General features: G+C 36.9%; 55 protein-coding genes and 1 tRNA gene (2 of these 56 only partly in view). 26 read left to right on the forward strand and 30 right to left on the reverse strand.

Annotated elements, in window-relative coordinates; all coding sequences use genetic code 11:
• The 7 genes from B5X51_RS07995 to B5X51_RS08025 all read left to right on the forward strand — a co-directional run.
• A protein-coding gene (locus B5X51_RS07995) for an asparaginase (RefSeq protein WP_079720622.1) crosses the window boundary here: on the forward strand, positions 1 to 666 show its 3' portion. Its footprint begins 363 nt before the window's first position; only the last 666 of its 1,029 coding nucleotides appear in the window; its start codon lies off the left edge, out of view; its stop codon occupies positions 664 to 666.
• Positions 667 to 740: 74 nt separating this feature from the next.
• A tRNA-Ser gene (locus tag B5X51_RS08000) sits at positions 741 to 828 on the forward strand.
• 78 nt (positions 829 to 906) lie between these two features.
• Positions 907 to 1,710, forward strand: coding sequence for a MotA/TolQ/ExbB proton channel family protein (locus tag B5X51_RS08005; RefSeq protein ID WP_079720623.1), 804 nt, complete (start codon positions 907 to 909; stop codon positions 1,708 to 1,710).
• A gap of 14 nt (positions 1,711 to 1,724) precedes the next feature.
• Positions 1,725 to 2,162 (forward strand): hypothetical protein, encoded by a 438-nt coding sequence (locus B5X51_RS08010; protein ID WP_079720624.1) that lies wholly within the window; start codon positions 1,725 to 1,727, stop codon positions 2,160 to 2,162.
• A gap of 4 nt (positions 2,163 to 2,166) precedes the next feature.
• The gene (locus tag B5X51_RS08015; protein WP_079720625.1) at positions 2,167 to 2,778 is read left to right on the forward strand and encodes an ExbD/TolR family protein; all 612 of its coding nucleotides are present in this window, start codon (positions 2,167 to 2,169) and stop codon (positions 2,776 to 2,778) included.
• 35 nt (positions 2,779 to 2,813) lie between these two features.
• A complete protein-coding gene (locus B5X51_RS08020; RefSeq protein WP_079720626.1) occupies positions 2,814 to 3,296 on the forward strand; it encodes an ExbD/TolR family protein in 483 nt (160 codons plus the stop codon).
• Positions 3,297 to 3,403: 107 nt separating this feature from the next.
• Positions 3,404 to 4,132, forward strand: coding sequence for a porin family protein (locus B5X51_RS08025; protein ID WP_079720763.1), 729 nt, complete (start codon positions 3,404 to 3,406; stop codon positions 4,130 to 4,132).
• Here the strand turns inward: B5X51_RS08025 and B5X51_RS08030 are convergent.
• The 8 genes from B5X51_RS08030 to pyrH form a co-directional block, all read right to left on the reverse strand.
• Complete coding sequence (locus B5X51_RS08030) at positions 4,127 to 4,732, reverse strand: hypothetical protein (protein ID WP_079720627.1); 606 nt, start codon at positions 4,730 to 4,732, stop codon at positions 4,127 to 4,129. The two genes, B5X51_RS08025 and B5X51_RS08030, sit on opposite strands and share 6 nt — an antisense overlap.
• A complete protein-coding gene (rpoN, locus tag B5X51_RS08035; protein ID WP_079720628.1) occupies positions 4,732 to 6,198 on the reverse strand; it encodes an RNA polymerase factor sigma-54 in 1,467 nt (488 codons plus the stop codon). Before rpoN ends, B5X51_RS08030 begins: the two co-directional genes overlap by 1 nt.
• Positions 6,199 to 6,420: 222 nt before the next feature.
• Positions 6,421 to 7,341, reverse strand: coding sequence for an RluA family pseudouridine synthase (locus B5X51_RS08040; RefSeq protein ID WP_245828717.1), 921 nt, complete (start codon positions 7,339 to 7,341; stop codon positions 6,421 to 6,423).
• Between the two features lie 127 nt (positions 7,342 to 7,468).
• On the reverse strand, positions 7,469 to 8,911 hold the full coding sequence (gene asnS, locus B5X51_RS08045) for an asparagine--tRNA ligase (RefSeq protein ID WP_079720630.1): 1,443 nt from the start codon (positions 8,909 to 8,911) through the stop codon (positions 7,469 to 7,471).
• Between the two features lie 68 nt (positions 8,912 to 8,979).
• Positions 8,980 to 11,394 carry an efflux RND transporter permease subunit gene (locus B5X51_RS08050; RefSeq protein WP_079720631.1) on the reverse strand — a complete coding sequence of 805 codons (2,415 nt, stop codon included), beginning with the start codon at positions 11,392 to 11,394 and terminating at the stop codon, positions 8,980 to 8,982.
• A 78-nt stretch (positions 11,395 to 11,472) separates the two neighbouring features.
• Positions 11,473 to 13,926, reverse strand: a complete 2,454-nt coding sequence (locus B5X51_RS08055) for a DUF5686 family protein (protein ID WP_079720632.1) — start codon at positions 13,924 to 13,926, stop codon at positions 11,473 to 11,475.
• Positions 13,927 to 14,142: 216 nt separating this feature from the next.
• Positions 14,143 to 14,697 carry a ribosome recycling factor gene (frr, locus tag B5X51_RS08060; protein ID WP_079720633.1) on the reverse strand — a complete coding sequence of 185 codons (555 nt, stop codon included), beginning with the start codon at positions 14,695 to 14,697 and terminating at the stop codon, positions 14,143 to 14,145.
• A 30-nt stretch (positions 14,698 to 14,727) separates the two neighbouring features.
• Positions 14,728 to 15,435 carry a UMP kinase gene (pyrH, locus tag B5X51_RS08065; protein WP_079720634.1) on the reverse strand — a complete coding sequence of 236 codons (708 nt, stop codon included), beginning with the start codon at positions 15,433 to 15,435 and terminating at the stop codon, positions 14,728 to 14,730.
• 311 nt (positions 15,436 to 15,746) lie between these two features.
• Here pyrH and B5X51_RS08070 point away from each other — a divergent pair, with 311 nt between their 5' ends.
• Positions 15,747 to 16,433 carry a zinc metallopeptidase gene (locus B5X51_RS08070; RefSeq protein WP_079720764.1) on the forward strand — a complete coding sequence of 229 codons (687 nt, stop codon included), beginning with the start codon at positions 15,747 to 15,749 and terminating at the stop codon, positions 16,431 to 16,433.
• Positions 16,434 to 16,651: 218 nt separating this feature from the next.
• Here B5X51_RS08070 and B5X51_RS08075 read toward each other — a convergent pair whose 3' ends face one another.
• The 4 genes from B5X51_RS08075 to B5X51_RS08090 all read right to left on the reverse strand — a co-directional run bounded on the left by B5X51_RS08075 (position 16,652) and on the right by B5X51_RS08090 (position 19,611).
• On the reverse strand, positions 16,652 to 17,182 hold the full coding sequence (locus B5X51_RS08075) for a ferritin (protein WP_079720635.1): 531 nt from the start codon (positions 17,180 to 17,182) through the stop codon (positions 16,652 to 16,654).
• 173 nt (positions 17,183 to 17,355) lie between these two features.
• The gene (locus B5X51_RS08080) at positions 17,356 to 17,670 is read right to left on the reverse strand and encodes a hypothetical protein (protein WP_079720636.1); all 315 of its coding nucleotides are present in this window, start codon (positions 17,668 to 17,670) and stop codon (positions 17,356 to 17,358) included.
• Positions 17,671 to 17,713: 43 nt separating this feature from the next.
• Positions 17,714 to 18,184, reverse strand: a complete 471-nt coding sequence (locus B5X51_RS08085; RefSeq protein WP_079720637.1) for an Lrp/AsnC ligand binding domain-containing protein — start codon at positions 18,182 to 18,184, stop codon at positions 17,714 to 17,716.
• Between the two features lie 53 nt (positions 18,185 to 18,237).
• Complete coding sequence (locus B5X51_RS08090; RefSeq protein WP_079720638.1) at positions 18,238 to 19,611, reverse strand: saccharopine dehydrogenase family protein; 1,374 nt, start codon at positions 19,609 to 19,611, stop codon at positions 18,238 to 18,240.
• A 68-nt stretch (positions 19,612 to 19,679) separates the two neighbouring features.
• On the opposite strand from B5X51_RS08090, the gene B5X51_RS08095 reads away from it, so the two are divergent.
• On the forward strand, positions 19,680 to 20,069 hold the full coding sequence (locus tag B5X51_RS08095; protein WP_079720639.1) for a DUF423 domain-containing protein: 390 nt from the start codon (positions 19,680 to 19,682) through the stop codon (positions 20,067 to 20,069).
• Between the two features lie 74 nt (positions 20,070 to 20,143).
• A complete protein-coding gene (pckA, locus tag B5X51_RS08100; protein WP_079720640.1) occupies positions 20,144 to 21,745 on the forward strand; it encodes a phosphoenolpyruvate carboxykinase (ATP) in 1,602 nt (533 codons plus the stop codon).
• Between the two features lie 123 nt (positions 21,746 to 21,868).
• On the opposite strand, the gene B5X51_RS08105 is transcribed toward pckA, so the two are convergent.
• Together B5X51_RS08105 and B5X51_RS08110 are read right to left on the reverse strand one after the other, a co-directional pair.
• Positions 21,869 to 22,615: a uroporphyrinogen-III synthase gene (locus B5X51_RS08105; RefSeq protein WP_079720641.1), complete on the reverse strand. Its 747-nt coding sequence runs from the start codon at positions 22,613 to 22,615 to the stop codon at positions 21,869 to 21,871.
• A gap of 28 nt (positions 22,616 to 22,643) precedes the next feature.
• The gene (locus B5X51_RS08110; RefSeq protein ID WP_317042106.1) at positions 22,644 to 23,321 is read right to left on the reverse strand and encodes a DUF4271 domain-containing protein; all 678 of its coding nucleotides are present in this window, start codon (positions 23,319 to 23,321) and stop codon (positions 22,644 to 22,646) included.
• A gap of 85 nt (positions 23,322 to 23,406) precedes the next feature.
• On the opposite strand from B5X51_RS08110, the gene B5X51_RS08115 reads away from it, so the two are divergent.
• The 3 genes from B5X51_RS08115 to B5X51_RS08125 are packed head-to-tail and all read left to right on the forward strand — an operon-like array spanning position 23,407 to position 26,016.
• Entirely contained in the window at positions 23,407 to 24,141 is a 735-nt protein-coding gene (locus tag B5X51_RS08115) for a polyprenol monophosphomannose synthase (RefSeq protein ID WP_079720643.1), read from the forward strand.
• Complete coding sequence (locus B5X51_RS08120) at positions 24,138 to 25,481, forward strand: dihydroorotase (RefSeq protein WP_079720644.1); 1,344 nt, start codon at positions 24,138 to 24,140, stop codon at positions 25,479 to 25,481. Before B5X51_RS08115 ends, B5X51_RS08120 begins: the two co-directional genes overlap by 4 nt.
• A 1-nt stretch (position 25,482) precedes the next feature.
• Complete coding sequence (locus tag B5X51_RS08125; RefSeq protein WP_079720645.1) at positions 25,483 to 26,016, forward strand: DUF4296 domain-containing protein; 534 nt, start codon at positions 25,483 to 25,485, stop codon at positions 26,014 to 26,016.
• Here B5X51_RS08125 and B5X51_RS08130 read toward each other — a convergent pair.
• Positions 26,013 to 27,026 (reverse strand): NAD-dependent epimerase/dehydratase family protein, encoded by a 1,014-nt coding sequence (locus B5X51_RS08130; protein WP_079720646.1) that lies wholly within the window; start codon positions 27,024 to 27,026, stop codon positions 26,013 to 26,015. The genes B5X51_RS08125 and B5X51_RS08130 overlap by 4 nt on opposite strands.
• Before the next feature lie 267 nt (positions 27,027 to 27,293).
• On the opposite strand from B5X51_RS08130, the gene tyrS reads away from it, so the two are divergent.
• Positions 27,294 to 28,592: a tyrosine--tRNA ligase gene (gene tyrS / locus B5X51_RS08135; protein WP_079720647.1), complete on the forward strand. Its 1,299-nt coding sequence runs from the start codon at positions 27,294 to 27,296 to the stop codon at positions 28,590 to 28,592.
• 237 nt (positions 28,593 to 28,829) lie between these two features.
• Here the strand turns inward: tyrS and B5X51_RS08140 are convergent, their stop codons facing one another.
• The 4 genes from B5X51_RS08140 to B5X51_RS08155 all read right to left on the reverse strand — a co-directional run bounded on the left by B5X51_RS08140 (position 28,830) and on the right by B5X51_RS08155 (position 35,291).
• Positions 28,830 to 29,807 carry a LuxE/PaaK family acyltransferase gene (locus B5X51_RS08140; RefSeq protein WP_079720648.1) on the reverse strand — a complete coding sequence of 326 codons (978 nt, stop codon included), beginning with the start codon at positions 29,805 to 29,807 and terminating at the stop codon, positions 28,830 to 28,832.
• Between the two features lie 154 nt (positions 29,808 to 29,961).
• Entirely contained in the window at positions 29,962 to 30,306 is a 345-nt protein-coding gene (locus B5X51_RS08145; RefSeq protein ID WP_079720649.1) for a T9SS type A sorting domain-containing protein, read from the reverse strand.
• Between the two features lie 153 nt (positions 30,307 to 30,459).
• Positions 30,460 to 32,430, reverse strand: a complete 1,971-nt coding sequence (locus B5X51_RS08150) for a hypothetical protein (protein WP_079720650.1) — start codon at positions 32,428 to 32,430, stop codon at positions 30,460 to 30,462.
• A 59-nt stretch (positions 32,431 to 32,489) separates the two neighbouring features.
• Positions 32,490 to 35,291, reverse strand: a complete 2,802-nt coding sequence (locus B5X51_RS08155; protein WP_079720651.1) for a TonB-dependent receptor — start codon at positions 35,289 to 35,291, stop codon at positions 32,490 to 32,492.
• Between the two features lie 175 nt (positions 35,292 to 35,466).
• On the opposite strand from B5X51_RS08155, the gene B5X51_RS08160 reads away from it, so the two are divergent.
• On the forward strand, positions 35,467 to 36,150 hold the full coding sequence (locus tag B5X51_RS08160; RefSeq protein WP_079720652.1) for a response regulator transcription factor: 684 nt from the start codon (positions 35,467 to 35,469) through the stop codon (positions 36,148 to 36,150).
• Positions 36,150 to 37,220: a sensor histidine kinase gene (locus tag B5X51_RS08165; RefSeq protein ID WP_079720653.1), complete on the forward strand. Its 1,071-nt coding sequence runs from the start codon at positions 36,150 to 36,152 to the stop codon at positions 37,218 to 37,220. The genes B5X51_RS08160 and B5X51_RS08165 overlap by 1 nt, the downstream gene beginning before the upstream one ends.
• Here B5X51_RS08165 and B5X51_RS08170 read toward each other — a convergent pair.
• Positions 37,167 to 38,225, reverse strand: coding sequence for a glycosyltransferase (locus B5X51_RS08170; RefSeq protein ID WP_079720654.1), 1,059 nt, complete (start codon positions 38,223 to 38,225; stop codon positions 37,167 to 37,169). The two genes, B5X51_RS08165 and B5X51_RS08170, sit on opposite strands and share 54 nt — an antisense overlap.
• 68 nt (positions 38,226 to 38,293) lie before the next feature.
• Here B5X51_RS08170 and trmB point away from each other — a divergent pair, with 68 nt between their 5' ends.
• From trmB to B5X51_RS08205, 7 genes are all read left to right on the forward strand, one after another.
• On the forward strand, positions 38,294 to 38,968 hold the full coding sequence (gene trmB / locus B5X51_RS08175; protein ID WP_079720655.1) for a tRNA (guanosine(46)-N7)-methyltransferase TrmB: 675 nt from the start codon (positions 38,294 to 38,296) through the stop codon (positions 38,966 to 38,968).
• A gap of 7 nt (positions 38,969 to 38,975) precedes the next feature.
• Positions 38,976 to 39,599: a LysE family translocator gene (locus tag B5X51_RS08180; RefSeq protein WP_079720656.1), complete on the forward strand. Its 624-nt coding sequence runs from the start codon at positions 38,976 to 38,978 to the stop codon at positions 39,597 to 39,599.
• Between the two features lie 2 nt (positions 39,600 to 39,601).
• Positions 39,602 to 39,931, forward strand: coding sequence for an MGMT family protein (locus B5X51_RS08185; RefSeq protein ID WP_079720657.1), 330 nt, complete (start codon positions 39,602 to 39,604; stop codon positions 39,929 to 39,931).
• 196 nt (positions 39,932 to 40,127) lie between these two features.
• On the forward strand, positions 40,128 to 41,261 hold the full coding sequence (locus tag B5X51_RS08190) for an Mrp/NBP35 family ATP-binding protein (protein ID WP_079720658.1): 1,134 nt from the start codon (positions 40,128 to 40,130) through the stop codon (positions 41,259 to 41,261).
• A complete protein-coding gene (locus B5X51_RS08195) occupies positions 41,262 to 41,504 on the forward strand; it encodes a NifU family protein (RefSeq protein ID WP_079720659.1) in 243 nt (80 codons plus the stop codon). It abuts the gene before it with no gap.
• Between the two features lie 31 nt (positions 41,505 to 41,535).
• The gene (locus B5X51_RS08200; RefSeq protein ID WP_079720660.1) at positions 41,536 to 42,597 is read left to right on the forward strand and encodes an NAD(P)/FAD-dependent oxidoreductase; all 1,062 of its coding nucleotides are present in this window, start codon (positions 41,536 to 41,538) and stop codon (positions 42,595 to 42,597) included.
• Positions 42,598 to 42,735: 138 nt separating this feature from the next.
• Entirely contained in the window at positions 42,736 to 43,071 is a 336-nt protein-coding gene (locus B5X51_RS08205) for a 2Fe-2S iron-sulfur cluster-binding protein (RefSeq protein ID WP_079720661.1), read from the forward strand.
• 300 nt (positions 43,072 to 43,371) lie between these two features.
• On the opposite strand, the gene B5X51_RS08210 is transcribed toward B5X51_RS08205, so the two are convergent.
• From B5X51_RS08210 to rplM, 7 genes are all read right to left on the reverse strand, one after another.
• The gene (locus B5X51_RS08210; RefSeq protein WP_176132740.1) at positions 43,372 to 44,181 is read right to left on the reverse strand and encodes a DUF3050 domain-containing protein; all 810 of its coding nucleotides are present in this window, start codon (positions 44,179 to 44,181) and stop codon (positions 43,372 to 43,374) included.
• A 409-nt stretch (positions 44,182 to 44,590) separates the two neighbouring features.
• A complete protein-coding gene (locus tag B5X51_RS08220) occupies positions 44,591 to 45,769 on the reverse strand; it encodes an acyl-CoA dehydrogenase family protein (RefSeq protein WP_079720663.1) in 1,179 nt (392 codons plus the stop codon).
• A 56-nt stretch (positions 45,770 to 45,825) separates the two neighbouring features.
• Complete coding sequence (locus tag B5X51_RS08225; RefSeq protein WP_079720664.1) at positions 45,826 to 46,548, reverse strand: tRNA1(Val) (adenine(37)-N6)-methyltransferase; 723 nt, start codon at positions 46,546 to 46,548, stop codon at positions 45,826 to 45,828.
• A 185-nt stretch (positions 46,549 to 46,733) separates the two neighbouring features.
• Entirely contained in the window at positions 46,734 to 47,561 is an 828-nt protein-coding gene (gene tsf / locus B5X51_RS08230; protein WP_079720665.1) for a translation elongation factor Ts, read from the reverse strand.
• Between the two features lie 89 nt (positions 47,562 to 47,650).
• Positions 47,651 to 48,544: a 30S ribosomal protein S2 gene (gene rpsB, locus B5X51_RS08235; RefSeq protein ID WP_079720666.1), complete on the reverse strand. Its 894-nt coding sequence runs from the start codon at positions 48,542 to 48,544 to the stop codon at positions 47,651 to 47,653.
• A 165-nt stretch (positions 48,545 to 48,709) separates the two neighbouring features.
• Positions 48,710 to 49,096 (reverse strand): 30S ribosomal protein S9, encoded by a 387-nt coding sequence (rpsI, locus tag B5X51_RS08240; RefSeq protein ID WP_079720667.1) that lies wholly within the window; start codon positions 49,094 to 49,096, stop codon positions 48,710 to 48,712.
• On the reverse strand, positions 49,096 to 49,551 hold the full coding sequence (rplM, locus tag B5X51_RS08245) for a 50S ribosomal protein L13 (protein ID WP_079720668.1): 456 nt from the start codon (positions 49,549 to 49,551) through the stop codon (positions 49,096 to 49,098). Before rplM ends, rpsI begins: the two co-directional genes overlap by 1 nt.
• A gap of 343 nt (positions 49,552 to 49,894) precedes the next feature.
• Here rplM and B5X51_RS08250 point away from each other — a divergent pair, with 343 nt between their 5' ends.
• Positions 49,895 to 50,485, forward strand: a complete 591-nt coding sequence (locus B5X51_RS08250) for a hypothetical protein (protein WP_079720669.1) — start codon at positions 49,895 to 49,897, stop codon at positions 50,483 to 50,485.
• A gap of 294 nt (positions 50,486 to 50,779) precedes the next feature.
• On the opposite strand, the gene polA is transcribed toward B5X51_RS08250, so the two are convergent.
• The 3 genes from polA to B5X51_RS08265 all read right to left on the reverse strand — a co-directional run bounded on the left by polA (position 50,780) and on the right by B5X51_RS08265 (position 56,000).
• Positions 50,780 to 53,611: a DNA polymerase I gene (gene polA, locus B5X51_RS08255; protein ID WP_079720670.1), complete on the reverse strand. Its 2,832-nt coding sequence runs from the start codon at positions 53,609 to 53,611 to the stop codon at positions 50,780 to 50,782.
• Between the two features lie 103 nt (positions 53,612 to 53,714).
• A complete protein-coding gene (locus B5X51_RS08260) occupies positions 53,715 to 55,028 on the reverse strand; it encodes a sugar MFS transporter (RefSeq protein WP_079720671.1) in 1,314 nt (437 codons plus the stop codon).
• On the reverse strand, positions 55,029 to 56,000 hold the full coding sequence (locus B5X51_RS08265; protein ID WP_079720672.1) for a glycosylasparaginase: 972 nt from the start codon (positions 55,998 to 56,000) through the stop codon (positions 55,029 to 55,031). It lies immediately after the preceding gene.
• A 205-nt stretch (positions 56,001 to 56,205) separates the two neighbouring features.
• Between B5X51_RS08265 and B5X51_RS08270 the strand changes: the two genes are divergently transcribed.
• Both B5X51_RS08270 and B5X51_RS08275 read left to right on the forward strand, forming a co-directional pair.
• Positions 56,206 to 57,432 carry a metallophosphoesterase gene (locus B5X51_RS08270; RefSeq protein ID WP_079720673.1) on the forward strand — a complete coding sequence of 409 codons (1,227 nt, stop codon included), beginning with the start codon at positions 56,206 to 56,208 and terminating at the stop codon, positions 57,430 to 57,432.
• Between the two features lie 124 nt (positions 57,433 to 57,556).
• Positions 57,557 to 57,671, forward strand: the beginning of a protein-coding gene (locus tag B5X51_RS08275; protein ID WP_079720674.1) for a thioredoxin family protein. 182 nt of this gene lie beyond the right edge of the window; 115 of the gene's 297 nt are visible here — the first part of the coding sequence; its start codon is at positions 57,557 to 57,559; its stop codon lies beyond the right edge, outside the window.

Below are 57,671 nucleotides of genomic sequence, written 5' to 3' on the forward strand. Positions count from 1 at the left end.
GGAGACCTTAGAACAGATGCTAAAGAAAATCTTATTACCAGTATTCAAATTGCCGGTTTACAAAAAAATGGAAAACCGGTAATTTCTGAAGTAGGACTTTATTTTGAATATAAATTATATAGAGCCAACAGAACGACAAAGATTAATGCAGAGCATTTTCAGGCTTTTGCTTCCCTTAATTATGCGCCCTTAGCTGAATCTGGTGTTTATTTATCGGTGAATCATAATGCGCTTTGGCGACCCAACCGAAGACAAAAAACAAAATTACATACCGGTTTTAGTAATGAAATATTAGTTTTAAAGATATTTCCAGGCATAAATGCGGCAACTGTAGAGTATATATTGTCTAAACCAGGACTAAAAGGAGTGGTTCTTGAAACTTACGGAAGTGGCAATGCTCCCAGTGATGATTGGTTTCTTGATATTCTGGAAAAGAAAATTTCAAAAGGATTAATTATAGTAAATGTTACACAATGTATAGGGGGTAGTGTGGTAATGGGACAGTATGAAACCAGTGTGCAGCTTAAAAAGATAGGGGTGATTTCAGGAAAAGACATAAGTACTGAGGCTGCAGTAGCAAAATTAATGTACCTTTTGGGAAAAGAATTATCGCCAAAAGTTTTTAAAACTATCTTTGAAACTTCATTAAGAGGGGAAATGTCATAAAATTAACGGCAGATGCTTGATGGAGTATATTTTTTTTCGTTATTTGGCGAACCGTTTAGAAAACGTTAATAAAAAGAGAGGTGGCCGAGTGGTCGAAGGCGCACGCCTGGAAAGTGTGTATACGCCACAAGCGTATCGAGGGTTCGAATCCCTTCCTCTCTGCAATAATTATTATATTTTTATTAAAAATTTATTTTTATATCTTTAACCCTTTAACTAATTAAATTAAGACAAACAGTAATGAAAAGATTATTTTCTATTTTGGTAATCGCCGCGGTGATGGTGCTTGGAGCCGGAAACCTAAATGCGGCCAATGATGTTAACACATTACCTGGAACAATTGTAAATTTTGTACAGGATGAAGAGGCTGCAGCTGCCGCAGATGAGGCAGGGGAAGAAACTCTTGGTTTTCATCAGGAACTTAAAAAACGTTTTATAGAAGGTGGTCCTGCATTTATGGGGATTGTTCTTTTATGTTTAATTCTTGGTTTGGCTGTTGCCATTGAGAGAATTATCTTTTTAAACCTTTCTACTACGAATACTAGGAAATTAGCTAGAAATGTAGAAGATGCTTTAAATAGTGGTGGTGTAGAGTCAGCTAAGGAAGTTTGTAGAAATACAAAAGGACCGGTTGCTTCTATTTACTATCAGGGTCTGGATCGTGCAGATGAAAGCATTGATGCTGCAGAGAAAGCTGTAGTAGCTTACGGTGGTGTGCAAATGGGACAATTAGAGAAGAATGTTTCCTGGTTATCTCTATTTATCGCTATTGCTCCTATGCTTGGTTTCATGGGTACTGTAATTGGTATGATTACTGCCTTCGATAGAATTGAAGCTGCTGGTGATATGCAACCATCTCTTGTTGCAGGAGGTATTAAAGTGGCACTTCTTACAACCGTATTTGGTTTGATCGTGGCTATTATTCTTCAAATTTTTTACAATTACATTATCGCTAAAATAGATAGTATTGTAAACGATATGGAAGATGCATCTATCACACTTATCGATATATTGGTGGCTTACAAAAACAAAAAAAGAATCTAAGACCAGATTAAATTATGACTTTACATAAAATATTAAAATATGTATCCATCGTTATCGGCGTTATAGGTCTTATCCTTCTTGGTAGGATCTTAGTTGAAGACGGTGATGCTATAGAGGCCTCGGCCGATTTGCAAACCAGTTTGCTCAATCCATTTATGTATGTTGCATATTTAGTATTGGCAATTGTTATTGCTTTGGTTGCTATTTTCGTAATTAAAGGCCTGTTTAAAGGAAATATTAAAAATACATTAATAGCTATTGGAGCGTTTCTCGCAGTTATTATAATTGCTTACCTTGTTACAGACGGATCTCAAATGACGCTTAAGGACGGAGATATACTTTCGGCCAGTTCAGCCCATTGGATAAGTGCAGGTTTAGTAACCTTCTATATCTTAGCAGGGATTGCAATTTTAGCAATGTTTATTTCCGGAGTTAAAAAATTAACTAAATAGAATTATGGCAAGAAGAGAAGCACCAGAAGTTAATGCCGGTTCTATGGCCGATATTGCTTTCTTGCTACTAATCTTCTTTTTGGTAAGCACAACCATTGAGACAGATAGTGGGATTAGTAGGAAACTACCCCCATGGCAGCCAGAAGAGCAAGATCCACCGGTAATTAAAGAACGAAATATCTTCCAGGTATTGGTGAATAGTAATAACCAGTTGCTTGTAGAAGGTGAGGATATGGAGATAGAGGAACTGAGGCAAGCCGCAGTAGATTTTATCGATAATGGTGGAGGAACAGGTGATGAAGCTTGTGATTTTTGCCAGGGAGAAGGAAGCTCTAGTTCTTCTGTAAACCCACGAAAAGCTATTATCTCTTTGGTAAATAACCGGGGAACCGAGTATGGAACTTATATCGCAGTACAAAACGAACTTGTAGCGGCTTATAACCAACTTAGAGATAGGGAAGCGCAACGTTTGTTTGGTACTACTTTTACAGAGATGGAAGCTAAATTTAACGACTCGCGTACAAGTGAAGGCGCTCAAGAAACGCTTAAAGAGAGAATTGAATTGATTAAAGATATGATTCCTCAAAAGCTTTCTGAAGCCGAACCGCAGAGTTAATAACCTAATTTAAAACTTAAATTTAAGACTCAATTATGTCTAAATTCAAAAAGAAAAAAAGCGAAGGGCAACCAGCCATTAGTACAGCATCTTTACCAGATATTGTATTTATGTTACTGTTCTTCTTTATGGTTGTTACCGTTATGCGACAAAATACGTTGATGGTACAAAATAAACTACCATTCGCTAATCAAGTTGAGAAACTGGATAAGAAAGATCTCGTTATGTACATTTACGCTGGAAAACCCAGCCAAAGATATCAGGAAAGATTTGGTTCTGAAGCCAGGATCCAATTAAATGATAAATTTGCCGGAGTTGGTGAAGTACAACAGTTTATCTTTTCAGAAAGAGAAACTAAGAGAGAAGAGTTGATTCCATATCTTACAACTGCCCTAAAGGTAGACGAAGAAACAAATATGGGATTAGTTTCAGACATTAAGCAAGAATTAAGAAAAGCTGAAGCTCTTAAAATCAACTATACAACCAAAGAAGGAGATGCATTACAAAATATGCAATAAAGGCCAATAGGTCATTTTTTCAAAACTGTATAAAACATCCTGTCTAAATTTAAATATTAGGCAGGATGTTTTTTTTATCTTTAAACGTAAATATCTTTGGATTGGAAATGAACAAATTATTCAAATCTCTTTATTGCTTATTTGTTGTTTTTAGTCTTCCCTTGTCAGCTCAAACTGAAGTAGAGGAGGAGCTTTCGCGTATTCCTGATTCTGTTCCTTTTATTATAGATAGCTTGTACCGGGAAGATCAATTTTACGTTGGCTTGACTTTTAACCTTATAAGTAATAAGCCTAATGCTATTTCCCAATCTGGTTTTTCAGGAGGAATTCACGCCGGTTTCACCAGGGATTTTCCGCTCAATAAACGGCGAAATGTAGCGATAGCTTTTGGTTTGGGCTGGTCCTTGAATAGCTACAGCCAAAACCTTTTTATAGGGGAAGATGAGGCCGGAGAAAGTGTTTTTAGGGAATTAACCAATAATATAGATTATAGCACCAACAGGTTTACTACACAACTCGTTGAAGCACCTTTAGAATTTCGTTGGCGTACTTCTACGGCTGAAACTTATAAATTTTGGAGAATTTATACCGGCCTAAGACTAGGTTATATTTATCATTTTAAAAGCAATTTTGTACAGCCCAATAACAGGGTTGTTCAAACCAATGTTCCCGAATTAGACCGTTTCCGGGTGGGAGCAACATTTACCTTTGGCTACAATACGTTTAACTTTCATATTTATTATAGTCTTAACTCACTATTTCCGGATGCTTCATTGAATGGTGAAAGCATAGATATTTCTGTGTTTAGAGCGGGCCTTATGTTCTATATATTATAGCCATAGATTTAGTACTATAATTTGAGTTAAGATTCCGCATGAAAGGCCTAAGAGTAATTCGTTTATCGTGTGAGCTTTATAATAGAGCCTGGAAGAGGCCGTAAGACCAAGGGCAAGAATTACAAAACTAAAAGTATACACTAAATTTATTTTAAAATTTAGGCTTATACCAATTAGAAACACCAATAAACCGCCCATCCCCATCATGTGTAAACTAGCTTTTAGTCTAAATATTACCATAACAAAAGCTAATATTGTGGCGAAAAGAACTCCTGTGAAATAGTAATAAAGCGCGGCGTAATTATATGCATTTAAAATCTGGTTTAAAACCATGGTGATTAAAATAGCATAGAATAACAACGGCCATTTTCTTTCTTTTACGTCTATTAAAAATATGGATTGCGCTTTTCCAAGGTTTTTTAATAAAAAATAAAAGACTATAGGAATAAAAATAGTAAGGATCGCAATAGCCAATAATTTTCCCTGTACTATACCTTCAGGAAAAAATCTGGGGGTGAAAATAAAATATAAAAAACTGGCCGCCAGCGGAAGCCATAACGGATGAAATATAAAAGAAGCGCTTTTTAAAAGGAATCTCATTAAATCTCTTTTCGAAGCCTGGCAACCGAAATGTCTAATTGCTCTCTATACTTTGCTACTGTTCTGCGTGCTATTGGGTAACCTTTGTCTTTTAAAACCTTTGCGAGTTTTTCATCGGTAAGTGGTTTGCGCTTATCTTCTTCTTCAATAGACATTTCCAGAATTTTTTTGATCTCCCTGGTAGAAACATCTTCGCCCTGATCATTTTTCATAGATTCAGAGAAGAATTCCTTTATGAGCTTGGTGCCATAAGGTGTGTCAACATATTTACTATTGGCCACCCTTGAAACCGTGGACACATCCATTTCTATTTCATCGGCAATATCTTTTAAGATCATAGGTCTAAGGTTTCTTTCATCGCCAGATAGAAAATATTTTTTCTGGTAATTCATAATAGAACTCATAGTGACCATTAAGGTTTGCTGTCTTTGTTGTATAGCCTCAATAAACCATTTTGCGGCATCTAGTTTCTGCTTTATAAACATTACCGCATCTTTCTGGGCTTTTGTCTTTTCTTTAGATTCCTTGTAACCTTTTAGCATATCGCTATAATCACGGGAAACATGCATCTGTGGCGCATTTCTTCCGTTAAGACTTAATTCTAAATCCCCATCTATAATTTTTATGGTAAAATCTGGAATTACGTGTTCTACCATTCTTGTGTTCCCTGAATAAGATCCTCCCGGTTTCGGATTTAAATGCTCAATAACGTCTATGGCTTCGCGAAGTTCGTCTTCAGAAATATCGTGCCTGGAAATTATTTTGGTATAATGTTTTTTGCTGAATTGGTCAAAAGAGCGATCAAGGATATCCTCGGCCAATTCTACAGCTTTTGTGGGCTCTTTTCGCCTTAATTGAATAAGTAGACACTCCTGAAGAGATCTTGCTCCTACGCCCGCCGGATCCAGTTCCTGGACCTTTTTTAGTACTTTCTCTACCGAATCTTCATCGGTATAAATATTTTGGGTAAAAGCCAGGTCATCTACAACATCCTGTAACTCCCTTCTTAAATAGCCACTTTCATCTACGCTGCCTACCAGAAATGCAGCTATCTGTTCTTCGGTTTCATCAAACCTAAGGGTGCTTAACTGTGTGGTTAAATACTGGGTAAACGAAGTTCCAGCAGCATAGGGCACACTTTTTTCATCATCATCAGGACTATAATTGTTGGCTTGAAGCCTGTAATTGGGTACCTCGTCATCACTTAAATACTCATCAACGTCTATTTCAGCTTCAATAGATTCGGTTCCTTCGTCTTCCCGTTCTCTTTCATTATAATCGTCTTCATATTCCTCAAATTCGTCTTTGGCCTCCAATTTACCATCTTCCAGTGCCGGATTTTCTTCCAGTTCCTGTTTTATACGCTGCTCAAAAGCTTGCGTAGGCAATTGTATAAGCTTCATCAGCTGTATTTGCTGTGGAGAAAGCTTTTGAGATAACTTGAGATTTAGTTGCTGTTTAAGCATAAAACTTATTTTGCTTTACTTGATAATCAAGATTTAATTACTTCGAGTTTCACCCCAAGGTAGTTTACTTTTACTAAGTAAGATTTAATTACTTCAACGCCGGGTTGAAACGTTTGTTGTCTCTAATTCCTATTCCTAAAATATTAGGATGGTTTACTACAAAAATAGGCAAAACAAAGCTAGGTAGCCTTTGGCACAGTAAATGATTGTGGTAAATTTTTGTTAAGTATTCCTAACTAATTCCTTAAATTCTCTGAATTTCTTTGGGAGCGAAAGCTCAAAAGCCATATTTTTTTTAGTGACAGGATGATTGAATTCCAGTCCGGTAGCTGCTAAAAACAAGCCGCTTTTTGTTATACTTTCTGAAGCTTTCCCGTATAGTTTGTCCCCTACAATTGAATTTCCATTTTCGGCTAAATGAATTCTAATTTGATGTGTTCTGCCGGTTTTGGGAAATGCTTTTACCAGGCTTAATTTCTCATTTTTAAACTGAAAATGTTTTATAGCTTCAATCTGGGTTTCTGCATTTTTTCCTTCAATAGGATTTTTCAAGAGAAGGGAGTCTGATATAGTTCCAAAAACCAGGGCGTGATAACTTTTTATGATCTTCTTTTCTTCAAAAAGTCTATTTAAAGCCACCTGCGCAGCTTTACTTTTTGCAATTAATAATATTCCTGAAGTTGGATTATCTAATCTATGTACAGGCAAAGGAGCCGGTAAGGCATCTTTTTGGTTGGACGGGTTTAAATTAAATGGAAGCGCGTTGGTTATAGTTTTAAAGTAATTTCCACTGGTGGGAATTCCGGCGGGTTTGTGAATTAGGGCCAGATATTCATCTTCAAAAATAATCTCCAATTTTAGGGTGAATACTTTCTTGTTAGGTTTTTCAGGTTCAAGAAGTTCTATTTTTTGGCCTTCTTTAATCCAGTCTGAAGTTTTGGCCGGTTGGCCGTCTAGAAGGATAAGTTCTTTTTTAATAGCTTTTTTAAGCGAACTTTTGGTGGGAAGAGAAACAAAGATTGAAACGGCATATTCCTGCAACCTGATTTTTTCAGTTATAGCGGGAACAATATGCGTTTCTTTGGTTTTCAATGGGTAGGTGTTTGTCAGGAAGAAATCATATTCCATTTTTAAGATCGTCATCCTGAATTTATTTCAGGATCTAATCAGATTGAAACTAATACCATGTTAGAAGCTGAAACAAGTTCAGCTTGACGATTACTAATAAAAAACCTCACAGGTTTTAAAAACCTGTGAGGTTTGATTTTTTTTAAAACTCTGCGTTTCCGGGGAATCTTGGGAAAGGAATTACATCACGTATATTTCCCATTCCGGTTACGAATTGTACCAGTCTTTCAAACCCAAGTCCGAAACCACTGTGTACACAGGTTCCAAACTTACGGGTATCCAGGTACCACCATAATTCTTTTTCGTCTATATCTAATTCTTTCATTTTGCTTTGAAGTACATCTAAACGCTCTTCTCTTTGTGAGCCACCAACAATTTCCCCAATTCCCGGGAAAAGAATATCCATAGCTCTTACGGTTTTTCCATCCTCATTAAGACGCATATAGAAAGCCTTGATATTTGCCGGGTAATCGAATAAAATCACTGGACATTTAAAGTGTTTTTCCACTAAAAAGCGTTCGTGTTCACTTTGCAGGTCGGCGCCCCATTCTTCAATAATATAGTTGAATTTCTTCTTCTTGTTAGGTTTACAATTTTTAAGGATTTCTATAGCCTCAGTATAGCTTACCCTTTTAAAGTTGTTATCTATTACAAAGTGAAGTTTTTCCATTAGCCCCATTTCACTACGGTCCGCTTTTGGTTTAGATTCTTCTTCAGTTTTAAAACGTTTGTCTAAGAACTCAAGATCGTCCTGGCAGTTTTCTAAAATATATTTCAATACATATTTTATAAAATCTTCGGCTAGATCCATATTGCCGTCAAGGTCGCAGAAAGCGACTTCTGGCTCTATCATCCAAAATTCAGCTAAATGACGCGAGGTATTAGAATTTTCAGCTCTAAAAGTAGGTCCGAAGGTATAGATTTGCCCAAGTCCCATTGCGTAGGCTTCTCCTTCCAACTGTCCTGAAACGGTTAAATTGGTCTCTTTTCCGAAGAAATCTTCACTAAAATCGATGCTACCATCTTCCTTTTTTGGAGGATTTTCCATATCTAAAGCACTCACTCTAAACATTTCCCCGGCACCTTCGGCATCGCTTCCGGTAATAATTGGAGTGTTTACATAATGAAAGTTGTTCTGCTGAAAATAACTATGCACGGCAAAAGATAATTTAGATCGTACGCGCATAATGGCACCAAAAGTATTGGTGCGGACTCTTAAATGAGCCTGCTCTCTTAATTTCTCCAGGCTGTGGCGCTTTGGCGAAAGAATGGTAAGTTTCACCTCTTCCGGGTTCGCATCTCCAAGAATTTTAAATTCTTTTACTTCAATTTCAACTCTTTGTTGGTTTCCCTGGCTTTCAACCAGCGTACCTTTTACCAAAACCGCTGCGCCAACGGTGATTCTTTTCAGTTCATCCTGGTCAAAATTCTCAAAATCGATTACACATTGCAGGTTATTGATGGTAGAACCATCGTTTAAGGCAATAAAGCGATTGCTCCTAAAAGAACGTACCCAGCCGTTCACCTCAAATTCCTGTAGGAATTGATTGCTGTCTAATATTTCAGCAATTTTTGCTTGTATCATTTATGTAAGATTTTAGAAAAAACAAATATAATTTTTCCGTTTCAGCCTGCAAAGCAAGCCGGTTTTTATTAATTTTTAGATTCTTCTTTTTCAATTTCGTCTTCGTCCTCTTCGGTATCAATAATTTTCATTGCCGGTTCTTTTAATACCTGTTTGTTGGCAATATTTTTCTCTAATGAAAGCAATAAAGAGGGGAGCAATAATAAATTGGCGAGCATTGCAAAAAGCAAAGTTGCTGAAACGAGACCACCAAGAGCTACAGTTCCGCCAAAACTACTGATCATAAATACCGAAAACCCGAAAAACAGCACGATTGAAGTATAAAACATACTCACGCCGGTTTCGCGTAAAGCCGCATAAACCGAACGTTTAATTTTCCAATTATTGGCTTTTAGTTCCTGCCTGTATTTCGCTAAAAAGTGAATAGTATCATCTACCGAAATCCCGAAAGCGATACTAAAAACAAGGATCGTAGAAGGTTTTATTGGAACTCCCAAAAAGCCCATCATTCCGGCGGTTACTAACAGTGGCAATAAGTTAGGAACCAGGGATACAATTATCATCCTGAAAGATCTAAACATCCACGCCATAAGCAGGGCAATTAATAAGATGGCCAGGGAAAGGGAAATCACCAAATTCTTTACCAAGTAGTTGGTTCCTTTCTGAAAAATAAGGGCTTTTCCCGTCATAGAAACTTCGTAGCGTTCTTCAGGGAAAATCTTATTGATTTTTGGCCAAAGATCTTCTTCTAAGTCCTCCATCTTATCGGTGCCTATGTCTTTCATATACGTGGTAATCCTCGCGTATCTGCCGGTACTATCTACATACGAACTCAGTAAGTTTTCGTTTGAAGAAAAGCCTTTCGCATAAGGCATGATGAAGTTTTGTTCCTGGGAACTTGGTAATTGATAATATTTAGCCTCACCGTTATAAAATGCCTGTTTAGAGTATTTCACAAGTCGTGTTACCGAAATTGGTTGAGAGAACTCTGGAATTTCGGCAAGATGGTTTTGCAATTCTTCCATCCGTTTAAGCGTAGCCGATTTTAGGACACCGTTTTTTCGTTTAGTATCTACTAAGATTTCTAAAGGCATCACGCCGTCAAATTCCTCTTCAAAGAATTTTATATCCTGGAAAAACTCTGCTTCTTCAGGCATATCTTCTAATAAACTCCCTGATATTTTTATGGTATAAATTCCAATAATACTCGCTACCAGGAGGATGATTGAAGTTATATAAATACTAATGCGACGATGCTTCACCATTTGCTCCATCCAGCCCACAAAACCACCAATCCAGCGTTTGTTAAGATGTTTTAGGTGCTTGCGTTTCGGCAAATTCATATAACTATAGATAATAGGAATTATCAATAAGCTTAGAATAAATATGGCGACGATATTAATGGAAGCCACAATACCAAATTCCTTTAATAATGTACTATCGGTAAGTATAAATGTTGCAAAACCTGAAGCCGTAGTAATATTGGTCATTAAGGTGGCATTTCCCACTTTGGTAATTACCCGTTGTAAAGATTTTGCCTGGTTGCCGTGTTTCTTTATTTCCTGTTGATATTTATTGATCAGGAAAATACAATTGGGAATTCCTATTACAATTATTAGCGGCGGAATAAGGGCTGTAAGCACTGTAATCTCATAATGTAACAATCCAATCACTCCAAAAGCCCACATTACACCAATACAAACCGTGATCATTGAAATAATAGTTGCCCTAATAGATCTAAAAAAGAAAAAGAAAATGAGTGAGGTGACTGCAAGTGCCGCAAGAATAAACAGCTCGATTTCATCGATAATATTCTGGGCATTCAAGGTTCTTATATAGGGCATACCGGAGACTTTTACATCTATGCCTGTTTTTTCTTCAAAATTGGTGATAAGTGGCTGCAGCTCATCTATCACAAAGGTTTTGCGCTCTTTAGAGTTCACAATTTCCTTATTCATATAGATAGCAGATTGTACCGTATTGGAATGAGAACTATAAACCAGGTTTTCGTAAAAAGGTAGTTGGTTGTATAATTCTTTTTGATATTGCTGAAGTTGTTCCTTAGTTGGGTTTTCTTCAGAAACAAAAGGAACCATTTCAAATCGGCTGGGATCTTCAAACTTTTTTAACTGCTGAAGATTACTAACAGATATTGCGTAATCTACGGCCAGATTAGATTCTAACTTTGTAGTAAGTTCTTTCCAGGCTTTAAAATTTTCAGGTTTAAAGAGGTTAGCGTCCTTAATCCCAAGAAGCACTACGTTTCCCTCTTCACCAAACTTATCTAAGAATTCGTTATAAGCGATATTGTCTTCATGGTCATCTGGTAAAAGATTAGCTTCTGTATAAGAAAAGCGCATATTTTTCCACTGGGTGGAAAAAAACACCGTAGTGGCAACAATAAATAGAAGTATAATAATTCTATTACGTAAAATTAATCGCGCAATCGAGTTCCAGAATCCGAAACTAAAAATCTTGGCCATAGGAAGTTTTTAAGCGAGCGCAAAGATATAAAAAGGAAGCCTATTTATCAGGTTTTAAGCCCCTAAAGTAATAACTGCTTAAATATCTAAATGAAAAGTGAATTTAAATGCAAAGTTTTCATCAAAGCTTGGTAAACTGTAAGGCCCGTATCTATAGGCCGCTCCTAAACCAAAGCCTAAAAGTATTTTTTGCAATTCTATACCAAATTCATGATAGCCGTGCTTTAAACTATTGAACTCAATACTATGCCTCTCGGGATTGCTAATATCTCCAATAGCGTGACGGGAAATAAAAACAAGCTCGGGTTGAATTAACCGGTGAACATTTATTGGCCTTAATTGATGTTTAACATGCAACATAGCTTGTTTGTCGCTAAAAAATTCATTGTAATACATGGTTTCAAAACTACGTCTTCCCGCTACTGAGAACCTTCTAAGAATACCGTTTCTTCTTGGACTGTTAGGCAGGGAATGAAATAAATGCGTAAGCGGAATTTCGCCCGTGGCATAATTGCCTTCCAGGATAATTTCGGTACGAGATTGGTTGAGTCTTTTAATTTCGTGCTCTACCAAAAGCCCAAATTTGGTGTAATCAAAATCACTTCCTGAAATTCCGGAAATCCCTTTGGTGATTTGCCCTGTAAACTTAGGGTATCCTTTTTCTATTAATTTCGTGGAATTTGGTGTTTTTAAGAAGGTGGCAAATGGCCGCCATAAAAAAGAAAATGTAGCTTCCGAGAGGGTATATTCAGAAAATTCCTGCCCGTCTAAAAGAAAACTATAATCTTTGGTTTGATAAATATCACTTTTAGAAAACTGAAGTTCGGTTTTGAAATCTGATCCAAATCTATGAGTGAAGCCACTGCTTAGTGTACGATGCTCGTAGAAAAAATTAATATTTACGAAGCGTGGTTCTACAATAGAAAATTCGTTTTTCCCCTGTAGATAATTAAAACTTCCGGTCTCCACAATATCCCGGGTGTAATTGAATCTAAAATTGGTTTCGGTAGCTTTATGGAGATAAATTGAAGTCCCTAAATTATATTTAAAAACTTCATCTTTTGTACCATAAACTAAATACCCATTTATATTGAAATCATTTGAAACCTGCTTATTGGTCTTCCCGCCAAATCCTAACCTAATCCCTTCGTAATTATTGAATTTAAAGAATTTTCCCAGTGAAAAATCCCAAAATCCTACAGGATAATAGCCTGAGGAAATAGAATTTTTAAAGTTGATTTGCTCTTCAATTTTTTTTTCTTTTATAAGCCGTTCAGCCTTCTTTTGGGTGATTTTATTTTGATTGCTTAAGGCTTCAGTTCTATTTTTCTGCCAAAAATCTTTTAGACGGGAATTAGCTTCGGGTATCACCACAATTTCGGCGGAAGTATTCAGTTTTTCTTCAGAATTCAACTGAATATCAAAATTAGTGCTCGTTATGCTCAGGTATAAATTGGGGTCTGTTTTTCCCGGTGCGAGAATACTGTTTAAAATTGATTCTTTCTTTTGTAAAGTTCCGGAAGAAATCATTCCTCCAAAAACTGAAATTGACTGACCTCGATTACCCGGGCGAATTGTGGTTTCCTGACTCTTTGGAAACCATATTTTCTCTTTAGGAAAGTATTGATATTCCTGGTCTATTTCCAGTTTTACTGCGCCTAGAAGTTGTGCTTTTGCCTGCTGAATGGCAAATGATTGCATGTCTAGATAAAGAATTCCTTCTAAACCGGCGACCGCGCGTTGCCTTTTTGGTTTAAAATAAATTACATATGCCGGACGAGAAGTAGAAGTAGTGTCAAGAATTTTAAAATCATAATTTTTAAAAGCCGATTTTTGGAGTGGCCCGGCATAATCGGTCTCAAAAATGCGAAAATCTTTGTGGTAAAGTGAAAATGGGTTTACAGAGAGGGAGAGGATCTCATAAACAGGCTCTTTAAACCCTGTATTTTTTAATGCCAGAACTTCTTCTTTTAGGCCTTGTTTTTGAGAGAAATAAAATCGAGATACTTTTTCTGAAAAATAGCTGGCTCCCGAATTTATAACAGTACTTAATTCAAAATTAGTACTGTCACTCTCCATTTCAAGCCTACTGGCATCATTATCTATTATAAACTTGTTATAATTTTTAAAGTTGTAACTGCTTAATCTTTTTTCAGGATCATTCTGGTATTTGCGTGCAATAGCTTTTTGAATAATGCTATTAGCTTTGTTTTTTTCAGAAGAAATAGTAATAGGCGTAAGCCCTTCAATTTTAGGAGTTAATTTAACCCGAATGTATTCAACGTCTTTTGAAACTGTAAAATTTTGAGTTTCAAAACCTATATAAGAGAAAGTAAGTTCGGTTTCGTCTTTTGTAAGCGTAAGAGAAAAGCTACCGTCTATTTTACTTAAGGCTTCTTTCTCCTGGTATTGGATTTTTGCGTAGGCTAGCGGTTGGCCAGTTTGGTTGTTTATTATTCTGCCTTTTAACTCTTGTTGAGCAAAGCTAATGACTGTAAAAAGCAGAAAAATAAGCAATAAATGATAGCGCATAGTCTTTTCTGGATTTTGAACAATTTTGGAAAATCCCCAAAAAATAAGAGGCTGTTTGGAAAACTTTTATTTTCGTTAAGCTGCCCAGTATGTCGGGATAATTTAGCTTCTAAGATGTTTTAATTGTCAACAACTTAGATCCTGAAACCAGTTCAGGATGACGATCTTAAAAATCTTCAAACAGCCTCTAAAATAACAAGAGAAAATGACTTTCTATTAGATAGTCATAATTTCTTTTTCTTTATTCTCAAGAATAGCATCAATACGGGTAATGTGTGCATTGGTTAATTCCTGAACTTCATTTTCGGCATCTCTAAGTAAATCTTCAGAAATATCCAGTTTCTTTAATTCGTTATTGGCAGATTTTCTATCGTTTCTCACCCCAATTTTAGCATCTTCTGCTTCAGCTTTTGCCTGCTTGGTAAGTTGTTTACGGCGCTCTTCAGTTAATGGTGGTACGTTTATAATAACACTCTCACCGTTGTTCATTGGATTAAAACCAAGGTTTGCCAGCATAATCCCTTTTTCAATATCTTTAATCAGGCTTTTTTCAAAGGGCTGAATAGAAATTGTTCTTGCATCTGGAGTATTCACGTTAGCAACCTGTTGAAGGGGAGTTTGGGCTCCGTAATACTCTACCATTACACTTCCCAGCATAGCGGGGCTGGCTTTACCGGCGCGTATATTTTGCAATTGTTTTTTTAGGTGTTCAATTGCGTTATCCATACCTTCTTTGGCGGAGTCTATAATAAATTCAATATCGTCTTCCATTTTTAAAAAATATTAGTTGAGCGTAAATCTTTATAAATTAACTTTTGTACCTATTCTTTCGCCGGTTACTACTTTTAAAAGGTTTCCGGGGGTGTTCATATCAAAAACAATAATGGGTAGTTCGTTTTCCTGACTTAAAGTAAATGCAGTGGTGTCCATTACTTTTAAGCCTTTTCTAATCACATCGTCAAAAGAAATGAAATCGAACTTTGTTGCTTCTTTGTCTTTTTCAGGATCGGCATTATAAATTCCGTCTACGCGTGTCCCCTTTAAAATAACATCAGCATGAATTTCTATTGCTCTTAAAACTGCAGCAGAATCTGTGGTAAAATAAGGATTTCCGGTTCCACCTCCAAAAATCACCACACGGCCTTTTTCTAAATGGCGAATAGCTTTCCTTCTAATAAAAGGTTCGGCTACTTCATTTATTTTTACGGCAGATTGTAACCTGGTTTGCACCTCGGCATCTTCCAGGGCGCTTTGTAAAGCAAGTCCGTTAATGACGGTGGCGAGCATTCCCATATGGTCGCCTTGAACACGATCCATTCCTTTACTGGCTCCGGCAACACCTCTAAAGATGTTTCCACCACCAATAACTATAGCTACTTCTATTCCTTTATCGGTTACTTGTTTAATTTCTTCGGCATACTCTGCCAAACGATCGGGATCTATGCCATATTGGCGCTGTCCCATTAATGCTTCTCCCGATAATTTTAAAAGTATTCTCTTGTACTGCATAGTCTTTTTGTAGTGATTGGTGCAAATATAGGTAATATCTTAAATTGAAAAATAACATATTCGCAATCAATCTTCCGCTAATTAATAATTTTTTTACTCGCTAATCGAGAATTAAATGCTTGGAGGCTTGCCTCGAAATCCAAAAATTTTCTATTTAATGATTAATGGGTTTGCCACAAGGTGATTTACTAAAGAAGAAGTTTGAATTCGGTTAAAATTATGTGAGGATTTTTTTAGAATGTCACCCAGAGTTTATGAAATGGAATGGCGAGGTTTTTGCTACATTTGAATTAATAAAAATTGATAAAACTATGTTAGGATATTATATAATTGCCGGGCTCATTTTTATAGTGAGTATGTATGTGAGTAATAAGTTGAAAAGTAAGTTCAAAAAATACTCTAAAGTGCATTTGCAAAATGGAATGAGTGGAAAAGAGCTTGCCGAAAAGATGTTGCGAGATAATAATATTAATGATGTAAAAGTTATTTCTACTCCGGGAATGTTGACAGATCACTATAACCCACAAAAAAAGACGATTAATCTTTCTGAAGGGGTGTATAATCAAAGAAATGCAGCTGCAGCTGCTGTAGCCACCCACGAAACCGGTCACGCCATTCAGCATGCAAATGCTTATAGCTGGTTAACCATGAGAAGTCAATTGGTGCCGGTAGTAAGCGTAGCTTCAAGATTCTCACAATGGGTGATTTTTGGAGGATTAATCCTTATGGCCACTACCGCTATTGGAAGTACGGTTTTACTTTTAGGGATTATCATGTTTGGGATGGGAACTTTGTTTAGTTTTATAACATTACCGGTGGAATATGATGCCAGTAAACGCGCTTTAGCCTGGTTAGAAAACGAAAATATGGTATCGGGCCAGGAACACGAAGCTGCCGAAGATTCCTTAAAATGGGCGGCAAGAACTTATGTGGTTGCCGCAGTTGGTTCTTTAGCTACTTTGCTTTACTTCCTTAGTATTTATATGGGAAGGGATTAATATTAAAATTATTTCTTCGGAAAATTTATAAAAGAAAACCCGCTTCAACCGAAGCGGGTTTTCTTATTTAGTATAATTAGAAAGCCTTTATTCGTCAAGCTGAACTAGTTTCAGCTTCTAACAAGTTTTGATAATGAACAACTTAGATTCTGAAATAAATTCAGAATGACGATTTGAAAAGAAGCTTAATATCAAAAGAAATTACTTTTGCTAAAAATCTATTCCGGACGTTTATCTCTAATTTGGGGAATACGTTCGTCCAGTAATTTAAGTCCTAGACCATCGGTTCCCATAAGATCAAACAATTCGAGTGCGCGACGCATAGTTTGTTCTTCTTCCATTTGTTCCTGGATAAACCATTGTAGAAAATACTCTGTGGTATAATCGTTTAGCTTTCTACATTTCCCTACCAGGTTATGAATAGATTTTGTGATAGCTATTTCCTGATCTAAAGCAGTTTCAAAGATTTCTTCCAAAGATTTAAAATCGTGGTTTACATTACCAACCTCAGGTGAAAAAGCAGTACCGCCATTGTCGTTAATATATTTAAAGATCTTCATCATGTGCTCTCTTTCTTCTGCCGACTGCTCGTAAAAGAAATCTGCGCTATTAGAAAGTGCATTATGGTCACACCAGGATGCCATCGCTAAATAAGCTGATGATGAGTGTGCTTCTTTCTCAATTTGTTTATTTAAAAGATCCATAACATCTACATGGATACTTAATTTTTGTCTTACTAAATCTTTCATTTCTTTATCATTTAATTCTATAGTGAATTTAGTATAAGTTTTCACCTATACATCTCCAACTTGCTACCAGCACTGTGCCGGTTATATTCATCATATTCTATAAAATTAGCCAAATGCCGGGTAAGAACCTAATTGCAAAATGAATTTAGAAATAGTCTAAAGTGTAATGTGTTTTAAACTGATGCAGTTAGAAGGGAGTTGAGTTCAAGCATTGCAAAAGTGCCGGTAATAAACTCTTTAAGATCTATGCTTTCTACGGTGTTGAACACAAAAAAATGCTGGCGGTTGCAAAGCATAAGCATTTCCATTCCATGGCTGTTTTCCCCGTTAAAATGTGCTTCTAAATCAATTTCTTTAACCTGTTGTCTAAAAGCTAGCAATTGGCAAAAACCAAGCTTAATGGTTTTATGCGGAAACTTTATAAAGAAGCTCCGCTGCTTATCACACTGATAAGAAATAAAGAATTGTGACTGGTGTAATACTTTCATTCTGACGTCAAAATTAATCCTTATTTAGAATAAATCCAAAGAATTAAATTTTGATTTGTCTTTTTATTTGTTGATTTAACGAAATAAAAGTCTCTGTGCGGGATATACCTTCGATAGCCTGAATGTTTTTATTCAACACATTCATTAGATGCTCATTATCTCTACATAGAATTTTTATAAAAATAGACCAGTTACCGGTAGTATAATGGCATTCTATTACTTCAGGGATTTCACTAAGTTTTTTTACGGCCTGTGGGTTACTAACCGCTTTATCTAAATAAACCCCCACAAAAGCCATGGTTTTATAGCCAAGTAGGCGGGGGTTAATCATAAGTTTTGAGCCTTCAATTAAACCAGCTTTTTCCAATTTTCGTAAACGCTGATGAACTGCCGCGCCGGTAATTCCTATATTCCTGGCAATTTCAAGGATAGATTTCTTGGCATCTTCCATTAAGAAATTTAAAATGGTCTTATCTATACCATCTATAACAACATTTTCGTTTACAACTTTCATTGGGGGTGGTTTATTTAGTTAAATAGCTAAAGTAGGCAATTGATTTTAAAAATTTAGTTGCCTACTTCTCCAAACGGATTATAACCTAAATATTCCGTTTCGGTTTCTTTAAAAATAATATTGTGCTTTTCTAATTCTTGCAGGATTGGTTCATAAACTTCTTTTTTTATTGGAAGCTGAACGCCTGGAGTGGTTATTTCCCCTTTTAAAATTTTTAAAGTGGCTATTGCTACCGGAAGACCTACAGTTTTAGCCATCGCGGTTTCTGCCTGATCTTTCCCGATATGCACCATGGTGGCGTCTATTTGTTTTTTCTTGCCATTTAGTTCATATCCAAACTTATGGTACATCACAATCATATCCTTATCATCTGGTGCAAGGCTCCATTTATCCATCAATATTTTTTGGAGCGCTTGTGCAGGAGTAGCTTCTTTAATACCAATCTTTTTGTTTTTGTTGAAGATATCCAGCTCTAGAAGTTTCTCCCACATAAGGTCGTCCTGATCTATTTTTAGATTATGCCTAAGTTTAAGTTCTACCGTATCTGTAGGAGAATAGGGAAGAAAGGAATTCACAAAATCACGATAACTCATATTTTCTGAATCTTTTATGGTAAAGCTATCATCGGTCATTCCCATTTGCACAAACATATTCCAGGCACGGCTAAACCCAACCCTTCTAATGGTGCCGCGGTAAAGCGTAAGCACATCTTCCAGCCCGTAAATACTCATATAGTCTAATGAATTTCTGTTGGCATAGCCTTCAAATTTCCCATAGTCTTCAACTTGTAAAAGTTCTGTTCTTCTAAACAATCTGTGATATGGAATATATTTATACTTTCCTTCCTGAATAAATTTAGCAACCCCTCCCTGTCCGGCAACGACTACGTTTCTTGGATTCCAGGTAAATTTATAATTCCAAAGGTTGGTGTCACTTTCTGGGGCAACGAGTCCGCCTGTAAAAGATTCAAACAAAAGTATTTTTCCGCCTTTTGCGCGAATTCGGTCTATTACCTGCATTGCGCTCATATGGTCTATGCCGGGATCTACTCCAATTTCATTCATGAATATGAGTCCGTTTTCCTTTACTTCTTCATCTAAAGCTTTCATTTCTTTGCTGATATAAGAAGCGGTAACCATATTTTTCCTGAACTTCACACAAGCTTTGGCAACTTCAATATGGAATCTAGCCGGAAGCATGGAGATTACTATATCGGCATTTTTTACTGCGTTCTCCCTGCTTTCAGGGTTAAAAACATCCAAATGAAATGCTTCACAGCGGTTTTTACTTCCGCAGGCTTTTTTAGCATTTTCCAGATCAATATCACCTATTTTTAAAAATAAATCTTCTGTCTCGGCTTTAGACAAAAGATGCTCAATTAAGACAGAAGTAGATTTCCCCGCCCCTATTATTAAGATTTCTTTCATAAAATAAATTAGTTTTGTGTAGTGGTTAACGAATGTATTAAATCTTTAATTGATAAAAAATTACCTAAATGGATAAAAAGTTTTTAATAACCGGGACTGTTTTTGGACTTTTAGCAGTAATAATTGGTGCTTTTGGTGCGCATGGTTTAAAACCATTGTTAGATGAGGCAGCCAGGAATTCTTTTGAAACAGGAGTGAAATATCAAATGTATCATGCCTTACTGTTTCTTTTAATAGGAAGCTTAAATCGAAAACAATTTAACTTTCAAAAAAAGGTATTTTTCTTACTTTTATTTGGAGTAATTTGTTTTTCCGGGTCTATTTATTTGCTTGCAACCAATAATTTAACACCTATAGATTTTAAAGGAATTGCATTGGTAACCCCGCTGGGAGGCACGTTATTAATAGCCGGTTGGATTTTTTTACTCATTGAATTCGTGAAAATAAAACACAAATAATTTTAAGAAAGTTTAGCAGTTTATCTCTATAAGATTTATAATTTTGTATCCATAAACAAACCACACACTTTTTTATGGATGTACATACCCAAACTACGAAAACGATTTCGTTGGAAAAATATGGAATCAAAACCACAAGGGTACATTACCAATTATCTTCTGAAGAACTTCATTATGATACTATTGAGCATGGTCTTGGAGAAGAAACAAATTCTGGTGCTTTAGCGATTAATACCGGTGTATTTACCGGGAGGTCTCCAAAGGATAGGTTTATTGTAAAAGATGAGGTAACCCGCGATGATGTTTGGTGGGGAGACATCAATATCCCTTTCGATGCAGATAAATTCGATAAACTTTATACTAAAGTAGCTACATATCTTTCTGATAAAGAAATTTATGCACGTGATGCTTACGCTTGTGCTCAAGATGAATACCGCTTAAATATAAGGGTGGTAAATGAGTATCCATGGTCCAATATGTTTTCTTATAATATGTTTTTGCGACCAGAGGAAGATGAGTTGAATGGTTTTAAAGAGGATTGGTTGATCCTAAATGCTCCTGGTTTTAAAGCAAATCCTGAAGTGGATGGCACAAGACAGGAGAATTTTGCGATTCTTAACTTTAGTAAAAAAATTGCTCTAATTGGAGGAACCGGTTATACCGGCGAGATTAAAAAAGGAATTTTTTCAGCTTTAAATTTTATACTTCCTGTAGATAGGGATACGCTTCCAATGCATTGCTCAGCCAATGTTGGCGAAGATGGTGATACTGCTATATTTTTTGGACTTTCAGGAACTGGAAAAACCACGCTTTCTGCAGATCCCAACCGGCGACTTATTGGAGATGATGAGCACGGTTGGACTAAAGAAAATAAAATCTTTAATTTTGAAGGAGGTTGCTATGCCAAAGTAATTAATCTTACTGAAGAGAATGAACCCGACATATACAGGGCTATTAAACCAGGCGCCATTTTAGAGAATGTTATTTTAGATGATGAGGGCAATGTAGATTTTACTGATACTAGCATTACTCAAAATACAAGGGTGAGTTATCCTATTAATCATATAGATAACATTCAGGTGCCTTCGGTAGGTGAAAACCCAAAGAATATCTTTTTTCTTACGGCTGATGCTTTTGGTGTTTTACCTCCAATAAGTAAGCTTACTCCAGGCCAGGCTGCTTATCATTTTATAAGTGGTTATACGGCTAAAGTTGCAGGTACAGAAGCTGGAATTGAAGAGCCGTTACCAAGCTTTTCAGCTTGTTTTGGTGCACCTTTTATGCCTTTGCATCCTACCAGGTATGCCGAGATGTTAAGTGCTAAAATGAAAGAGGCTGGGGTAAATGTTTGGTTAATTAATACCGGTTGGACTGGGGGAGCCTATGGAACGGGTAAGCGAATGAAGCTCAAATATACCCGTGCCATGATTAGTGCTGCACTTAACGGTGAGCTGAAAGATGTTGAACTTACTACTCACGAGGTGTTTGGCTTACAAATGCCAGTAAATTGTCCAAATGTTCCTGCCGAAGTATTAAATCCAAAAAAAACATGGGAAGATAAAGCTGCCTACGATAAAAAAGCAGAGGAGCTTTCAAACTCCTTTAAAAGGAATTTTAAAAAATTTGAAGAATATGCTAATGATGAAATTATGGCCGGCGGGCCAACTTCTTCATAGCATTGTTTTTAATTAGTTAGTTAATTGAATCAAAAAAATCCGGTGTACTTTACACCGGATTTTTTATTTAAAAAATATAAATGGAAGGTAATCTTAATTCACTGGGTGAAATTTAAAATGCTTCTATTTTTTATTTACTTCAGTAATATATTTTTGCAGCGCCATAGTCATAGAAGGGGTGTCTGGAGTTGGCGCTTTTATATTAACAGTTAGGCCATGTTCTTTGGCGGCTTTAATGGTCGTGTTTCCAAATACCGCTATTTTCGTTTGTTTTTGTTCAAAATCCGGGAAATTTTCGAATAGGGATTTGATACCGCTTGGGCTAAAGAAAACCAAAATATCGTAAGTTACATTACGCAGGTTAGAAAGGTCACTCACCACAGTCTTATAGAATGTAGCCTGTTTCCATTCAACACCTAATTTGTTTAGGGTTTTAGGAACGTCTGGCTTAAGCATATCTGAAGATGGTAATAAGAATTTTTCGTTCTTATATTTCTTAATAAGTGGAGAAAGATCAGCAAAAGTTCTTTTACCAACATAAATTTTCCGCTTGCGATACACTACGTATTTCTGTAAGTAATATGCTACAGCTTCACTTAAACAAAAGTATTTAAGGGTGTCTGGTACCTTAAAACGTAAATCCTCGGCGATTCTAAAGAAGTGATCTACAGCATTACGGCTAGTAAGAATAATAGCTGAATACTGGGTGAGATCTACTTTTTGCTGGCGTACTTCTTTAGAAGAAACACCTTCTACGTGGATAAAAGGGATGAAATCAATTTTTACCTTTTGTTTTTCCTCAAGCTCAAAATAAGGAGAATTCTCTACTTTAGGCTCGGGTTGGGAAATCAAAATTGTTTTCACTTTCATATGTCAATACTTTTATTTTATCCTTAATTTAAATTGTAATTACCTTGTACAAAATAATATAAGGTGAAATTTCGAGAGCGCAAAGGTACAAAATAAAATAAAACCAATTAGCCGTAATGAGACTTTGATTTTCCCTGTAAATCAATAACAGGCTAAAAATATTGGATAGGACTAAAATACCTACTATAGTATATAAACTAAAGGCGGTAGGAGTGTAGGTGTAGATAAATATTAAACTGGGAATTAATAAGATAAGTCCTATGAAATTACGGTAGCTTATTTTTTGATAGAGGTAAGAATCTATCTGGGTATCTAAATCAAAAACATTACCTATAATTTTTTCCAGGCCAAATTTGAGCAATACAAAACTGGCATATGCTGTGGCAATTCTAATGAATAGAACGGTGGGGTCCAGAGCTGATTCCTCCCAGAAAAAATTGAAAAAAAGGAAGAAAATTAATGAAAATGAGATGAGGTGAACAAAGAAGAGTAAAATGTTAAAAGGATGAAAAGCCTTATTCTTTTTTCCTCTAAACATCATAAATTTGTTTGAGGTAAGTAGAGACATAAAATCTTCAAATCGCTGTGGATAAGCAGTTTTCACAATGGCTAATAATAGGAATGCCCCCATTAAAGTTATGGTGATCCAGTCTAGTGAGCTTATATGTCTTTCTACAGCTTCCAGTATTAGAGTTTTTATGCAAATGTATAATTATTTTGAGGTTAAAACTTGAAGATTAAGCCGGGAAACGAAGATTTAAAATGCCTACATTTGTGCAAAAATTGGTAAGATGGTAAAGGGGATAGTCATTGTACCCACCTTTAATGAAATTGAAAATATTGAGCGACTGGTTAGAAATGTGTTCTCCCAGCATAAAGAATTTCATATTTTGGTGGTAGATGATAATTCTCCCGATGGCACCGCAACCCGTGTAAGAACGTTGCAAGCTGAGTTTCATGATAAGCTTTTTCTTGAAGAAAGAATTGGAAAATTAGGTTTGGGAACAGCTTATATTCACGGATTTAAATGGGCACTGCAAAGGGATTACGACTATGTTTTTGAGATGGATGCCGATTTTTCCCATAATCCAAACGATCTAGTGAGATTGTTTAATACCTGCAAAAGAAATGATGCCGATGTGGCTATAGGTTCCCGCTATGTAACTGGTGTGAATGTGATTAACTGGCCTATGAGCCGGGTTTTATTATCCTGGTTGGCATCTAAATATGTAAGGTTTATTACCGGAATGGATATTCACGATACCACGGCCGGTTTTATTTGTTATAAAAGAAAAGTACTCGAAACTATAGACCTGGATAGTATTCAGTTTGTGGGCTATGCGTTTCAGATAGAAATGAAGTTTAAGGCATATTTGCTGAAATATAAATTAGAAGAAGTTCCTGTAATATTTACAGATAGAACACGAGGAACTTCAAAAATGAGTGGCTCCATAATTTCTGAAGCTATTTTTGGGGTAATAATAATGAAGATTAAAAGTCTTTTTAAGCAGATTAAATTAAAATGAAGAAGGTCTTAATAAAGAATGCGAAGATTGTAAATGAGGGTAAAATAACTGACGCCGATGTTTTTATTGAAGGCGGAATTATTTTAGAAATCGCTGAAAGCATTAGTGCTAAATCCCCAGATGTGCAAATCTTTGATGCCGAAGGTACACATTTACTGCCTGGTGTGATAGACGATCAGGTGCATTTTAGAGAGCCGGGACTTACGCATAAAGAAAATATAGAGATGGGCTCTAAGGCAGCTGTTGCCGGTGGAATTACTTCTTTTATAGAAATGCCCAATACCATTCCGCAAACAACTACTATAGAAAAACTGGAAGATAAATTTAAACTGGCCGAAGAGAAATCTTACGCCAACTATTCTTTTATGTTTGGTGGTACTAATGATAACCTGGAGGAAATTTTAAAAGTAGATCCTAAAACTACAGCAGCTTTAAAGCTATTTTTAGGTTCTTCTACGGGAAATATGCTGGTAGATGACGAAAAAATTCTAGAACAAATATTTTCTAAATCCCCCCTGCTTATCGCTGTTCACTGTGAAGATGAAGAAACTATTCAAAAAAACCTTCAGGAATATACAGAACGTTACGGAGATGATATTCCAATTGAGGAACATCCAAATATTAGAAGCGAGGAAGCCTGTTATAAATCTTCTTCCAGAGCAGTGGCCCTTGCTAAAAAGACCGGTGCAAGATTGCACGTTTTTCATGTTTCTACAGAAAAGGAATTAAGTTTATTTAGCAATAAGAAGAAGCTTAAAGATAAAAAAATCACTGCAGAGGTATGTATTCATCATCTTTGGTTTAACGATTCAGATTATAAGAAAAAGGGAACCTTAATAAAATGGAACCCTGCGGTAAAGACCAAAAAAGATCAGGAAGCTTTAATGAAAGCTTTAAATAATGATTTGCTGGATGTGGTTGCTACAGATCACGCACCGCATACTAAGGAAGAGAAGAAAAATGTTTACACCAAAGCCCCAAGTGGAGGTCCACTAGTACAGCATTCCCTGGCAGCGATGTTGCAATTCTACCACCAGGAAAAAATTTCTTTAGAAAAAATCGTTGAAAAAATGTGTCATAACCCGGCTATCTTGTTTCAAATAAAAGATCGCGGATTTATTAGAGAAGGTTATAAAGCCGATTTGGTGCTGGTAGATCTAAATGCACCATGGTCAGTTCAGGCAGATAATATTCAGTACAAATGTGGCTGGTCTCCTTTTGAAGGCGTTACTTTTAAATCTAGGGTAACACATACTTTTGTAAATGGAAATTTAGTGTACAGGAATTTCAAGCACCAGGCTTTTGCTCCGGTAGCAGAGCGTTTGCAGTTTGATAGATAATATGTTGAAAAAAATCATTTTACTGTTTAGTATCGCTGTAGCTTTTATAGCTTGCCAGGATATTGAAAACTCTGAAAAACCGGAAAATCTTATTCCGGAAGAAAAAATGGTGGATATAATTACAGAAATTTCCCTGTTGCAATCTGCAAGGAATTTTAGCAAGCGCATTTATGAAAGTACCGGAATTAAGGGTCAGGAGTATGTTTTTGAGAAGTACAATATAGATAGCATTCAGTTTAAACGCAGCAACGATTATTATGCTGATAATTATGAAACCTATCAACGTATTTACGATAGTGTAAAAGAAGGTTTTGAAAGAATGAAAGTTAAATTAGATACCTTACAGAAACAGGAAAAACATATTGAAGATTCTATTGCGCAGGCTAAAAAGGATTCTTTAAAAAAGGTCGCAGATTCTTTAGATCCAGAACTTGAGCGGGAATTAGAGGGTGTTTCAGATTCTTTAATAGAAGAAAAAGATTCGCTTAATATAACTCCTATTGATAGCCTTCCCACGCCAATGTCCAGAAATTAAGAATTGTCTTTTTTATAGCATTTAGCCGTTTCAGCAATTACTTTTTTCATTGGGGTGAATTCAAACTCAATATGTTTTTTAATCTTTTGGTTGGTATAAAAAGTATGTTGAAATAAGGTGTTTACAGTATTTTTAGTAATGCTTCTTTTGGCACCAAAAAAACCTCCGATTTTCTGAAAAAACCATCCCAGCCATAGCATCCATTTTTTAAGATCTTTTTGAGGTTTTGGTTTGTTTAATTCAGTTGCGGTAAGGTCAAAAACTGTTTTGAAACTAAGGTTTTCTGAAACTAAAATATAGTCTTCATTTTCAATCTCAGCTTGCATAAGTTCTAGCATTACGTTTACTACGTCATTAACACCAACAAAACCAGCTGATTTTGGGAAATGATACTTCATTCCTTTATTAATTCTTGAGAAAATTTGCCCAGTGCCTTCTTTCCAAAATCCCGGGCCAATAATAATTCCCGGCTTTACAATTACGGTAGGAACGCCTTCTTGTGTGCCTCGCCAGGTTTCAATTTCGGCACCATATTTAGATATCGCATAGTCGCTATGGTCGTCTTCTGGACTCCACATGCTGCGTTCGTTGATTTCTTTGGTTTTAAGATTTTTTCCAAGCGCGGCCACGCTACTTACATAGCATAATTTTTTAATCTTAAAGGCAATACAAAGATTCACAATGTTCGCGGTGCCTTCAATATTAATTTTTCTAAGCTTTTTATCATCTGCAGGATCAAAGGAAACCAGGGCTGCACAGTGATAAACATATTTTATGTTTTCAAAAGCTTTATTGAGTTGAGGTACATTGGTAATATCTGCTTCAAACCATTCAATTTGCTGAAACAAGCTTTTTGCTTCTTCAGCAGAAGTATAATAATTGAAGACGTGCTCAACTGCGGTGAGATCGCTATTTTTTCTATGAAGGGCTCTAACTTTTTTGCCGGCTTTTAATAAATTCAGTAATAAATGTGACCCTACAAGTCCGGTGCCGCCTGTAACTAAAATCATGCGGTAAATATACCAAAAGCACTTAGGAAAAATAAGAGTTTATAGTATCTTTACTCCATAATCGAGATTTAATGTTTCGAGGTTTGCTTCGAAATCCAAAAATTTTTCCATTTAATGCCTCGTTGGCTTGCCACAGGTTATTTTACTGGATAATATAGATTTAAATCTCCGAGATTTCCGAAAAATCAAAATATTATTTCCTATTAGTGCCCTGGGTATTTGTCCCAAGGTGATTTACTATTATTTTTGCGCAAAATTATTTGAATTATGAATAATAAGAACTTTGTAGAAGAATTAACCTGGAGAGGCATGTTGCACGATGTGATGCCGGGTACCGAAGAACATTTAAAAGAAGGAATGCGAGGCGCTTATGTGGGAATAGACCCAACAGCCGATTCTCTGCATATAGGTCATTTGGTTAGCGTAATGATGCTTAGGCATTTTCAGTTATGTGGGCATAAACCCTATGCTTTAATTGGTGGCGCAACGGGAATGATTGGTGATCCTTCGGGGAAATCTGCAGAACGAAATTTGCTTGATGAAAAAACTTTACGTCATAACCAACAGTCTATAAAAAACCAACTTTCTAAATTTTTGGAATTCGGGAAAGAAGAGGACAATGCGGCGGTAATGGTGAATAATTACGACTGGATGAAAAATTTCAGTTTCCTTGAATTTATTCGTGATGTAGGGAAGCATATTACCGTAAATTATATGATGGCCAAAGACTCGGTTAAAAAGCGACTGTCTTCTGATGCTGCTGAAGGAATGTCTTTTACCGAATTTACTTATCAATTAGTACAGGGTTACGATTTTCTGCATTTATTCAGGGAAAAAGATTGTACTCTTCAAATGGGCGGTAGCGACCAGTGGGGTAATATCACCACCGGGACCGAGATGATTAGACGTGTGGCTAATGGAAAAGGCTATGCTTTAACCTGCCCGTTAATTACAAAAGCAGACGGCACTAAATTTGGGAAAACCGAAGGCGGAAATGTTTGGTTGGATCCTAACCGCACCTCGCCTTACAAATTCTACCAATACTGGTTAAATACCAGTGATGTGGATGCCGAAAAATATATTAAGATCTTTACATTATTAAGTAAGGATGAGATAGAAAAAATAGTTGAGGAACATAAAGCAGCACCTCATTTACGTGTGCTTCAAAAAACTTTAGCTGAAGAAATTACAGTGATGGTGCATTCGCAGGAAGATTATGAAAACGCAGTAAAAGCATCTGAAGTACTCTTTGGAAAAAGTACTGCTGACGATTTAAAATCTTTAAATGAAGCTACATTCTTAGATGTTTTTGAAGGCGTGCCTCAAGCTGAAATTCCCAAAGCTGAAATAGAGGATGGTTTGGATATGATTGCAGCACTTTCTGCCAAAACTAATTTTCTGAACTCTAACGGGGAAGCTAGAAGGGCGCTTAAAGAAAATTCTGTTTCTGTAAATAAGGAAAAGGTGAAAGAAGATTATACTATTATACCGAGTGATCTTATTAATGATAAGTATGTGATTATTAATAAAGGAAAGAAAAACACCTATATAATTAGAGCGGTATAGCTAATAGTTAGATAAATACAAAGCCCCGTAAACAGGATGTTTGCGGGGCTTGCAACTAACTAACCAATCTAATATGAAAAAATTTCACTTAGCCGTAAGAATAAATCCAGTTTATTGAATATTGTTCTTACATATATTAAGTCGATAGAATTCCCGAATATTTACAGGTTTTAACAGATTTTAACTATAAGATACTGATATTTAGTGTTTTATTGACTGGTGTTTAGCGACTAATTGTTATAGCACTAAAAGATTACATCCCCGAATATCACTATTATCAAATCTTCCAAGAATTTCAGTGAAGTCTCCCTTTATATTTTTTGCTAAATCCTGTGTGGCTATAAATGAACAAGAGTTAAAATTAGCCAGGTCTATCACGTTTATCCCTCCTGTCTTGTATTCTGGGAGGTAGCTTAAAGCATCTTCAGGGTCTCGTATAAGGATTTTCATCCAGGGTGGAGTTTCAAAAATACCATTACCTTTAGAGTAAGATTGCGATAATAACTCGGTCATTCCGTATTCACTATGAATTTCGTCTACTCCAAATCCTTTTGCCAGAACCTTATGTAATTCTTCCCGAATCATTTCTTTTCGTCGGCCTTTCATGCCGCCAGTTTCCATAATTGTAGTGTTTTTTAGGTTGAACTCGTAGGTTTCAACTAAATCTAGCAGCGCAAATGAAACACCTAATAGGAGAATCTTTTTTCCGCTTCTATCCAGATCTTTCAATTGCTGTTGTAAAGTTTCGAGGTTATCTAGATAAAAGCCACTTTCTGGGTGTTTACTTCGTTTTATTAGACTATCAGCCATATAGATTAATGAAGAGCCCTGGCGTTCTAAATAAGAAGGTAGCAGCGCTAAAATGACCATGTCTTCCGGGTTTCCGTAGAAAAGCTCAAAAGCTTTAAAGAAACTTTCTTCATATACCTTCAAATCGGTTACGTAATGCTTGCTTGTAGCCGTGCCGGTGGTACCGCTGCTGGTAAACATAATTTCAGCTTTATTATTTGAAGAAACTACTTTCTTTTTTTTAAAGAATTCTATGGGTAGAAATGGAATATCTTTAATTTGGGAAACGGTTTCAGGGGTTCGTTCTAATAATAGGCAAAACTCTTTATAAACAGGATTATGTTGAAACTGATAAGAAAAAACTTCAAGAGTAATCTCTTCAAAACCCTGCTGAGTAGAAATATTGAAAATTCTTTCAGCTAACATTCGTATGAAAATTTAGAAAGGCGAAGTTAAGAAATCTTAGGTATGTGGTTGCTGTAAATAAATTTACCCGGTAATTGAGATTTAAATGCTCCGGGGCTTCCCTTTAATAAGATAGCTTTATTTAATGACTTTTTGAAGATTTAATATAATGATGTTATCTCACCACCAATTTCCTGGTAGCAGTAGCTTTTTCTTCTTTGATTTTTAGAATATAGATTCCTGCGCTAAGGTTGGAGACATCAAGCTCTCTTCCTCTCAATTTAGTGCGTTGAACAGGTTTTCCTAAAACATTATAAATCTGGATATCCTTATCTTTATTTTGAGAAGTACTAATATAAACTTTCCCATTAGTAACAGGGTTAGGATAAATAGATAAGCCCTCTATTGGAATTTCGGTTTTATTCCCCGAGCTGGTGGTATCCTGAGCATAAACCGCATTTGGTGCAGAGAATGTTAGGAAAACAGCTATTATGAAAGTATAGAAGTAGTATTGCTTCATTCTTTAATATCGAGGTTTATACAAAACTACAATAAAATTTCAAAAACGATGCCAGATTTATTGTGTATTTAATCTTAATATTATATTAAAAAAAGGCTGCCGGTGAGGGCAGCCTTTTAGAGCTAAATCATTACTAAATAATCTGTTACTGCATTATTTTGCCCAACTAAAAGTTTCAACATCTACAGTAGCATCTACTTCATAAGTGGCTTCTAATGTTGCAGCTACGCCGGCTATTTGAATAGCAGAAAGATCTGTTCTTTGTTCTTCAGCAATATCAATAGCAGTATCATAACCTGAAAGCGAAAGTCCTGTAATGGTGGCTCCAGACTGTGCTTTGAATTGAAGGGCAATACCTCCGGTTTCTGAAACTGCCGTAAAGTTTTCTACTGTAGGATTTCCATTTACACCATCAGCTTCAATGGCAGTTGAAAAGTTTTCTATGGTATGATAAACATAAGTGTTTTTCACCCCGCCATTCCAGCCTTCTGTCCAGTCTACAGCATCATCCTCGTTATTTTCCAAATAAAGATTGGTGGCAGAAACCGATCCTCCAAAGAATTCTACACCATCGTCTGAGCCGTTAAGGATTGCGATATTTTGGATAGTTGTTCCAGATCCAACCGCATAAAGCGAAAGCCCATTATATTGTGATTCTGAGTTAATTTGCGCTCCGGCATCAGATAGAATAAGGTATTCTATAGAGCCAGAATTATCTTCAGGATTTTCACCTCCATAAATAATACCACCAACTTCGGCAGTTGCATTAACACCAGCAGTAGTTTCAGCATTACCAGCAATTACAAGTCCGCCCCAGCTTCCTGCAACACCAGAAGTAGAAGACATTACCACTGGGTTTTCTTCAGTCCCTTCAATATCTATCATAGCTCCTTTTTGAACCACAATATAAATGCTGGTACCATCTTTATCATCATCGCTTCTTGCAGTTATTTTTGTTCCGGCAGGAATAGTTAAAGTTGCGCCTTCCTCAACAGAAACCACACCGTTAATAATATATTCTGAATTTGCATCTAAAGTAAGATCAGCATCAACAGTACCGGGAAGTACAGAAACACTACCACGATTATCCACCCAATCAAACATAGAAGGGTCTACGGTTTGTGCTTCAGAATAATCCATATCCAATGTTGCGGTAGTACCGTTTAATTGAATTGCAGAAAGATCTGTTCTTGATTCTTCAACGATATCTAATGCGGTATCATATCCTGAAAGTGAAAGACCATTTATTGTTGCACCAGATTGTGCTTTAAATTGTAAAGCAACCCCACCGGTAGAAGAAACTGCGGTAAAATTCTGGATAGTTGGATTTCCATCAACTCCATCAGCTTCAATGGCTGTAGAGAAATTTTCAATACTATGCAGTACATAAGTATTCGTTACTGTACCGTTCCAACCTTCTGTCCAGTCTACAGCATCATCTTCATTATTTTCTAAATAAAGATTAGTAGCTGAAACCGAACCTCCAAAGAATTCAACGCCATCGTCAGAACCGTTTAAAATCGCTATATTTTTAATAGTTGTTTCTGATCCAACTGCATAAAGGGAAAGCCCATTGTATTGTGATTCTGAATTGATTTGCGCACCGGCATCAGAAAGCACAAGATATTCTATAGAACCAGAGTTGTCAGCAGGATTATTTCCGCCATAGATAATGCCACCTACTTCTGCAGTAGCATCAACACTAGCGGTAGTTTCAGCATTACCTGCAATTACAAGTCCGCCCCAGCTTCCTCGCTCGGCATTAGAAGATCTCATAATCACCGGGGCTGAAGAGGTACCCTGGATATCTATCATTGCTCCTTTTTGAACTACAATGTAAACACCGGTAGCATCTTCATCGGTATCTGCAACAATCTCAGTTCCGGCTGGGATTGTTAAGGTAGTACCTGGTTCTACCGAATATACACCGGTAAGATTATAGGTTTCGCTGGCATCTAAAGTGCGATCTTCCTCAACGCTACCGTTAAGAACAGTGCCTTCTGGAGTTGTGGTTTGATCGTCGTCATCCAGCCTTTCAAATTCATCATCAGAACTACAGCTTGTGATGGTTACCCCGAGTGCCAGGGCTAAAGTTGGTAAAAATCGGTTTTTAATCATTTTCATAATTTAGGTTTTAATAAAATTGAATGGTTAATATTTATGATTGAATGGTTATTAAGTTTTTAAAATGAATAGTTTACTCCAAGGCTTAAGACTGCGCCTCTCGTGTAAGATCTTACAGTTTGAGTGGCTTCCACGCCGGTGGAACTTGGTCTAATATCCTGTACTCTTTCTATTTCTGGATTTAAAAGATTTTGGCCTCGGAACTGGAAACCCCAATGATCGCCTAAACTTTTGCTAACTATAAGATCAAGAGTTATAAAGCCTTTTTCTATAATTTCATCGTTATAAAAAATATCGCCCTGGTTTTGGGCTTCTGGTGCGCCAAGCGCATATATTTTATCTGAAGCATAATTTCCTACTAAAGAAGCTCTAAAAGGGTTTTCGGATTCTGTAGAAACATTAACCGAACCGTTAAAGATCCAATCTGAAGCTCCCTGTAGGCCGATCTCGCTTTTATTGTTATATCTAAAAGTTCTAATAAAGGTTTCACCATCAAATACTTCTTTTAGATCCTGTTTGTGCCACATTTTTGATGCGTTAAATGCAACTTCCAGGTCTAAACCTTCTGGCGCTTCATTATCAATTACATCTAACCTGGTTTCAAGTTCTAATCCGTAAATATTAGCTTCTTCCCCGGCGTTGAAATAAGAGAAAACACCTGCTGCGCCTCTATCCTGAACTTTATTTATAGGATCTTTAATATTTTTATAGAATCCTGTTAGTGAAATTAACTGGCCAGAAGATGGGAAAAGTTCATATTTTACATCAAAATTCAGGTTGTTTGAAGCATCAAGATCTGGATTCCCCCGGGTAACCTGTCCTGTTTGAGAAACATATTCAAAAGGAGCAATTTCTTTAAATTCAGGTAGGGTAATAGTTTTGCTGGCCGAAAACCTAATATTTGAATTCTCGTTTGGAGAGAATTTCACATTTACACTTGGGTAAATATTGTTATAAGATTGATTGGAAAACTGTGGTAGATTCGCAGGATAGTTGTTCACGTCAAAATCTACATTAAGTTCATCTTCCTGAAAGCGTGCTCCTAAGTTTACATTCCAGTTCTCCTTCCCGTAATTAAAGTTTACAAAACCACCATAAGACTGTAATTTGGCATTATAAAAATCGGGGGTTAGCTCTTTAACTTTCAAGTCTCCACTTCTAAAGTTATCTATAACAAAAACACTTGATAAATTGTCTAACGAAGTGGGGTTAAAGGTGTTTGTATTGCGCTCAATAACACCAAAGAATCGGGAAACAAAATCTCTTTGTTTGTTTCTATAGCTTCCACCAAAGTCTACAAAGATATTTTTAGTATCGGCTTCGCTTTCTTCAGAATTGCCGAAGGTGATTCTGTCTTCAACATACGCATTGATTTCATTATCCTCAATTTTTTGAGAAGACTTTCTTTGTTGGTAACCACCCGTTTCTCCCAATTGAATAAAATCTTCCCCATTGTAATTCACTTCATTTCTAATACGGTTAGGCTCATCGGCATTAACCAGGTTATAGCCCAAGCCCCAGTTTAATTCGTTATTAGCTGAAATATTATGCGTGCCGTGCAACTGGTTTATCCATAAACGAGTTTGTTTTATATTCTGGTCACGTACAAACTGGTTAAGCCCTTCGGTAGGTCCGGTTTCTTCAAAAACAACACCTTCGCCATTTCTACCGCTTTCATAAACTTCATCGGTAAGTTTATTGATAAACAGACTTGTTGCCTTTATCTCGTTATCGTCGTTAAACTCGTAGAGCACATCTAACATCCCGGTAGTGTTATCGGTTTGAGTGAAATTCTCTACATCGGAAAAATAATCGTAGCGGTTATTGTTTCGGTATTCAGTAAATTCACCTTCTCGAAATTCAAATTTCCGAGACTGTGAAGCTGTTAAAAGTACTTTTAGGTTTTGTCCGAATTTCTTTCCGGCAGTTAGTGCATATCTTCTGTTAACGGGAGCGTATGCAGTTTTTGGGTCCCAGGACTGGTTGTAAAGAGTGTATTCAATAGGTATGTTTTGCTGATGAAATCCAGCATAAGCATTGTCTTGATTTGGGCTTACTTTAAAATTATCAAATTGTCCTTCTACGTTTGTGTTTACGCCAAATCTAACACCAAGATCAAGTTCTTCGCTTCCTACTAATTCTCTGGATTCAATATCTATATTTCCTGAAGCCTGGTCGGCAGAATAAGAAGGGGAGTATGTTTTGCTTATTCCTACGCTTTTGATAACACGTGTTGGGAAAAGACCCAGGTCTATATTCTTGCGTTCCACATCGTCTGACGGAATTGGTAAACCGTTTAAGGTTGTATATAAGTAACGATCACCTAAACCTCTTACAAAGATATCTCCTGAAGCTTCACTGCTGGTAACCCCGGAAATCTTAGTGGTTGCAGTGCCGGCATCAGAAACACCTATTTTAGCTAATTCCTGGGCGCCAATACTCTCCTTTATTTGTATGGCACTTTTTTGTTCCAACAATAAAGCCACTTCAGAATCCTGTCTTGAAACGGTAGAAATAACGACTTCGTCTAAAGCTGCAGCACTTGCTCCAAGCCCTGTATTTACTTCGGTAACTTTTCCTGCAACAACTTCAACATTGGGTATTTGCAAAGTTTCATAACCTATAAAGCTAAATTCTACGCTATAAGTTCCGGGTTCAATGTTTTTTAAGGCATATAAGCCGTCAAAATCTGAAGTTGTGCCTTTATTTGTTTCTTTAATAATTACATTGGCAAAAGGTAGGGGTTCACCCTCAACTTCATTGTCTGATAATTTCCCGGCAATCGTACCGGTAGTTTCGTTTTGCGCCTGTATTGTTATACTTAACAAAAGCAGACTTAAAATAGTTAGATAATTCTTCATTGCTGTGTTTAGTTCTCTGGTGCAAATTAACGAGGACAGTGTAAAGCCTCTGTTAAGCTGAAATTATGTGTTTATGATTATAATGTTAGCTTAAGGTTACGAAGGAGGATAGGCTTATTAAAGTTCAAATTTATGGTTACTTTTACCCCATATTTACCAATTCAACTAAACCAAAATGAAAAAAAAGGACATTAAAATCTTACTGGTAGACGATGAGCCAGATATCCTGGAAATTGTTGGTTATAACCTATCTGCCGAAGGGTATCAGGTAATTACTGCAGATAATGGTGCCGATGCTGTAAAACTTGCTAAAAAGAAAAAACCACAGCTTATTATTCTGGATGTTATGATGCCCGAGATGGACGGTATTGAAGCTTGTGCACAAATAAGGAAACTACCAGAACTGGAGGAAACTATTATTACTTTTCTTACTGCTAGAGGAGAGGATTATTCTCAAATGGCTGGATTTGATGCGGGTGCAGATGATTACATTACCAAGCCTATTAAACCAAAAGTCTTAGTGAGTAAAGTGAAAGCTTTGCTTAGAAGGTTTAAAGATGATACGGCTACTTCTAATGTGGTAAAGATTAAAGATCTTATTATTAATCGGGATGAATATAAAGTGATTAAAAGTGGAGAAGAAATAATTTTACCCAGAAAAGAATTTGAACTGCTCTCATTACTGGCTTCAAAACCTGGTAAGGTTTTTAAGAGAGAAGATATTCTTGATAATGTTTGGGGAGCAGAAGTTGTGGTTGGTGGCCGCACTATAGACGTGCATATAAGAAAGTTGAGAGAAAAAATTGGGGACGAATGTTTTAAAACCGTAAAAGGTGTTGGTTATAAGTTTGTTGTTTAATGGCAGAAAAGTTTAAACGTTCATATAAGTTTGCGATAAAGACTTCGCTGTATATCACCGTATTTCTGAGTGTGGTATTGGCAGGTTTTGCACACTTTACTACCGGTCTTTTGCTTGGGCCCTTCTTTACTTTTATACTAATTACTTATTTCGTCTCTTTCTTTATTATTCAATATAGAGTAGAGCATTTTATTTATAAGCGAATAAAAAAAATATACGATAACGTTTCGCTTTTAGACTCCACCACTTTAAGTCCTAGCCAGGTCACTACAGATATGGCTACCCTTACCCGTGAAGTTGAAAAATTCACCAAAGATAAAAAGCTGGAGATAGATACCCTTAAAGTTCGTGAGGCCTATAGAAAAGAATTTATGGGAAATGTTTCGCACGAACTTAAAACCCCACTTTTTACCGTTCAGGGGTATATTCTCACATTGCTTGATGGTGCAATGAAAGACAAAGCAGTGCGAAAAAAATACCTGCAGCGTGCAAGTAAAGGGGTGGAGCGACTTATTTATATTGTGCGGGATTTAGATATGATTACCAAACTGGAGACAGGAGATCTTCATTTAGAAAAAGAAGACTTTAATATTGTAGAGATAATTCAGGGGTCTTTTGATCTATTAGAAATGAAGGCTGCCAAAAAGAATATCACCCTTACTTTTGATATTGATTACGATGAGCCTATTTGGGTGTATGGAGACAGGGATAGAATTCAGCAGGTTTTAACCAATTTGATTGTAAATTCTGTAAAGTACGGTAAAGAAGACGGGACTACAGAAATTAGTATAGAAAACCTTATTAAAAACAAGGTGATAATTAGGGTTACAGATAATGGAGAAGGGATAGAAAAAGAAAATCTCCCTCGTGTTTTTGAACGTTTCTACCGGGTAGATAAAAGTGGTTCTAGGAAAGAAGGCGGTTCGGGCTTAGGACTTTCTATTGTAAAACATATTATTGAAGCCCACGATGAGAAAATCTACGTAGAAAGTGTTTTTGGAGTAGGTAGCGAATTCTCATTTACCCTTGAAAAGAGCAAAAACATCCCTGAAATTAACACTGAAATCTAGGCTACTGAAGCCTGAAAAACTTTTCAATTCTTCTAGTTTTGAAAGCTTAAAATCTTCTTGTTGGCAAAAAGGAGCAATGCCTTGTTTCAAAAAAAAATCGGCTAAATATTGTTGTTCGTACTGGCCTGGAGTTGGAATGAGATAGGCTTTTTTCTCTAGTTTAGCCAAATCCATAATACTGGAATACCCAGAACGGCAAATAATCACATCGCTACTTAGAATTACCTCTTGCAAGGCTATGGAAGTTAGATAATTTTTGATCTCAAGATTTTTATTTTTAGAAGAAATAGTTTTTTCAGTCATAATACCTCTTACCAGAATTATTTTTTGATCTGAATTTTGAAAAGAGATAAGTAATTTTTCTTCCAGCATAGTCCGTTGTGGTTCCGGACCCGATAAGATCGCTGCATAATCATACTGTTTTTGTTGAGGTGACTTATTAAATCGGCTAAGCGGTCCAATATATTTTACGTTTTTAGGTGTTTCTTTTGCATGCCCCATAACACCGCTTAAATTGTGCTTTCCTGGAATATCGGGAATCCAGCATTCATCGAATTTTGAGATGTATTTTTGATGTATTCTGCTGCTCAAATAAGTGGTGTTTCCGCTTAAAACATTCAGCTGGTGGGTTATGAAAACAGAAGTGATATCAATATGCCGGCACCCAAATCGGTTATCAGAAATTATCCCGGTAAAGTCATGTTCGGTAATCAGGTTTATAATTGCTTTCCTTTCCAGCCTTATCGCTTTTAAAATACCTGGGGTTTCAGTAAATAATTTCCATTTAAAGGAGCTCGCATGTTTACTGTAGGAAATATTATAGGAAGGAAGTTCAAAAGTTGTAATAGAGAGAAACTCCTTTTTTAGCAATTCTAGTGCTGCACCATCAGAGGCGATAAAAACTTCAAAACCATTAAGCTGCAATTCATTAATAATAGGAATACATCTTGTAGCGTGGCCAAGTCCCCAATTTAAAACAGCCACTAAAATTCGTTTCTTCTGCATAAATCAAATATATTATTAAGGGCCTGTACGCTATTTTCTTTAATTTTACCAAAATATTAAATTAAGGCGTGGGAAGTAAGAATAAATTAAGACGATTTAGGGAGAACGAAACATTTGAAAATGTGATACAACCCTCCCGGGAAGAGCTGGAGAAAGATGAATTCAGTTTAAAAGGAAAATGGAACAAAGAGTTTTTTAAAAATGATAATCCTATAGTATTGGAGTTGGGGTGCGGGAAAGGCGAATATACCGTTGGTCTTTCTAAGCAGGATTCAGCAAAAAACTTTATAGGAATAGATATTAAGGGCGCTCGTTTTTGGAGAGGGGCAAAAACGGCTATTGAAGAGGATCTGGTAAACGTAGCTTTTTTGAGAACCCAAATAGAATTAATAGATCGGGTCTTTGCTGAAAATGAAGTAGACGAGATCTGGATCACTTTTCCCGATCCGCAAATTAAATACAAGCGTACCAAGCACCGATTAACAAACACTGAATTTCTTCAAAAATATAAGCATATTTTAAAAGCTGAAGGCCTGGTGAATCTTAAGACCGATAGTGAATTTATGCATGGCTATACACTTGGTTTACTGCATGGCGAAGGTCACGAGATTCTATATGCGCATCACGATATTTATAAAAATGAATATTCACCAAAAGCAGTAAGGGAAATTCAAACTTTCTACGAAAAACAGTATCTTGACCAGGAAAAACCTATAACTTATATTCAATTTAGAATAAAATAAGTCCTTTTTGGAAGAAACAAAACTTTTTCTAATTACTTATTTCGCAGCCTTGCTCGGGGTAGTGCCGCCCGGTTTGGTGAATATGACCGTGGCTAAAACCTGCGTTGAAAAAGGGAAGAAAAACGGACTTTATGTTGCGTTGGGAGCTACTATTGTAGTGGTTATTCAGGCCACTGTGGCTGTTTTACTGGCTAAATATATATTCGAAAATGAATTTGTGCAGAATATTTTATTGCGCGCCGGTCTGGTAATATTTATTCTCCTGGCGGTTTACTTTTTTATTCAGGCAAAAAAGCGCGGTGGAATAGAGCATAAATCCCGCAAAGCAAATTCCAACAGTATTTTTAAGGGTATGCTTGTTGCGGCGCTAAATATTTTTCCCGTTCCTTATTTTGTAGCTATTGCAGGAGCCCTGAATATTGGGGTGGGAGCCTCTTACGATTGGTCCCGCATTATCACTTTTATTCTGGCTGCCTCTATGGGTAGTTTCACTACGCTATATGTTTATGTACTTTCTTTTATTAGAATTGAAAAACAAGCCGAAGCATTTTCTAAATATTCCAATTACTTTATGACGGCCCTAATGCTTATTCTGGTAATTGTAACACTTTTAAGAATCTATTACTCTTAGGTTTGGAAGAAAAGAACTTTTTTGAAAGGGTTTATGAAGTGGCGAGACAAATTCCAAAGGGAAGAGTAACTTCTTATGGTGCAATTGCAAAAAGTGTGGGCGCAGCAAAAAGTGCCAGGATGGTTGGTTATGCAATGAACTCGGCTAAAGTCCTAGAGGATGTTCCGGCACACAGAGTGGTGAATAGAAACGGACTCCTTACCGGGAAAAGCCATTTTGGAGATCATAGCGCGATGCAGCAAATGTTAACTGCTGAAGGAGTTAAGATAAAAGACAATAAAGTACAGGATTTTGAAAAATATTTTTGGGATCCTGTGAAAGAAATACAATAGGATTTTGCTTGTAAATTATGCTATAATCTCGCTTTATCCTTCAATAAATCAATTATGGGTAAATACTTCGTTTTCTTAGCTTTTACACTTATATTTGCGTTTAGAATGAATCTATATAAGCTGCCTGGTTTGAGAAAAACTCTTATCACGCGGCTAAAAATATCCTGATATTTTAGGGATTATAAATATTTTTTAAATGAAGTTAGACAGAAAAGAAATATTAAAATCGCTGGAAACTATTTCTGTAGCCGGAGAGGGCAAAAATATGGTAGAAAGCGGTGCTGTTCAAAATGTGATGACCTTTGGTGATGAGGTGGTTGTAGACCTGGTTTTACAAACTCCTGCTTTACATATTAAAAAGCGGGCAGAGGTAGATGTTATGAAGGCAATTCATGAACATGTAAATCAAAAAGCCAAGGTTAAAGTTAATATTAAAGTAGAATCTGCCGATAAAAAGCCGGAAATTAAAGGGAAAACTATTCCCGGAATTTCCAATATTATTGCTGTAGCTTCCGGAAAAGGAGGTGTTGGTAAATCTACGGTAACTGCTAATCTGGCGGTAACTTTATCTAAAATGGGCTTTAAAGTCGGGATTTTAGATGCTGATATTTATGGGCCGTCAATACCTATGATGTTTGATGTTGAAGCCGCGACCCCTCTTTCAGTGAATGTTGATGGAAAATCTAAAATGAAACCTGTAGAAAGCTACGGTATAAAAATTCTTTCTATCGGCTTTTTTACCCAACCAAATCAGGCGGTGATATGGCGTGGGCCAATGGCTTCTAAAGCTTTAAATCAAATGATTTTTGATGCGGCTTGGGGCGAACTAGATTTCCTTTTGGTAGATCTTCCACCGGGAACTGGGGATATTCATTTATCTATTATGCAATCGCTTCCAATTACTGGTTCGGTTGTAGTTAGTACACCTCAGAATGTGGCACTCGCCGATGCTAAAAAGGGAGTAGCTATGTTCCGTCAGGAAAGTATTAATGTTCCTGTTTTAGGGATAGTAGAAAATATGGCATATTTCACGCCAGAAGAACTCCCCGAGAATAAATATTATATCTTCGGAAAACAGGGGGCTAAAAATCTTGCTGAAGATATAGATGCTCCATTCCTGGGAGAAATACCATTGGTGCAAAGTTTAAGAGAATCTGGAGATATTGGCCGTCCTGCAGCTATGCAGGAGTCAACACCCCTGGAAGCTGCTTTTGAAAAAATCACCCGTGGGATGGTTCAGGAAACAGTAAATAGAAACAAGAGTCTGCCTCCAACTGAAGCGATTAAGATCACTACAATGGCAGGATGCAGCGCAGTTAAAAAGAAATAAATGACGAGCGAAGAAGTAAAAATAAATGTAGAGAAGGCCCTGGATGAAATTCGTCCTTTTCTTGAAAGTGATGGGGGCAACATTTCTTTGATCTCTATCGAGGATGATCGGCTGGTTAAAGTTCGTTTGGAAGGTGCCTGTGTAGATTGTACGGTAAACCAAATGACGCTTAAATCTGGAGTAGAAATGACCATTAAAAAATATGCACCACAAATAGAGAGCGTGGTGAATATTCAAAGGTAAGCATTGGGCTTGCTACAAATTTGCAAATAAAATGATTAAAACCGATATACTTATAATTGGTGCAGGGCCAACGGGCCTCTTTGCGGTTTTTGAAGCCGGATTATTAAAATTAAAATGCCATTTAATAGATGCGCTTCCTCAACCCGGAGGGCAGTGTTCAGAGATCTATCCTAAAAAGCCAATTTATGATATCCCTGGGTTTCCGGAGGTTTTGGCTGGAGATCTTGTGACTAACTTAATGGAGCAAATAAAGCCTTTTGAGCCGGGATTTACTCTTGGTGAAAGGGCGCAAACCATAGATAAGCAGGGGGATGGTAGTTTTATTGTAACGACTAATAAAGGGACAAAGCATCACGCTCCGGTAGTAGTAATTGCCGGTGGTTTGGGGAGTTTTGAACCTAGAAAACCACCTATTGCAAACATTGCTAAGTTTGAAGATAAGGGTGTAGCCTATATTATTAGGGAACCGGAAGTTTATAGAGATAAAAAAGTGGTAATTGCCGGTGGAGGTGACTCTGCTTTAGATTGGGCTATATATTTAGCCGATGTTGCTTCAGAAGTTTCGCTGGTACACCGAAGAAATGATTTTCGTGGTGCTTTAGATTCTGTAGAAAAGGTAGAAGAACTTTCAAAAATTGGAAAAATCAATCTTATTACCAATGCAGAAGTAACCGATCTTCAAGGAGAAGATGAGCTGAAAAATGTGGTGATAACCCATAAAGCTTCCGCTTCAGAAAAAGAGATAAAAGAAACCGATTATTTTATTCCTTTATTTGGACTTTCCCCTAAATTAGGTCCTATTGCCGACTGGGGTCTGGAGATAGAGAAGAATGCGATTAAAGTTGATAATGCTTACGATTATCAAACCAATATTCCCGGAGTTTATGCCATTGGAGATGTGAATACCTATCCCGGAAAATTAAAGTTAATTTTGTGTGGTTTTCACGAAGCGGCCATTATGTGCCAAAGTGCTTACCAACGCATCTTCCCAGATAAAAAGTATGTGATGAAGTATACCACCGTGAGTGGAGTTAGTGGGTTTGACGGCAGTAAGAAAGAAGCCAAAAAAGAAGTTGTAAAGAGTATAAATTAAAACAATAGATTGTCTACAAAGTAATCGTCATTACGAACGAAGTGAAGTAATCTTTCAAATGAAATTATTACTTAAAATTACAGATTGCTTCGTGCCTCGCAATGACGAGTTCTTAAGACGATCTAGCTTAAGCAAGCTATGTCTGATATTAAAATAACAATTATAGACCGGGAAGGGGAGGCGCACGTAGTGGATGCTCCTACAGATATGAACATGAACCTTATGGAAGTAGTTCGTTCTTACGAACTTGCTAAAGAAGGTACAATTGGTATATGTGGCGGAATGGCTATGTGTGCTTCCTGCCAATGCTATATTCTTAATCTGGAGCATATGTTGCCCGAGCAAAGTATGGAAGAGGAGGATATGCTGGATCAGGCATTTTTTGTGGAAGATAATAGCCGCCTAAGCTGCCAGATTCCTATTACCGAGCAATTAGATGGTTTGGAGGTTAAGCTTGCGCCAGAAGCTCCTTAATTAATGCTATCGCTGTGAAATTTGCAATAGTAACTGAACGAGCTTCAGGTTCTATCATGTATAGCAGGCGTTATCCTGAATTCATTTCAAGTCCAGGTTGTTTCTAACAGCAATAATTTAAATTTACGAAAAACTTAAGGTAATTTTAGCTTGAAGAAAATAGGATTTTTAGAGTTGTACTAACGTTAAACTCAAATTTTTTAGTCTCTAACGTATATTTAGTTTTTATCAATATTATAGAACAAACCTCACAGGTTTTTAAAAAACTGTGAGGTTTGTTTTTTTGAAAGAAAAATTCCCTTAAACTGTTTGTAATTTCTTAGAATCTATATTTTCTGAAATTTCAGCTTCAATGCCTTTCCAAAGTTCCAAACGGGCATCGAGTGCTTCTTCGGCAGTTTGCTGTACTTCCTCCCATTTTTTCTCATCATTTCCACAGAGTTCATCTACCATTTTAAAAGCCATAGGGCCATGCTCATCAGCATCCAGTTCTATATGCCTGTCAAAATAATATTTAAATAGGCTTAAATCTTCTTTTGGAAAGTTCTCCTGTACTTTTTCTATAATAGAGGTAAACATGCCCGGGATTAAGCCCTCGCGGCCAAAGGTAAAGGCCGAGGCTATTTTGTGAGTTTTTCCTTCATTAATTACCTCAAAGGTATTCTTTAGGAATATTTTTACATTATAAGGGAGTTTTGTAGCGGCAATGAGTAAAAAAATATCTGTGCCGTGGGAGACCTGTAGTAAAAAATTAGTAATTCTTTTAGTATCTGCTCCACTTTTTTCCATGGCATCCAGATACATTTCAAAATGGCTTTGGTGGTTTCCAAAGTAATTTACATCTGTTTCTTCGGCCAGTACAATTTCGTTGATTAAATACCGGGTTTCGGGATTGCCCACCGGAACCCAGGGATTGGTGGTTCTGGTAAGTTTTTTTTGTAAAGCAGTAAGTAAAGACATAAAATCCCAGACAGCAAAAACGTGATGCTCCATAAATATTTGAAGATGCTCTGGAGTGGTTATTTTTTGATATAAAGAATGTTCTAAAAGTTGGCTTATTTTAGGCTGTAGAGCCCTATTTACCTCGTTTATTTTGTTTATTTCTCCCATGCTGCAAAAGTAAGATTCTCTTTAGGATTTGTAAAATATAAACATTCATTTAAAATTCAATTAACGCTCAATTTCAGCTTTTTGAACTATATTGAAAGTATGAAGAGTCAATTTTCAAATTCATATAATGTGATTATTTTTTATTCAAATAAATCGAAAGATTATTTGCAATTGGATGGGGTTGTGGCCAAAAAACCAAAACCACTTAAAAAGGAGTGTTGCGAAAAATATAAAAAGGGCAATCGCTGTAAACGCTGCCCTTGTTTTGATTTGTTGTAATGATGCGTCATGCTGAATTAATTTCAGCATCTAAGCTTATATTACATCTTAGATCCTGAAACAAGTTCAGGATGACATACTGAAATGAATTCAGCTCGACGATTTTACAATACTTATTTAGAATCTCTTTTTATTGAAAAGCCGGAATTCCGGTAATATCCATTCCAGTAATTAGTAAATGTATATCGTGTGTCCCTTCATAAGTAATTACACTTTCCAGGTTCATCATATGGCGCATAATGCTATACTCACCGGTAATTCCCATTCCGCCTAGTATCTGTCTTGCTTCACGGGCTATATTTATGGCCATTTCCACATTGTTTCTTTTAGCCATTGAGATTTGGGCTGAAGTTGCTTTTTCTTCATTTCTAAGCACACCCAGTCTCCAGGCCATAAGCTGCGCCTTGGTGATCTCGGTGATCATTTCTGCTAATTTTTTCTGTTGTAGTTGAGTGCCTGCAATTGGTTTGTCAAATTGAATCCGTTCTTTTGCATAGCGCAAAGCTGTATCATAACAATCCATTGCTGCGCCTATGGCTCCCCAGGCAATTCCATACCTGGCAGAATCAAGACAACCTAATGGAGCGCCAAGTCCGCTTTTATTCGGCATTAAATTCTCTTTTGGAACTTTTACATTATCAAAAATAAGTTCGCCGGTTGCGCTGGCACGAAGTGACCATTTATTATGGGTTTCAGGAGTGGAAAAACCTTCCATTCCTCTTTCTACGATAAGTCCGTGAATACGGCCGTTTTCATCCTTGGCCCAAACGATAGCAAGATCGGCAAAAGGTGCGTTAGAGATCCACATTTTTGCACCATTTAGTAAATAGTGGTCGCCTTTATCTTTAAAGTTGGTGGTCATCCCGCCGGGATTAGAACCGTGATCTGGTTCGGTAAGTCCAAAGCAGCCCATGAACTCTCCGGAGGCCAATTTTGGTAAGTATTTTTTGCGCTGTTCTTCGGTGCCGTATTTATAAATAGGATACATTACCAGAGAACTTTGAACAGATGCGGTAGAGCGAACGCCGCTGTCTCCGCGTTCAATTTCCTGCATGATAAGTCCGTATGAGATTTGATCCAGTCCGGCACCGCCATATTCTTCCGGAATATACGGTCCAAAAGCTCCAATTTCGGCTAAGCCGCCAATTATAGATTTAGGAAACTCTGCTTTTTGTGCAGCATCTTCGATTATCGGGGAAACTTCACGTTTAACCCATTCTCTAGCTGCATCCCTAACTATTTTATGTTCATCGCTAAGTAGCTCATCAATATTATAATAATCTGGAGCCTGGAAGTTATCTGTTCTCATTTGTGTGGTGTTTTACACAAATGTAACCAAGCTTTTGAAAGCAAACAATTTTAAGATTATAATTTAAGATAGAAGTCCTTTACAAGGTTTTTATAGGCATCTGTGTAATTATGTCGTGAAATTTCAATGATAAGTTCATTTTCTTCAGCCTGCTCTTCTTTAAAAGTGAAGCTTAGCAAACTTCTCTTTATTGCTGATGTTTCATTACCGCGCACTCTGGTGATTTTCTTGGGAAGTAGACCAAATTCTGCAGCTAGCACTATAAAATTTGTTTCTTCTTTATGCGGAATAATAGTATTGAACTCGCCTTGTGGGTGAAGTAATTTTGAGACGCCTTCAAGTAATTCTGAAAAAGGGAGGGCTTCAGCAAAACGGGCTTTATTTCTACTTGCGCTTTCTGAAATATAATCTTCGGCATAAAACGGGGGGTTAGAAATAATGAGCTCGTATTTTTCCTCATCTTCCATTTCCTCAATAAACTCATCAAATGCGGCGTGATAGCAAAACAGCCTGTCACCCCATAAACTTTGTTCGAAATTATCTACGGCCTGCTCGTAAGCATCTTCATCAATTTCTAAAGCATCAATAAGAAGGGCAGGAGAGCGTTGTGCAAGCATTAATGCAATTAGACCTGTTCCTGTGCCAATATCAAGAATGCTGTCTGGTTGGTGATCCAGGGAAGCCCAGGCACCAAGTAATACACCGTCGGTGCCAATTTTCATAGCGCAACGATCTTGGTCTATACTGAATTCTTTAAACTGAAATGCTTTTTCTGACATTTGATAAGATCAAGAACCTCGATGCAAGCATACAAGGTATGATTAGAAAAATAATTTAAAAACTCGAGGCAAGCTTAGGGGGATTAAACCCTCAATGAGGGATTAAAAAAACCGCCTCAGATTAATGAAGCGGTTTTTGTTTTTATTTTTGAGATTTCCGCCTACGCAGAAATGACAAATTTTAATTACTCTCCTAGAGCAACTCTTTCAAAACCTACAACAGTAAGATCTGAATCTACAGATTTTACGTAAGCAGCAACGCTTTGTTTGCTGTCTTTAATAAAAGCCTGGTTTACCAAAGTGTTGTCTTTAAAGTAACGCTGAATCTTTCCTTTTGCTATTTTGTCTAGCATTTCTTCAGGTTTACCTTCCTGGCGAAGTGTATCTTTAGCGATTTCTACTTCTTTATCTATGGTTTCCTGGTCTACACCTTCTTCATTAAGTGCAATAGGGTTCATAGCAGCAGCTTGCATAGAAACATTTTTTGCAGCTTCGTCAGCACCTTCAGCATTCTTAGAAAGACCGGTGATAACAGCAATCTTATTTCCAGCGTGAATGTAAGAACCTACAAAAGCAGCTTCTAAAGTTTTAAAAGCACCAATCTCTATTTTCTCACCAATTACACCGGTTTGCTCAGTTAATTTATCTTCAACTGAAATCCCATTGTAATCTGCTTTAAGTAATTCCTCTTTAGAAGAAACAGTAAGCGCGATATCTGCGAAACTGTTGGCCATTTTTATGAAATCATCGTTTTTAGCAACAAAATCGGTTTCACAGTTAAGAGAGATAATCACACCTTTAGTGTTATCTTCGTTAACCTTAGCAATTGCAGCACCTTCGGCTGAATCTCTATCGGCTCTCTTAGCGGCAACTTTTTGGCCTTTTTTACGAAGTACTTCAATAGCTTTGTCGAAATCACCATCTGCTTCAACAAGTGCCTTTTTGCAATCCATCATCCCGGCACCGGTAGCTTTTCTTAATTTGTTTACTTCTGCGGCGGTTATCTTAGCCATAGTATTGTGTTTTAATTAAAAAGTCGTTTAGAGACCAACTGTTAGGAAAGAAACTAAACGACTTTTTGAATGTTATAAAATGTTATTTTTTATTCTTCTTCGTTAGATGAAGCCTTGTCTAAAGTTTCTTTTTTAGACTCAAGTTTTACATCTTTTTGAGCTTCTTTCATCTCTTTTTTGTCTTCGGCATCTTTAGAAGGAGCTTCAGCTTCTGGTTGCTTTACAGCAGCCTTTGGTGCTTTTGGCTCTTTTTCTTCTTTTTCAGCTTTCTCTTTTTTAGATTCTTTAGAAGCTTTTCTTTCAGAAAGGCCGTCTACAATAGAATCTGCAACATAAGAAACCACTTTGTTGATAGACTTTGAAGCATCGTCATTAGATGGGATTACGTACTCAACCTCACGAGGATCTGAGTTTGTATCTACCATAGCGAAAATTGGAATGTTTAATTTTTGAGCTTCTTTAATAGCAATGTGTTCACGAGTAATATCAACAACAAAAAGTGCTCCTGGAAGTCTGCTCATATCAGAAATAGAACCAAGGTTCTTTTCTAATTTAGCTCTTAAACGATCTACCTGAAGACGTTCTTTTTTAGAAAGTGTATTAAAGGTACCATCTTTTTTCATTCTATCAATAGAAGCCATTTTCTTAACGGCTCTACGAATAGTTACAAAGTTGGTAAGCATACCACCGGGCCAACGCTCGGTAATGTATGGCATATTTGCTTTTTCAGCTTGTTCGGCTACTATTTCTTTAGCTTGTTTCTTGGTAGCTACGAAAAGTATTTTTCTACCGCTGGCTGCAATTTTTGCAAGGGCATCACCTGCCTCCTGCATTTTAGCAGCACTCTTATATAGGTTGATGATGTGAATTCCATTACGCTCCATATAGATATATGGGGCCATATTTGGGTTCCATCTTCTTGTAAGGTGTCCAAAATGTACACCTGCATCAAGTAATTCTTTTACTTCTACTTTGTTTGCCATTTTTGTAATAGTTTACGTTCTGTTGAAGATAGCAACAAGTAAGTGGCTGTTTTAAAAACACGGCCTTACCTGTTTAGATGCTAAACTAACTTCCGCTGGCAGCGGAATAACAACAAAAATCTTTTTAATATTAAATGAACTTTGGAATATAAATTCCAATAAAAATTAACGTTTAGAGAACTGAAATTTCTTACGAGCTTTCTTCTGTCCAAACTTCTTACGTTCTACCATTCTTGGGTCTCTGGTCATTAAACCTTCTGGCTTTAACACCGCTCTGTTCTCTGCGTCCAGTTCTACCATTGCTCTTGCAAGTGCAAGACGAATAGCTTCTGCCTGTCCTGTAATTCCACCACCGTAAACATTAGCAGTAATGTCGAAATTATCGTCATTACCTGTAAGGTTAAGGGCCTGGTTTACTTTGTAAAGTAAAGGACCTGTGGTAAAGTAGTCTTTAAGGTCTTTTTTGTTAACGCTAAACTTTCCGCTTCCTTCAGAAACGTAAACACGCGCAACCGCCGTTTTTCTACGGCCAATTTTGTGAATAACCTCCATTACTTAAGATCGTTTAAGTTAATAGTTTTAGGCTTTTGTGCAGTGTGATCATGTTCTGATCCTGCATAAACCTTTAAATTTCTAAATAGGTCTGCTCCAAGTTTGTTCTTTGGTAGCATTCCTTTTACTGATTTTTCGATAAGTCTCTCTGGATTCTTTTCGAATAATTCAGCGGCTGTTAGACTTTTTTGTCCACCCGGGTAGCCAGTATGACGAATGTATTCTTTCGAATCCCATTTCTTACCGGTTAAGTTGATCTTTTCTGCATTGGTAACGATTACGTTATCTCCACAATCAACGTGCGGGGTGAAGTTAGGTTTGTGCTTACCTCTTAGTAGCTTGGCTACTTTTGATGATAGGCGGCCCAACGTCTGTCCTTCAGCATCTACGTGTACCCATTCTTTGGTCACGGTAGCCTTGTTGGCTGATACTGTTTTGTAGCTTAATGTGTCCACACTAATTAAATTTACTTATTATTAAACATTCCATTCCCAATTCCCGCCATGAAACATGTCGGGAAATCGGGGTGCAAATGTACAATTATAAATTCATATAGCAAATCCGAAATTAATTAATTTATTTTGAGGGATATAGCTTTAGAACAGAATCTTAACATTGAAACAGTTGTGTTCTAATTTTGATTGCCAGTTGTTCAATTAGGCCTTCTTATGAGGTGTCAATATTAATTTAAAATCGATTAAAAGGCTTAAATATATGTTGAGTGGTAATATTTGTGTTAATAAAGTCATAAAATACTTGGAATACTTCTTAGCTTTGTAGTCCCAAATTGAATTAGCTATGAATAACCTGCTTAATATTAAAAATGTCTTAGGTTTATTTGCAGCGACACTTGTTTTTGTGTCTTGCGAACCTAATGAAGACCCTATTAGTTCCGATGAATTAAATGCTGCCAATGCCACGGCTTCTATAGTTCCAGAAGATCTTGAAGGCGAATGGATACTTTCGGCAATGTTAACCGATACTGTTGTGGATATTAATAACGATGGTGTATTTAATTCAAATATACTATTGGAAACAAATTGCTTTCAGGATATGGGGGTTACCTTTTTGCCAAATGGCGATATGGTAACTAACAACTCTAAGCTTGATTTTAAAGCCGGAACTAATGATGATGAATTTGAGTGTCTTTCGGGAAGAACAGATTCCGGGAACTGGGATGTTGAAAATGTAAATACTGAAGAGCGTTTAGTGATAAGTATGACTATAGATGGAACTACTCGCACACATAGCAGGATTTTAGATAGAACTGCCAATACTTTTGCTTTTGAAATCAGCAAATTTGAATCTGAGCAATATTATGGTAATCCCAGTGGTACCGATGCCGAAGAGGTTACCGTTTTATCTTTAGAATACACCAGGTTGAATTAACCTAACCAGTCTTTTTATTGTTAGATGGAAAAACCTCGCAGCTTTTAGTTGCGAGGTTTTTTGTTTTACTCGAGAATCGATATTTAATGACTCGTTGGCTTGTTACGAGGTAGATTACTCGTTACTAGTTAATATGGGAAGTTTCACGCGTCGTCATCCTGAATTTATTTCAGGATCTAGTTTGAACATAATCTAAACATAGGTTTTGATCTTAAGAATTCCCGCAGAAAATAGATATAAGCTCTCCATTCATCAAAAGAGTGTTTCAGTCTCCATCGCAATGACGGAGAAATTCTAATGCGCTTCCAGCCAATTGTTACCTTCTCCTAATTCTACATCTAAAGGAACATCCAGTTTGTAAGCGTTTTCCATTTCAAACTGAATCATTTTCTTTACTTCTTCAACTTCATCTTTATGGGCATCAAAAACCAATTCATCATGTACCTGGAGTAGCATTTTTGTTTTAAATTTTCTTTCCGTAAGTTTTCGGTAAATATTAATCATTGCCAGCTTAATAATATCTGCTGCGCTTCCCTGTATTGGTGCATTTACAGCATTTCTTTCGGCAGCGCCACGTACTACAGCATTTTGCGAATTAATGTCTTTTAGGTAGCGTCTTCTTCCTAAGATGGTTTGCACATAACCGTTCTCCCTGGCAAAATCTATTTGATCGGCAATATAACCGGTTAATTTAGGATAGGTTTTGTAATAGGTATCAATAAGTTCTTTGGCTTCAGCGCGAGATAAATTAGTTTGGTTGCTTAATCCAAAAGCCGAAACTCCATATATAATTCCAAAATTCACAGTTTTGGCATTACTTCTTTGCTCCCGGGTTACTTCATCTATTTTTACATTAAAAACCTGGGCCGCAGTAGAGGCGTGAATATCTTTGCCTTCTTTAAAGGCTTTAATCATGTTATCTTCCTCACTAAGTGCAGCAATAATTCGTAATTCAATTTGAGAATAATCGGCAGCCAATAGAATATGGTTTTCGTCCCGGGGAACAAAAGCTTTTCTTACCTGGCGACCACGCTCGGTTCTTATTGGGATATTTTGAAGGTTGGGGTTGTTAGAGCTCAATCTTCCCGTAGCAGCAATAGTTTGCACATAATCGGTATGAATTCTTCCTGTAGGTTTTTGCACCTGGTTTGGTAGAGAGTCTACATATGTATTTTGCAGCTTAACCAATGCGCGGTACATCAAAACGTCTTCTACGATCTTGTGTTCCTTAACAAGGTTAGAAAGTACATCTTCACTGGTTGAATATTGTCCCGTCTTGGTTTTTTTTGGTTTTTTAACCAATTCCATTTTTTCAAAAAGGATAATTCCCAATTGTTTTGGAGAACTGATTTTAAATTCTTCTCCCGCTTCTTTATATATACTTTGCTCGAGGTCTTTAATGTCACTATCTAACGCGTCAGAAAGAGATTTTAGGAAATTTTCGTCCAACTTTATGCCTTCCAGCTCCATTGCAGCGAGTACCCGAACTAACGGAATTTCAATTTCATTAAAGAGCTTTCGGGTTTCTGCTTCTTTTAATTCTTGCTCAAAGAATTTTTTAAGCTGAAGGGTTACGTCAGCATCTTCTACACCATACTCGCTTTGCTGGTCTAGCGGTACTTCCCGCATCGACTTTTGATTCTTTCCTTTTTTTCCTATTAATTCTGAAATAGGCTGCGGGGTATAATTAAGGTAAGTTTCGGCAAGGATATCCATATTATGGCGCATATCTGGATTTATCAGGTAATGCGCGATCATCGTATCGAAAAGCTTTCCGCTTATTTCAATATCATATTTGGCTAAAACCTTGATATCATATTTAAGGTTTTGTCCAATTTTTTCAATTTTTTCATCTTCAAAAAAGGGTCTTAATTCTTCAATAAGCTCCTGTGCTTTTTCGCGTTCTTCGGGGAAGGGAAGGTAAAAACCTTTACCGGCTTCCCAGGAAAAAGCGATACCTACCAGCTCTGCTTCCAGCGCATTTAAACTTGTGGTTTCAGTATCAACGCAAACGCTACTTTGTTTCATTAAATTCTGAAGAAACATTTGCCTGGCCATTTTAGTGTTTAGGCTTTGGTATACGTGAGCAGTGTCTTTTAAGGATTTTCTTCCGCCCGAAGTTGCTTCAATTTTTTCTGAATCACCTCCTGAAAACAGTGAAAACTGTCCTTCGCCTGCTGTTTGGGAAGCTTTTTTGGCAGTTGGGGAATTAGTAACCTGAGTTTGCTTTTGGTCTTCCTCGCCGTTAAATAATTTTATGAATTGATCTTTAAGTCTTCTAAATTCAAGTTCTTCAAATATTTCCTGAACCTTATCTGAATCTGGTTGGGAAAGTTCATAATCTTCAGCGTGAAATTTCACATCACAATCGGTAAGAATGGCTGCCAGTTTTTTAGAAAGAATGCCCTGCTCGGCGTGGCTTTCCACCTTTTCTTTCATCTTTCCTTTTAGCTGGTCGGTATTGGCCAACAGCTCTTCCATACTTCCAAATTGCTTCAGGAATTTTTTGGCAGTTTTCTCGCCTACTCCCGGAAGCCCTGGGATATTATCTACTGCATCGCCCATCATTCCCAGGAAATCTATTACCTGCTCGGGACGTTCAACTTCAAATTTCTTTTGAACTTCTGGGATTCCCCAAATTTCGATTCCGTTACCCATTCTTGCCGGGCGGTACATAAAAATATTTTCGGTTACCAGTTGGGCAAAATCCTTATCTGGGGTTACCATAAAAACCTGGTAGTTTTCCTTTTCGGCTTGTTGGGCAAGAGTTCCAATAATATCATCGGCTTCCATTCCGGCTAATTCTACTACAGGAATATGCATGGCTTTTAGAATATCCTGGATAATAGGAATAGCATCTTTTATAGGTTCGGGTGTGGCGTCCCTGTTGGCTTTGTATTCTGCAAACATTTCGGTTCTTGCCTTGCTGCCTTCTTTATCAAAGCAAACGGCAAGATGGTCTGGTTTTTCACGCCTAATAACATCAAAAAGGGAGTTCATAAACCCCATGATGGCTGAAGTATCAAAACCTTTAGAATTTATTCTTGGGTTTTTAATAAAAGCGTAATAGCCTCTAAAAATAAGGGCATAGGCATCAACAAGAAACAGGCGTTTTTGAGCAGACATATATTTTGGAATATTATTTTTTCTGAATATCCCAAAACTACAAAGATATTATCATACTGGCTTTAGGCCGTCCTAAAAACTTGTAGATTAAAACCGACTAAAATTATGCAACAGCAACTTTTCTTCTCTTATTACTATAAGCGTAATAGAAAATATAAGCGTAGCAAAGCATTACTAAAATTAAGGCCACGTTAAAATTAAAAGAATCTGTAAGATAGCCGTAGGCCGGTGGGATTATAGCGCCACCCACAATCATGGTACATAATACTCCAGAACCCTGGGCTTTATCATCTCCCAGCCCATCTAAGGCAAGACTAAAAATTGTAGGGAACATTATTGAATTAAATAATCCAACACCTATTATCGTCCACATTGCAGTAAGACCTACTGTTAAATTGGAGATAAGGATCATTCCAATAGCTCCAATAGCAAAAACACTTAATATTTTTGCCGGGTTAAATATGGAAGTAAGATAAGAACCAATGAATCTTCCAATCATTGCTCCGGTCCAGTAAAAAGTTACAAAAACTCCTACTACGGCCATGTCGCTAGATGATGAAACTCCAGTTGTTAAAATCCATTCTGCAATAGTTCTCATAAAAGAAGTTTCTCTTACCGTTGCGGCAAGGTCAAGGCTTAAAAAATAGTTTACCATATAACTTCCAAGGGCAACTTCGGCACCTACATAGCAGAATAAACCAATAGCACCAAGAATAAGATTTTTATTTTTTAATACTTTTCTATAATCATTAGAAGCCTCTTTATCGCCAACTTTTGGGAGTTTTACAAAAAAGAAAACAAGGGCGATTACCCCTATAAAAGCAGCAATTCCTAAAAATGGAGTCTGTACTGCAGCAGCTTCAGCCACTAAATAACTTTTTTGCGCGGTAGTGTCCAGCGCTTCAATTTCAGCACTTGTCTTTACTTTGTCCTGAAGTATAAAAAGTGCTCCAAGTGCCGGAGCGATTGCGGTTCCCAGGGAATTAAAAGCCTGTGAAAGGTTAAGTCTACTGGAAGCCGTTTTTTCGGGACCAAGAATGGTTACATAAGGGTTTGCGGCAACCTGAAGAATGGTGATACCCGCGGCAAGTGTAAAATATCCCAACATAAAAACTCCGAAGACACGGTAAGAAGCTGCGGGATAAAATAATAAGCAACCCAGTGCCATAGTGCCAAGCCCTAGAATAATTCCTTTTTTATATCCAATTTTAGAGAGAATATATCCCGCCGGAATAGAGAGTAAAAAATAGGCTCCAAAGAAGGCAAATTGAACCATTCCAGCCTGGAAATAAGAGAGTGTAAATACTTCACGTAGTCTTGGTATAAGTGAATCAACGAGAACGGTTATAAATCCCCAAAGAAAAAAAAGTATAGTTACAAATATAAAAGCGGTGCGATAAGATCTTTTCTGTTCCATTTAAAGGTAAGATTGGCTAGGTGTATTGGTGTTTTTGTTGTCTTGATATTTCACAAAGGTAAAGCCTTTATGGAGGCAATAAGAACCAATTTCCCCATTTTTTCCCAAAGCTAAGAAAGCTACCTGAAAATCTTTATAATTGCTGTTCTGTTTAACAATTCGCTGTACCGCAATTTCACAAGCTTCTTGCGGACTTTTGCCCTGCCGCATTAATTCAACAATAAGAAAACTACCTACACTTTTCATAATGGCTTCGCCCATTCCGGTAGCAACTGCGCCGCCAATTTCATTATCAATATAAAGACCTGCGCCAATAATAGGAGAATCTCCAACCCTTCCATTCATTTTGTAGGCCAGGCCAGAGGTGGTGCAAGCCCCGGCAATATCACCTTTTTCGTCAAGGCAAAGCATTCCTATGGTATCGTGGTTTTCAATATTAATAATTGGTTTGTATTCTTTTTTCTCCAACCATTTTTTCCAGTCCTCTTCAGATTCTTTAGTCAGTAGATTTTTTGGCTTAAACCCTTGCTGAATGGCAAACTGAAAAGCTCCCTCTCCAGCCAACATTACGTGAGGCGTTTCTTCCATAACTTTTCTGGCTACAGAAACGGGATGTTCAATTTCTTTTAAATAAACTACGCTCCCACATTCTCCTAATGGTGACATAATACACGCATCTAGAGTAACATTGCCATCCCTGTCTGGTGCACCACCATTTCCTACGGTAGTATTTTTAAGATTAGCTTCCTCAACCCTTACACCTTGTTCTGCGGCATCTAAAGCCGAAGTTCCTTTGTATAGCAACTCGCCGGCAGTTTTACTGGCTTCGTGAAAATTCCATGTGGCAATACAAATAGGAGTCGGTTTCTCCTGTTTTTTAAAAGTAGAGGCATGTAAATTATAGGTGCCCGGCAAAAGGGTGACACCGGCACCAGATATTCCGGCTGCTTTTATAAAATTTCTTCGTTTCATTGATGTTTTGATTAGGGTTTAAAAAGCCTTGAAAAATACTCCTTATTGCTGGTATAGTCAAATTTTATAGCTAAACAACATTTCTGGTACTATTTAGGTTTTAATAATATTTGCGTTTTAGGCCTGTCACAGTCGTTAAAATAAAGCTAAACCAAATTTACAAAATGATGATTAAAAGTATATTCGCAAAAATTTGAAATTGCTGATGCGTTGGATAATATTTATAGTTTTTTTCTTGTTAATTGAGATTTATGCCTACCAGGCATTAAAGACCATAAGCCGAAATTATTGGGTAGTAATCCTTTATTTTGCAGTTAGCCTTGCGGTATTGGCTAACTTTATTTATCAATGGTTAACCCCGGTAGAGGGTAGTGTGCTCACCGGAGAAAGGGGCTATGCCTTTGGCTTTTTACTTTCGGTACTACTTTTTAAAGTTATTCTTACGCTAATTATGTTTGGAGAGGATGTCTATAGAATAGGCTCCGGTGGTTTTGAGAAGTTACTCTCTTCAGAAGGAAATTTCTCTCTGCCTTCCCGCAGAAAATTTTTAAGTCAGTTGGCTATGGGTATAGCGGCCATTCCATTGGCTTCGGTTCTATATGGTATGTACCAGGGGAGGTATAATTTTAGAGTGCTTAATTACACACTATATTTTGATGACCTTCCAGAGGCTTTTGATGGTTACCGACTTGCCCAAATTAGTGATATTCACAGCGGAAGTTTTGATAACGAAAAAAAGGTAAAATACGGCGTAGATCTTCTTAATCAGCAAGAAACCGATATTGTTGTTTTTACGGGAGATTTAGTGAACAATGAAGCTTCAGAAATGGAACCCTGGAAAGAATTGTTTGGTCAAATAAAAGCTAAAGATGGTGTTTATTCTATTTTGGGTAATCACGATTACGGCGATTATAAAAGCTGGAGTTCACCTGAAGCGAAAAAACAAAATTTAGATACGCTAAAGGATACTCACGCCAATATGGGTTGGAAGCTTTTGTTAAATGAGCATAAACTTATTGAGCGAAAAGGAGAGAAGATTGCATTAGTTGGAGTGGAAAACTGGGGTAGCGGCGGATTTAAAAAAGAAGGTGACCTGGATAAGGCAGGAGCGGGATTAAGTGAAAAAGATTTTAAAGTATTATTGAGTCACGATCCCTCTTATTGGCAGGAGAAAATTAAAAAGGATAAAAATAATTATCACTTAACACTTAGTGGGCATACCCACGGAATGCAATTTGGAATTGAAATTCCCGGCTGGTTTAAATGGAGTCCTGTGCAGTACCGTTACCAAAATTGGGCAGGAATATACGAGGAATTTGGGCGCTATATTAATGTAAATCGCGGATTTGGTTATCTGGCCTTTCCGGGGAGAGTGGGAATTTGGCCTGAAATAAGTGTGATTGAACTCAAAAAAGGTTCAAAACCTGCATAATGTATAGAATTTACTATATTTGAATTAGTGATTTCTCCGAAAAATTATCATTTTAACCTATATATTATTTGCCTCGTTTTAAGGAACGAAATTGAGGCTTAAAATCTAATTAAAGAAAAGCTGCATGTCAAAATTTGGTGAATTAATAGACCTCAATATCCCGGTGTTGTTGGATTTCTATACCGAATGGAACGAGGATTCTAAACTTATGAACCCGGTCTTGCGAGAAGTTGCTGCCG

The sequence above is a fragment of the Salegentibacter holothuriorum genome, from assembly GCF_900168045.1.
Lineage (GTDB): Bacteria > Bacteroidota > Bacteroidia > Flavobacteriales > Flavobacteriaceae > Salegentibacter > Salegentibacter holothuriorum.

What these genes read in the sequence shown, in the direction of transcription:
- B5X51_RS08005 (WP_079720623.1), top strand. Translation starts at nt 907, where the DNA reads ATGAAAAGATTATTTTCTATTTTGGTAATCGCCGCGGTGATGGTGCTT.
- B5X51_RS08010 (WP_079720624.1), top strand. Translation starts at nt 1,725, where the DNA reads ATGACTTTACATAAAATATTAAAATATGTATCCATCGTTATCGGCGTT.
- B5X51_RS08015 (WP_079720625.1), top strand. Translation starts at nt 2,167, where the DNA reads ATGGCAAGAAGAGAAGCACCAGAAGTTAATGCCGGTTCTATGGCCGAT.
- B5X51_RS08020 (WP_079720626.1), top strand. Translation starts at nt 2,814, where the DNA reads ATGTCTAAATTCAAAAAGAAAAAAAGCGAAGGGCAACCAGCCATTAGT.
- B5X51_RS08025 (WP_079720763.1), top strand. Translation starts at nt 3,404, where the DNA reads ATGAACAAATTATTCAAATCTCTTTATTGCTTATTTGTTGTTTTTAGT.
- B5X51_RS08030 (WP_079720627.1), bottom strand. Translation starts at nt 4,732, where the DNA reads ATGAGATTCCTTTTAAAAAGCGCTTCTTTTATATTTCATCCGTTATGG.
- rpoN (WP_079720628.1), bottom strand. Translation starts at nt 6,198, where the DNA reads ATGCTTAAACAGCAACTAAATCTCAAGTTATCTCAAAAGCTTTCTCCA.
- B5X51_RS08040 (WP_245828717.1), bottom strand. Translation starts at nt 7,341, where the DNA reads ATGACGATCTTAAAAATGGAATATGATTTCTTCCTGACAAACACCTAC.
- asnS (WP_079720630.1), bottom strand. Translation starts at nt 8,911, where the DNA reads ATGATACAAGCAAAAATTGCTGAAATATTAGACAGCAATCAATTCCTA.
- B5X51_RS08050 (WP_079720631.1), bottom strand. Translation starts at nt 11,394, where the DNA reads ATGGCCAAGATTTTTAGTTTCGGATTCTGGAACTCGATTGCGCGATTA.
- B5X51_RS08055 (WP_079720632.1), bottom strand. Translation starts at nt 13,926, where the DNA reads ATGCGCTATCATTTATTGCTTATTTTTCTGCTTTTTACAGTCATTAGC.
- frr (WP_079720633.1), bottom strand. Translation starts at nt 14,697, where the DNA reads ATGGAAGACGATATTGAATTTATTATAGACTCCGCCAAAGAAGGTATG.
- pyrH (WP_079720634.1), bottom strand. Translation starts at nt 15,435, where the DNA reads ATGCAGTACAAGAGAATACTTTTAAAATTATCGGGAGAAGCATTAATG.
- B5X51_RS08070 (WP_079720764.1), top strand. Translation starts at nt 15,747, where the DNA reads ATGTTAGGATATTATATAATTGCCGGGCTCATTTTTATAGTGAGTATG.
- B5X51_RS08075 (WP_079720635.1), bottom strand. Translation starts at nt 17,182, where the DNA reads ATGAAAGATTTAGTAAGACAAAAATTAAGTATCCATGTAGATGTTATG.
- B5X51_RS08080 (WP_079720636.1), bottom strand. Translation starts at nt 17,670, where the DNA reads ATGAAAGTATTACACCAGTCACAATTCTTTATTTCTTATCAGTGTGAT.
- B5X51_RS08085 (WP_079720637.1), bottom strand. Translation starts at nt 18,184, where the DNA reads ATGAAAGTTGTAAACGAAAATGTTGTTATAGATGGTATAGATAAGACC.
- B5X51_RS08090 (WP_079720638.1), bottom strand. Translation starts at nt 19,611, where the DNA reads ATGAAAGAAATCTTAATAATAGGGGCGGGGAAATCTACTTCTGTCTTA.
- B5X51_RS08095 (WP_079720639.1), top strand. Translation starts at nt 19,680, where the DNA reads ATGGATAAAAAGTTTTTAATAACCGGGACTGTTTTTGGACTTTTAGCA.
- pckA (WP_079720640.1), top strand. Translation starts at nt 20,144, where the DNA reads ATGGATGTACATACCCAAACTACGAAAACGATTTCGTTGGAAAAATAT.
- B5X51_RS08105 (WP_079720641.1), bottom strand. Translation starts at nt 22,615, where the DNA reads ATGAAAGTGAAAACAATTTTGATTTCCCAACCCGAGCCTAAAGTAGAG.
- B5X51_RS08115 (WP_079720643.1), top strand. Translation starts at nt 23,407, where the DNA reads ATGGTAAAGGGGATAGTCATTGTACCCACCTTTAATGAAATTGAAAAT.
- B5X51_RS08120 (WP_079720644.1), top strand. Translation starts at nt 24,138, where the DNA reads ATGAAGAAGGTCTTAATAAAGAATGCGAAGATTGTAAATGAGGGTAAA.
- B5X51_RS08125 (WP_079720645.1), top strand. Translation starts at nt 25,483, where the DNA reads ATGTTGAAAAAAATCATTTTACTGTTTAGTATCGCTGTAGCTTTTATA.
- B5X51_RS08130 (WP_079720646.1), bottom strand. Translation starts at nt 27,026, where the DNA reads ATGATTTTAGTTACAGGCGGCACCGGACTTGTAGGGTCACATTTATTA.
- tyrS (WP_079720647.1), top strand. Translation starts at nt 27,294, where the DNA reads ATGAATAATAAGAACTTTGTAGAAGAATTAACCTGGAGAGGCATGTTG.
- B5X51_RS08140 (WP_079720648.1), bottom strand. Translation starts at nt 29,807, where the DNA reads ATGTTAGCTGAAAGAATTTTCAATATTTCTACTCAGCAGGGTTTTGAA.
- B5X51_RS08145 (WP_079720649.1), bottom strand. Translation starts at nt 30,306, where the DNA reads ATGAAGCAATACTACTTCTATACTTTCATAATAGCTGTTTTCCTAACA.
- B5X51_RS08150 (WP_079720650.1), bottom strand. Translation starts at nt 32,430, where the DNA reads ATGAAAATGATTAAAAACCGATTTTTACCAACTTTAGCCCTGGCACTC.
- B5X51_RS08155 (WP_079720651.1), bottom strand. Translation starts at nt 35,291, where the DNA reads ATGAAGAATTATCTAACTATTTTAAGTCTGCTTTTGTTAAGTATAACA.
- B5X51_RS08160 (WP_079720652.1), top strand. Translation starts at nt 35,467, where the DNA reads ATGAAAAAAAAGGACATTAAAATCTTACTGGTAGACGATGAGCCAGAT.
- B5X51_RS08165 (WP_079720653.1), top strand. Translation starts at nt 36,150, where the DNA reads ATGGCAGAAAAGTTTAAACGTTCATATAAGTTTGCGATAAAGACTTCG.
- B5X51_RS08170 (WP_079720654.1), bottom strand. Translation starts at nt 38,225, where the DNA reads ATGCAGAAGAAACGAATTTTAGTGGCTGTTTTAAATTGGGGACTTGGC.
- B5X51_RS08190 (WP_079720658.1), top strand. Translation starts at nt 40,128, where the DNA reads ATGAAGTTAGACAGAAAAGAAATATTAAAATCGCTGGAAACTATTTCT.
- B5X51_RS08195 (WP_079720659.1), top strand. Translation starts at nt 41,262, where the DNA reads ATGACGAGCGAAGAAGTAAAAATAAATGTAGAGAAGGCCCTGGATGAA.
- B5X51_RS08200 (WP_079720660.1), top strand. Translation starts at nt 41,536, where the DNA reads ATGATTAAAACCGATATACTTATAATTGGTGCAGGGCCAACGGGCCTC.
- B5X51_RS08205 (WP_079720661.1), top strand. Translation starts at nt 42,736, where the DNA reads ATGTCTGATATTAAAATAACAATTATAGACCGGGAAGGGGAGGCGCAC.
- B5X51_RS08210 (WP_176132740.1), bottom strand. Translation starts at nt 44,181, where the DNA reads ATGGGAGAAATAAACAAAATAAACGAGGTAAATAGGGCTCTACAGCCT.
- B5X51_RS08220 (WP_079720663.1), bottom strand. Translation starts at nt 45,769, where the DNA reads ATGAGAACAGATAACTTCCAGGCTCCAGATTATTATAATATTGATGAG.
- B5X51_RS08225 (WP_079720664.1), bottom strand. Translation starts at nt 46,548, where the DNA reads ATGTCAGAAAAAGCATTTCAGTTTAAAGAATTCAGTATAGACCAAGAT.
- tsf (WP_079720665.1), bottom strand. Translation starts at nt 47,561, where the DNA reads ATGGCTAAGATAACCGCCGCAGAAGTAAACAAATTAAGAAAAGCTACC.
- rpsB (WP_079720666.1), bottom strand. Translation starts at nt 48,544, where the DNA reads ATGGCAAACAAAGTAGAAGTAAAAGAATTACTTGATGCAGGTGTACAT.
- rpsI (WP_079720667.1), bottom strand. Translation starts at nt 49,096, where the DNA reads ATGGAGGTTATTCACAAAATTGGCCGTAGAAAAACGGCGGTTGCGCGT.
- B5X51_RS08250 (WP_079720669.1), top strand. Translation starts at nt 49,895, where the DNA reads ATGAATAACCTGCTTAATATTAAAAATGTCTTAGGTTTATTTGCAGCG.
- polA (WP_079720670.1), bottom strand. Translation starts at nt 53,611, where the DNA reads ATGTCTGCTCAAAAACGCCTGTTTCTTGTTGATGCCTATGCCCTTATT.
- B5X51_RS08260 (WP_079720671.1), bottom strand. Translation starts at nt 55,028, where the DNA reads ATGGAACAGAAAAGATCTTATCGCACCGCTTTTATATTTGTAACTATA.
- B5X51_RS08265 (WP_079720672.1), bottom strand. Translation starts at nt 56,000, where the DNA reads ATGAAACGAAGAAATTTTATAAAAGCAGCCGGAATATCTGGTGCCGGT.
- B5X51_RS08270 (WP_079720673.1), top strand. Translation starts at nt 56,206, where the DNA reads ATGCGTTGGATAATATTTATAGTTTTTTTCTTGTTAATTGAGATTTAT.